The 55,618-nt window shown below is 71.0% G+C and carries 54 protein-coding genes (1 of these 54 running past the window's edge); 29 read left to right on the top strand and 25 right to left on the bottom strand.

Annotated elements, in window-relative coordinates:
- The 3 genes in view from ACIBX3_RS50360 to ACIBX3_RS50350 are tightly spaced (each overlapping or abutting the next) and all read right to left on the bottom strand, a layout consistent with a single transcriptional unit that may run on beyond the window.
- On the bottom strand, positions 1-590 hold the 5' portion of the coding sequence (locus ACIBX3_RS50360) for a multicopper oxidase domain-containing protein (RefSeq protein WP_397127860.1). 889 nt of this gene lie to the left of the window's left edge; 590 of the gene's 1,479 nt are visible here — the first part of the coding sequence; its start codon is at positions 588-590; its stop codon lies off the left edge, out of view.
- On the bottom strand, positions 572-964 hold the full coding sequence (locus ACIBX3_RS50355; protein ID WP_397127859.1) for a hypothetical protein: 393 nt from the start codon (positions 962-964) through the stop codon (positions 572-574). Before ACIBX3_RS50355 ends, ACIBX3_RS50360 begins: the two co-directional genes overlap by 19 nt.
- Positions 961-1,944 carry a carboxymuconolactone decarboxylase family protein gene (locus tag ACIBX3_RS50350; RefSeq protein WP_397127858.1) on the bottom strand — a complete coding sequence of 328 codons (984 nt, stop codon included), beginning with the start codon at positions 1,942-1,944 and terminating at the stop codon, positions 961-963. Before ACIBX3_RS50350 ends, ACIBX3_RS50355 begins: the two co-directional genes overlap by 4 nt.
- A gap of 166 nt (positions 1,945-2,110) precedes the next feature.
- Between ACIBX3_RS50350 and ACIBX3_RS50345 the strand changes: the two genes are divergently transcribed.
- The 6 genes from ACIBX3_RS50345 to ACIBX3_RS50320 all read left to right on the top strand — a co-directional run bounded on the left by ACIBX3_RS50345 (position 2,111) and on the right by ACIBX3_RS50320 (position 7,045).
- The gene (locus ACIBX3_RS50345; protein WP_397127857.1) at positions 2,111-3,244 is read left to right on the top strand and encodes a sensor histidine kinase; all 1,134 of its coding nucleotides are present in this window, start codon (positions 2,111-2,113) and stop codon (positions 3,242-3,244) included.
- Positions 3,241-3,900: a response regulator gene (locus ACIBX3_RS50340; RefSeq protein WP_397127856.1), complete on the top strand. Its 660-nt coding sequence runs from the start codon at positions 3,241-3,243 to the stop codon at positions 3,898-3,900. The genes ACIBX3_RS50345 and ACIBX3_RS50340 overlap by 4 nt, the downstream gene beginning before the upstream one ends.
- A gap of 19 nt (positions 3,901-3,919) precedes the next feature.
- Entirely contained in the window at positions 3,920-4,519 is a 600-nt protein-coding gene (locus ACIBX3_RS50335; protein ID WP_397127855.1) for a sulfite oxidase-like oxidoreductase, read from the top strand.
- A 1-nt stretch (position 4,520) separates the two neighbouring features.
- On the top strand, positions 4,521-5,249 hold the full coding sequence (locus ACIBX3_RS50330; protein WP_397127854.1) for a ferredoxin reductase: 729 nt from the start codon (positions 4,521-4,523) through the stop codon (positions 5,247-5,249).
- 1 nt (position 5,250) lies between these two features.
- Positions 5,251-5,517: a DUF6510 family protein gene (locus ACIBX3_RS50325; protein ID WP_397127853.1), complete on the top strand. Its 267-nt coding sequence runs from the start codon at positions 5,251-5,253 to the stop codon at positions 5,515-5,517.
- Between the two features lie 124 nt (positions 5,518-5,641).
- Positions 5,642-7,045: an LCP family protein gene (locus tag ACIBX3_RS50320; protein WP_397127852.1), complete on the top strand. Its 1,404-nt coding sequence runs from the start codon at positions 5,642-5,644 to the stop codon at positions 7,043-7,045.
- Here ACIBX3_RS50320 and ACIBX3_RS50315 read toward each other — a convergent pair whose 3' ends face one another.
- Positions 7,046-7,612: an NADPH-dependent F420 reductase gene (locus tag ACIBX3_RS50315; protein ID WP_397127851.1), complete on the bottom strand. Its 567-nt coding sequence runs from the start codon at positions 7,610-7,612 to the stop codon at positions 7,046-7,048.
- Between the two features lie 156 nt (positions 7,613-7,768).
- Between ACIBX3_RS50315 and ACIBX3_RS50310 the strand changes: the two genes are divergently transcribed.
- The 3 genes from ACIBX3_RS50310 (at position 7,769) to ACIBX3_RS50300 (ending at position 12,142) form a co-directional block, all read left to right on the top strand.
- Positions 7,769-10,585: a LuxR C-terminal-related transcriptional regulator gene (locus ACIBX3_RS50310; RefSeq protein ID WP_397127850.1), complete on the top strand. Its 2,817-nt coding sequence runs from the start codon at positions 7,769-7,771 to the stop codon at positions 10,583-10,585.
- A 65-nt stretch (positions 10,586-10,650) separates the two neighbouring features.
- Positions 10,651-11,538, top strand: a complete 888-nt coding sequence (locus tag ACIBX3_RS50305; RefSeq protein WP_397127849.1) for an alpha/beta hydrolase — start codon at positions 10,651-10,653, stop codon at positions 11,536-11,538.
- 121 nt (positions 11,539-11,659) lie between these two features.
- On the top strand, positions 11,660-12,142 hold the full coding sequence (locus ACIBX3_RS50300) for a cytochrome P450 (protein ID WP_397127848.1): 483 nt from the start codon (positions 11,660-11,662) through the stop codon (positions 12,140-12,142).
- On the opposite strand, the gene ACIBX3_RS50295 is transcribed toward ACIBX3_RS50300, so the two are convergent.
- On the bottom strand, positions 12,105-12,275 hold the full coding sequence (locus ACIBX3_RS50295; RefSeq protein ID WP_397127846.1) for a DUF3073 domain-containing protein: 171 nt from the start codon (positions 12,273-12,275) through the stop codon (positions 12,105-12,107). The genes ACIBX3_RS50300 and ACIBX3_RS50295 overlap by 38 nt on opposite strands.
- Before the next feature lie 87 nt (positions 12,276-12,362).
- Here ACIBX3_RS50295 and ACIBX3_RS50290 point away from each other — a divergent pair, with 87 nt between their 5' ends.
- The 3 genes from ACIBX3_RS50290 (at position 12,363) to ACIBX3_RS50280 (ending at position 14,671) form a co-directional block, all read left to right on the top strand.
- Positions 12,363-12,695: an ArsR/SmtB family transcription factor gene (locus ACIBX3_RS50290; protein ID WP_397127845.1), complete on the top strand. Its 333-nt coding sequence runs from the start codon at positions 12,363-12,365 to the stop codon at positions 12,693-12,695.
- Between the two features lie 124 nt (positions 12,696-12,819).
- On the top strand, positions 12,820-13,698 hold the full coding sequence (locus ACIBX3_RS50285; protein WP_397127844.1) for a 1,4-dihydroxy-2-naphthoyl-CoA synthase: 879 nt from the start codon (positions 12,820-12,822) through the stop codon (positions 13,696-13,698).
- A gap of 58 nt (positions 13,699-13,756) precedes the next feature.
- Positions 13,757-14,671 (top strand): aminoglycoside phosphotransferase family protein, encoded by a 915-nt coding sequence (locus tag ACIBX3_RS50280; protein ID WP_397127843.1) that lies wholly within the window; start codon positions 13,757-13,759, stop codon positions 14,669-14,671.
- Here the strand turns inward: ACIBX3_RS50280 and ACIBX3_RS50275 are convergent.
- Positions 14,659-15,573, bottom strand: a complete 915-nt coding sequence (locus tag ACIBX3_RS50275) for an NADP-dependent oxidoreductase (RefSeq protein WP_397127898.1) — start codon at positions 15,571-15,573, stop codon at positions 14,659-14,661. The genes ACIBX3_RS50280 and ACIBX3_RS50275 overlap by 13 nt on opposite strands.
- 158 nt (positions 15,574-15,731) lie before the next feature.
- Here ACIBX3_RS50275 and ACIBX3_RS50270 point away from each other — a divergent pair, with 158 nt between their 5' ends.
- The 3 genes from ACIBX3_RS50270 to ACIBX3_RS50260 are packed head-to-tail and all read left to right on the top strand — an operon-like array spanning position 15,732 to position 23,394.
- Positions 15,732-16,283: a hypothetical protein gene (locus ACIBX3_RS50270; protein ID WP_397127897.1), complete on the top strand. Its 552-nt coding sequence runs from the start codon at positions 15,732-15,734 to the stop codon at positions 16,281-16,283.
- Positions 16,283-18,379, top strand: coding sequence for a flotillin family protein (locus tag ACIBX3_RS50265; protein WP_397127842.1), 2,097 nt, complete (start codon positions 16,283-16,285; stop codon positions 18,377-18,379). Before ACIBX3_RS50270 ends, ACIBX3_RS50265 begins: the two co-directional genes overlap by 1 nt.
- A gap of 2 nt (positions 18,380-18,381) precedes the next feature.
- A complete protein-coding gene (locus tag ACIBX3_RS50260; RefSeq protein ID WP_397127841.1) occupies positions 18,382-23,394 on the top strand; it encodes a DNA repair ATPase in 5,013 nt (1,670 codons plus the stop codon).
- A 36-nt stretch (positions 23,395-23,430) separates the two neighbouring features.
- Here the strand turns inward: ACIBX3_RS50260 and ACIBX3_RS50255 are convergent, their stop codons facing one another.
- Positions 23,431-23,871, bottom strand: coding sequence for a MarR family winged helix-turn-helix transcriptional regulator (locus ACIBX3_RS50255; protein ID WP_397127840.1), 441 nt, complete (start codon positions 23,869-23,871; stop codon positions 23,431-23,433).
- A gap of 84 nt (positions 23,872-23,955) precedes the next feature.
- Here ACIBX3_RS50255 and ACIBX3_RS50250 point away from each other — a divergent pair, with 84 nt between their 5' ends.
- Positions 23,956-25,101 (top strand): FAD-dependent oxidoreductase, encoded by a 1,146-nt coding sequence (locus tag ACIBX3_RS50250; protein ID WP_397127839.1) that lies wholly within the window; start codon positions 23,956-23,958, stop codon positions 25,099-25,101.
- Here the strand turns inward: ACIBX3_RS50250 and ACIBX3_RS50245 are convergent.
- The gene (locus ACIBX3_RS50245; RefSeq protein ID WP_397127838.1) at positions 25,063-25,941 is read right to left on the bottom strand and encodes a 4-hydroxy-tetrahydrodipicolinate synthase family protein; all 879 of its coding nucleotides are present in this window, start codon (positions 25,939-25,941) and stop codon (positions 25,063-25,065) included. The two genes, ACIBX3_RS50250 and ACIBX3_RS50245, sit on opposite strands and share 39 nt — an antisense overlap.
- 71 nt (positions 25,942-26,012) lie before the next feature.
- Between ACIBX3_RS50245 and ACIBX3_RS50240 the strand changes: the two genes are divergently transcribed.
- A complete protein-coding gene (locus ACIBX3_RS50240; RefSeq protein ID WP_397127837.1) occupies positions 26,013-26,888 on the top strand; it encodes a LysR substrate-binding domain-containing protein in 876 nt (291 codons plus the stop codon).
- Here the strand turns inward: ACIBX3_RS50240 and ACIBX3_RS50235 are convergent.
- Positions 26,863-27,453 (bottom strand): TetR/AcrR family transcriptional regulator, encoded by a 591-nt coding sequence (locus ACIBX3_RS50235; protein WP_397127836.1) that lies wholly within the window; start codon positions 27,451-27,453, stop codon positions 26,863-26,865. The two genes, ACIBX3_RS50240 and ACIBX3_RS50235, sit on opposite strands and share 26 nt — an antisense overlap.
- An 83-nt stretch (positions 27,454-27,536) precedes the next feature.
- Between ACIBX3_RS50235 and ACIBX3_RS50230 the strand changes: the two genes are divergently transcribed.
- Positions 27,537-28,493, top strand: a complete 957-nt coding sequence (locus tag ACIBX3_RS50230; protein WP_397127835.1) for a zinc-binding alcohol dehydrogenase family protein — start codon at positions 27,537-27,539, stop codon at positions 28,491-28,493.
- Here ACIBX3_RS50230 and ACIBX3_RS50225 read toward each other — a convergent pair.
- Genes ACIBX3_RS50225 through ACIBX3_RS50210 form a run of 4 tightly spaced genes read right to left on the bottom strand, consistent with a single transcriptional unit; the run spans position 28,482 to position 32,213 of the window.
- Positions 28,482-29,426: a serine hydrolase domain-containing protein gene (locus ACIBX3_RS50225; RefSeq protein ID WP_397127834.1), complete on the bottom strand. Its 945-nt coding sequence runs from the start codon at positions 29,424-29,426 to the stop codon at positions 28,482-28,484. The genes ACIBX3_RS50230 and ACIBX3_RS50225 overlap by 12 nt on opposite strands.
- Before the next feature lie 44 nt (positions 29,427-29,470).
- Positions 29,471-29,962, bottom strand: a complete 492-nt coding sequence (locus tag ACIBX3_RS50220; RefSeq protein ID WP_397127833.1) for a flavoprotein — start codon at positions 29,960-29,962, stop codon at positions 29,471-29,473.
- A gap of 54 nt (positions 29,963-30,016) precedes the next feature.
- Entirely contained in the window at positions 30,017-31,456 is a 1,440-nt protein-coding gene (locus ACIBX3_RS50215) for an MFS transporter (RefSeq protein WP_397127832.1), read from the bottom strand.
- Between the two features lie 31 nt (positions 31,457-31,487).
- Entirely contained in the window at positions 31,488-32,213 is a 726-nt protein-coding gene (locus ACIBX3_RS50210) for a class I SAM-dependent methyltransferase (RefSeq protein ID WP_397127831.1), read from the bottom strand.
- 128 nt (positions 32,214-32,341) lie between these two features.
- Between ACIBX3_RS50210 and ACIBX3_RS50205 the strand changes: the two genes are divergently transcribed.
- Positions 32,342-33,721 (top strand): LCP family protein, encoded by a 1,380-nt coding sequence (locus ACIBX3_RS50205; protein ID WP_397127830.1) that lies wholly within the window; start codon positions 32,342-32,344, stop codon positions 33,719-33,721.
- Here ACIBX3_RS50205 and ACIBX3_RS50200 read toward each other — a convergent pair.
- Positions 33,718-34,197, bottom strand: coding sequence for a tetratricopeptide repeat protein (locus ACIBX3_RS50200; RefSeq protein ID WP_397127829.1), 480 nt, complete (start codon positions 34,195-34,197; stop codon positions 33,718-33,720). The two genes, ACIBX3_RS50205 and ACIBX3_RS50200, sit on opposite strands and share 4 nt — an antisense overlap.
- 67 nt (positions 34,198-34,264) lie before the next feature.
- Here ACIBX3_RS50200 and ACIBX3_RS50195 point away from each other — a divergent pair, with 67 nt between their 5' ends.
- Positions 34,265-35,194, top strand: coding sequence for an ATP-binding protein (locus ACIBX3_RS50195; RefSeq protein WP_397127828.1), 930 nt, complete (start codon positions 34,265-34,267; stop codon positions 35,192-35,194).
- Between the two features lie 86 nt (positions 35,195-35,280).
- Positions 35,281-35,667 (top strand): SCO5389 family protein, encoded by a 387-nt coding sequence (locus ACIBX3_RS50190; RefSeq protein ID WP_397127827.1) that lies wholly within the window; start codon positions 35,281-35,283, stop codon positions 35,665-35,667.
- Positions 35,668-35,671: 4 nt separating this feature from the next.
- Here the strand turns inward: ACIBX3_RS50190 and ACIBX3_RS50185 are convergent, their stop codons facing one another.
- From ACIBX3_RS50185 to ACIBX3_RS50175, 3 genes are all read right to left on the bottom strand, one after another.
- Positions 35,672-36,661, bottom strand: a complete 990-nt coding sequence (locus ACIBX3_RS50185; RefSeq protein WP_397127826.1) for an LLM class flavin-dependent oxidoreductase — start codon at positions 36,659-36,661, stop codon at positions 35,672-35,674.
- A gap of 151 nt (positions 36,662-36,812) precedes the next feature.
- A complete protein-coding gene (locus ACIBX3_RS50180) occupies positions 36,813-37,484 on the bottom strand; it encodes a ribonuclease HII (RefSeq protein ID WP_397127825.1) in 672 nt (223 codons plus the stop codon).
- A 25-nt stretch (positions 37,485-37,509) separates the two neighbouring features.
- A complete protein-coding gene (locus ACIBX3_RS50175; RefSeq protein ID WP_397127824.1) occupies positions 37,510-38,475 on the bottom strand; it encodes a LysR family transcriptional regulator in 966 nt (321 codons plus the stop codon).
- 79 nt (positions 38,476-38,554) lie between these two features.
- Here ACIBX3_RS50175 and ACIBX3_RS50170 point away from each other — a divergent pair, with 79 nt between their 5' ends.
- The 3 genes from ACIBX3_RS50170 (at position 38,555) to ACIBX3_RS50160 (ending at position 43,907) form a co-directional block, all read left to right on the top strand.
- Positions 38,555-39,841, top strand: a complete 1,287-nt coding sequence (locus ACIBX3_RS50170) for a pyridoxal phosphate-dependent aminotransferase (RefSeq protein WP_397127823.1) — start codon at positions 38,555-38,557, stop codon at positions 39,839-39,841.
- 141 nt (positions 39,842-39,982) lie between these two features.
- Entirely contained in the window at positions 39,983-40,627 is a 645-nt protein-coding gene (locus ACIBX3_RS50165) for a GNAT family N-acetyltransferase (RefSeq protein WP_397127822.1), read from the top strand.
- Between the two features lie 253 nt (positions 40,628-40,880).
- A complete protein-coding gene (locus ACIBX3_RS50160) occupies positions 40,881-43,907 on the top strand; it encodes a BTAD domain-containing putative transcriptional regulator (protein ID WP_397127821.1) in 3,027 nt (1,008 codons plus the stop codon).
- Positions 43,908-44,273: 366 nt separating this feature from the next.
- Here ACIBX3_RS50160 and ACIBX3_RS50155 read toward each other — a convergent pair whose 3' ends face one another.
- Positions 44,274-45,674, bottom strand: a complete 1,401-nt coding sequence (locus tag ACIBX3_RS50155) for a methyltransferase (protein WP_397127820.1) — start codon at positions 45,672-45,674, stop codon at positions 44,274-44,276.
- A gap of 144 nt (positions 45,675-45,818) precedes the next feature.
- Between ACIBX3_RS50155 and ACIBX3_RS50150 the strand changes: the two genes are divergently transcribed.
- Positions 45,819-46,121 (top strand): hypothetical protein, encoded by a 303-nt coding sequence (locus ACIBX3_RS50150; protein WP_397127819.1) that lies wholly within the window; start codon positions 45,819-45,821, stop codon positions 46,119-46,121.
- A gap of 44 nt (positions 46,122-46,165) precedes the next feature.
- On the opposite strand, the gene ACIBX3_RS50145 is transcribed toward ACIBX3_RS50150, so the two are convergent.
- The 3 genes from ACIBX3_RS50145 to ACIBX3_RS50135 all read right to left on the bottom strand — a co-directional run bounded on the left by ACIBX3_RS50145 (position 46,166) and on the right by ACIBX3_RS50135 (position 48,482).
- Entirely contained in the window at positions 46,166-47,203 is a 1,038-nt protein-coding gene (locus ACIBX3_RS50145; protein ID WP_397127818.1) for an NAD(P)-dependent oxidoreductase, read from the bottom strand.
- Positions 47,204-47,271: 68 nt separating this feature from the next.
- The gene (locus ACIBX3_RS50140) at positions 47,272-47,868 is read right to left on the bottom strand and encodes a TetR/AcrR family transcriptional regulator (protein ID WP_397127817.1); all 597 of its coding nucleotides are present in this window, start codon (positions 47,866-47,868) and stop codon (positions 47,272-47,274) included.
- The gene (locus ACIBX3_RS50135; protein ID WP_397127816.1) at positions 47,865-48,482 is read right to left on the bottom strand and encodes a GNAT family N-acetyltransferase; all 618 of its coding nucleotides are present in this window, start codon (positions 48,480-48,482) and stop codon (positions 47,865-47,867) included. Before ACIBX3_RS50135 ends, ACIBX3_RS50140 begins: the two co-directional genes overlap by 4 nt.
- Between ACIBX3_RS50135 and ACIBX3_RS50130 the strand changes: the two genes are divergently transcribed.
- The 4 genes from ACIBX3_RS50130 (at position 48,439) to ACIBX3_RS50115 (ending at position 51,999) form a co-directional block, all read left to right on the top strand.
- On the top strand, positions 48,439-48,906 hold the full coding sequence (locus tag ACIBX3_RS50130; protein WP_397127815.1) for a winged helix-turn-helix transcriptional regulator: 468 nt from the start codon (positions 48,439-48,441) through the stop codon (positions 48,904-48,906). The genes ACIBX3_RS50135 and ACIBX3_RS50130 overlap by 44 nt on opposite strands.
- Before the next feature lie 94 nt (positions 48,907-49,000).
- Positions 49,001-49,795, top strand: coding sequence for an SURF1 family protein (locus ACIBX3_RS50125; RefSeq protein WP_397127814.1), 795 nt, complete (start codon positions 49,001-49,003; stop codon positions 49,793-49,795).
- Between the two features lie 96 nt (positions 49,796-49,891).
- Positions 49,892-50,635: a tyrosine-protein phosphatase gene (locus ACIBX3_RS50120; RefSeq protein ID WP_397127812.1), complete on the top strand. Its 744-nt coding sequence runs from the start codon at positions 49,892-49,894 to the stop codon at positions 50,633-50,635.
- 167 nt (positions 50,636-50,802) lie between these two features.
- On the top strand, positions 50,803-51,999 hold the full coding sequence (locus ACIBX3_RS50115; protein WP_397127811.1) for an amidohydrolase family protein: 1,197 nt from the start codon (positions 50,803-50,805) through the stop codon (positions 51,997-51,999).
- Here the strand turns inward: ACIBX3_RS50115 and ACIBX3_RS50110 are convergent.
- The 4 genes from ACIBX3_RS50110 to ACIBX3_RS50095 all read right to left on the bottom strand — a co-directional run bounded on the left by ACIBX3_RS50110 (position 51,996) and on the right by ACIBX3_RS50095 (position 55,437).
- Positions 51,996-52,271 (bottom strand): YkvA family protein, encoded by a 276-nt coding sequence (locus ACIBX3_RS50110; protein WP_397127810.1) that lies wholly within the window; start codon positions 52,269-52,271, stop codon positions 51,996-51,998. The genes ACIBX3_RS50115 and ACIBX3_RS50110 overlap by 4 nt on opposite strands.
- Positions 52,272-52,392: 121 nt before the next feature.
- Positions 52,393-53,820, bottom strand: a complete 1,428-nt coding sequence (locus tag ACIBX3_RS50105; protein WP_397127809.1) for an amidase — start codon at positions 53,818-53,820, stop codon at positions 52,393-52,395.
- A 3-nt stretch (positions 53,821-53,823) separates the two neighbouring features.
- Positions 53,824-54,783 (bottom strand): LLM class F420-dependent oxidoreductase, encoded by a 960-nt coding sequence (locus tag ACIBX3_RS50100; protein WP_397127808.1) that lies wholly within the window; start codon positions 54,781-54,783, stop codon positions 53,824-53,826.
- 33 nt (positions 54,784-54,816) lie between these two features.
- Positions 54,817-55,437: a TetR family transcriptional regulator gene (locus ACIBX3_RS50095; protein WP_397127896.1), complete on the bottom strand. Its 621-nt coding sequence runs from the start codon at positions 55,435-55,437 to the stop codon at positions 54,817-54,819.
- Between the last annotated feature and the right edge of the window lie 181 nt (positions 55,438-55,618).

Genomic DNA, 55,618 nt, shown 5'->3' with positions numbered 1-55,618 from the left:
AGCGCCTCCTCCTCGGCGTCCCGCACCAGGAACATCCCGGCCAGCCCACGCCAGACCTGCGGGCCGGTGTAGTCCATCCGGTGGTCGTGGTACCAGAGCGTGGCGGCCCGCTGCTCCAGCGGGAACGTGTACTCGCGCGAAGCCCCTGGCGCCACCAGGTCCGTCGGGTAGCCGTCGGACTCCGGCGGCGTGTGCCCGCCGTGCAGGTGCAGCACGGTCGGCGCGCCGAGCTGGTTGATCAGCTTCACGACCGTACGGCGACCGCTGCGGGCCACAATGGTCGGCCCCGGGAACTGACCGCCATATCCCCATATCGGGGTCCGAAGCCCGGGTAGCACCTCCACTTCGGCCGCCCGCTCGACCAGCTCGTAGTAGTCGGCCCCGCCCGCGCTCCGCACCGGCTTGGCCACCTCGGGGACGGGCAGCGGCACCGCGTACGGCTTGGGCGGCGGCGCCGCGCCGGCCAGCAACTGCGGCTGCGGGGTGCCGGCGAGCAGCGAGCAGCCCGACACCCCGGACGCCGCCACCGCACCCAGCCCGAGCAGGCGCAGCACGTCGCGCCGGTTCGGGTTCACGCCGTGCCCGGCCACGAGAGCACGCGGCCGAGCTGCGCGACGCCGCCGCCGAACAGCAGCACCCCGAGCGGCAGGTGAGCGATCTTCACACCCGCCATGCCGAGGATCGCCGCCAGGACCGTGAACGCCAGCAACAACGCGGCCACGGCGATGAACCGCGGCGACCCGCCACCCGGGCGCCACACCAGGATCGCGACCACCAGGTGCAAGAGGCCGATGACGATCAGGACGCCGCCCGAGAGCGTGTGCAGCGCCCGGCCGCCGGGTGCGGACAGCAACATTCCCGCCGTCACGGCCTGGAACAGGAACGCGACGACGTGCAGGATCACCACGGCGCGGAGCGCGTGCATGGTCCAGGACGTGGGGGCTGCGGTCTGGTGTGCGATCATGATCGTTCTCCAGCGAGTGTCCGGGTGATGAGGGCCTCGGCGCGTTCCGTGGCCGTGATCGCGCCGAACGCGCAGAGCCGTACCAGGTCCTCGTCGGTCCTGGAGCCGCCGCGCCAGGTGGCCACGTCGGCGTCGGTCACGCGGTACGGCGCGAGCGCCGTGAGCAGGGCCAGCCTGGCGCCCGCCCGATCCTCCTCGGGCAGCCCGCCCAGCCAGGCGTCACCCATGGGGGGATGCGAGCCGTCCCAGGCGGCCACGGCTTCGGTGACGGCGGCGCGGGCGGAGCGCCCGAGCAGCGTGCCGCCGTCCCCCGCCGCGGTCCTGAGCGCGGCGTAGGCGACGCCGATCGGGGTCCCGGCCGCCCAGGCGGGCTCGGGGCGCCCGGCCAGGTCCGCCACCAGGGGCAGGCTCGCGCCTGGACGCAGCCGCCGGCGTACGGCGCCGGCCAGCATCCTGCCGCCCACCCTTCTGACCAGGCGGAACTTCTGCAGGTCCCCCGGGAACAGGTTCTCGGTGAGCAGGGCCGAGGCCATGCGGTTGATGAAGTGGAAGATCAGCGCGGTGCCGATGTACTCGGCCGCGAACGGCTCCGGCACCGCGCCCCGCTCCTTCGCCCAGGCCAGCAGCCGGGCGTGGGCGGGATCGTCCGGCGTGCCTCCGGCGGCGATGATCTCCGCCAGCCGGTGGTCGCCGGTCGCGTGCAGCAGCGTCGTGTGCGCGGCCACGCAGAACGGGCACCTGTTGGCCATCGACACGCCCAGCGCCACGACCTCCTTGGCGGTGCGCGAGGCGTCCCCGGTGAGGAGCGACTCGCGCAGCATGACCCAGGTCGCCGCCAGCACCTCCGCCGACGGCGACAGGGTCAGGAAGACCGGCAGGCGCGCCAGGCCGAACTCGTCGGCGGTCTGCGCGTAGACCTGGGCGATCCGTCCGGTCGCCGCTTTGGGCGGCACCGGGCGTACGTAGCGGAACTGGTCCATAGCCCGACATGCTGGTCTTCCAGCAGGTCAGTAGTCGTCGTGCGGGGGGATGCTCCTCGCCCTCAGCCCCCGAAGCAGAATCGGCGCGACCTACTACGCCGGAAGTAGCGATGGAATACGCCCTCCTGCGGAGGATCGCCGCCGGAAAAGACCCTAATCTGCAGGGATGAGCTATCTGGACCGGTGGCGGCCGCTCGCCATGGACGGCCTCCTCGCCGCGGTGGTGGCCGTCCTGCTGTCGGTCATCGTGTTCGACACGCCGCGCGCGGGCGCCCTGGACCTCGCGGCCGTCCTCATCGGCTCGCTCGCGCTCGTCGCCTGGCGGCGGGCGCCCCTGGTGTCGCTGATCGTCAGCACCGTCTGCATGCTCGCGGTCGCGGCGCACATCCAGCCGGGCCCGCCGGCCGCCTTTCCCGTGCTGGTGTCGGTGTTCGCCGCGGTCCGGGCCGGCCATCGGCTGGCCGCGGCGCTGGCGGGCGCGGCGTTCCTGAGCGCCGGCCTGCTGGCGAACCTGCCCAGCACCGACGGGGACGGGCAGAATCTCCAGAACACCACACTGATGGTCGGCTGGTTTCTGGCGGCCGGCGTGGTGGCGACGGTGACCCGGCATCGGCAGGCGTACCTGGAGCAGGCCGAGCAGCGTGCCGCCGAGGCCGAGCGCACCCGCGAGGAGGTGGCCCTGCGCCGCGCGGGCGAGGAGCGGCTGCGCATCGCCAGAGAGCTGCACGACTCGCTCACGCACAGCATCTCGATCATCAAAGTCCAGGCCGGGGTGGCGGTCCACCTCGCGCGCAAGCGCGGCGAGGAGGTGCCCGCGGCGCTGCTGGCCATCCAGGAGGCCAGCAGCGACGCCATGCGCGAGCTGCGCGCCACGCTGGAGGTGCTGCGCGACTCCGACGTCGAGGCCCCCGCCAGCGGCCTCGACCGGCTCGACGACCTGGTGGAGCGGGCCCGCTCGACCGGGTTGCTGGCCACGGTGACGATCTCCGGCACTCGGCGGGAGCTGCCGGCCGAAGTGGACCGGGCCGCGTACCGGATCGTCCAGGAGGCGCTCACCAACGTCTCCAGGCACGCCGGCGGGGCCGCCGCGGCGGTGCGCATCGACTACGCGGGCGATGAACTGGTCGTGCAGGTGGACGACGACGGCAAAGCCGCCGCGGACGCGCCACCCGTGCCCGGCACAGGTCTGCTCGGCATGCGGGAGCGCGTAGCGGCGCTCGGCGGCCGGCTGCGGGCCGAGCCCCGTCCCGAGGGCGGCTTCACCGTACGCGCCGAGCTTCCCCTAGGAGAACCATCGTGATCCGCGTGCTGCTCGTGGACGACCAGGCGCTCATTCGCGGCGGCTTCCGCGCCCTGCTGGAGACCGAGGACGACATCGAGGTGGTGGCGGAGGCGGCGAACGGCGAGCAGTGCGTCGCGCGCGCCGTCGAGCACGTGCCGGACGTCGCGCTCGTCGACATCCAGATGCCGGTGATGGACGGCATCGAGGCGACCCGGCGGATCGCCGCCGACGAGCGGCTGAGCGGCGTCCATGTCGTGATCCTCACCAACTACGGCCTCGACGAGTACGTCTTCAACGCACTCCGCGCCGGCGCCTGCGGCTTCATGGTCAAGGACACCGAGCCCGCCGACCTGCTGCAGGGCGTCAGGGTCGCGGCCCGCGGCGACGCGCTGCTCTCCCCCGCGATCACCCGCCGCCTGATCGGCGAGTACGTCGCCCGCCGCCCCGAGCCGGCGCCAAGAGGGCTCGACGTGCTGACCAACCGCGAGCGCGAGGTCACCGCGCTGGTGGCCCGCGGCCTGTCCAACGACGAGATCGCCGCCCACATGGTGATCAGCCCGACCACCGCGAAGACGCACGTCAGCAGGGCGATGACCAAGCTGGGGGCCCGCGACCGCGCCCAGCTTGTGGTGTTCGCGTACGAATCCGGCCTCGTCACCCCGCGGCGCGGCTGATCGCGTGGTGGAATGAGACGTGAGCATCATTTCGCGCGGTTTCCGCGGCCGGCGCAGGCAGGACGACGACCGCCTGCCACCTGGGCAGTATTTGGTCGAGGACTTCCCTGTGCTGTCGGCGGGACCGACGCCGCGGGTGCCGCTCGACCGCTGGGAGTTCGCCATCGACACCGAGGCGGAGCAGACCCACCGCTGGTCGTGGCAGGAGTTCACCGCCCTCCCCACTGAGACGCCGACGGTGGACATCCACTGCGTCACCAAATGGTCCAAGTTGGACACCACCTGGGAGGGCGTCTCCCTGGACGTGCTCTTCGAGGACGTCGAGACCGCCGCCGAGTACGCGCAGGTCCACTCCTACGGCGGCTACACCACGAACCTGCCGCTGGAGGACCTGCTCGACGGCAAGGCGTGGATCGTGCACCGCTTCGACGGCGAGGAGCTGGAGCCTCAGCACGGCGGCCCGGCCCGGCTGCTCGTGCCGCACCTCTACCTCTGGAAGTCCGCCAAATGGGTGCGCGGCATCCGGCTGCTCAACGAGGACTGGCCCGGCTTCTGGGAGACCGCCGGATACCACAACTACGGCGACCCCTGGCGCGAGCAGCGCTACGAGGGCGACTGAGGTGCGCCGCCGATTGACCTGGCAGGCCGCCCGCCTGCGCGAGGTCCGCACCGAGACCGCCACCGCCCGCACGCTGGTCTTCGAGGTGCCCGGCTGGCCGGGGCACCTGGCGGGGCAGCACGTGGACGTGCGGCTGACGGCCGACGACGGCTACACCGCCCAGCGCAGCTACTCGCTGTCCGCGCCCGCCGACGGCGACCTGGTCGAGCTGACCGTGGAGACCGTGCCCGACGGGGAGGTGTCGCCGTACCTGACCGAGGTGATCGAGCCGGGCGACCAGGTCGAGATCCGCGGGCCGGTGGGCGGCTGGTTCGTCTGGAGGCCCGACGGCAAGGCGCCGGTGCTGCTGGTCGGCGGCGGCTCCGGGATCGCGCCGCTGATGGCGATGATCAGGGCGCGCCGGCAGGCGGGCAGCCGGGTGCCGTTCCGCCTGCTCTACTCGCTCCGCGACCAGGACCGCCGCTACTACGCCGCCGAGTTGCGGCGGCCCGAGCCGGGGCTCGACGTCAGCTACCTCTACACCAGGGCCGCGCCGGCCGGTGCGGCCCGCCCCGCCGGCCGGATCACGCCGGCCGACCTGGCCGAGGGCGGCTGGCCTGCCGACTTCGCGCCCGACTGCTACGTGTGCGGGCCGACCGGCTTCGTGGAGGCGGCCGCCGACCTGCTGCTGGCGCTCGGGCACGCGCCGGCGCGGATCAGAACCGAACGATTCGGCCCGACCGGAGGTTGACATGACCGCAGAACACCTGGACGGCAACGCCCTGGCGGGACCGCTCGGCGAGATCTTCGCCCTGGACGTCACCGCCGCCACCGGCCGCTGCGCGAGCTGCGGACTGACCGGTCCGGTCGCCTCCCTCCACGTGTACGGCCCCGAGCCCGGCCTGGTGGCCCGCTGCCCGGGTTGCGAGGAGGTGGTGCTCCGGCTGGTCCGCGGCCCCGGCACGGCGTGGCTGGACCTGCGGGGTGCGGTGTCACTCCGCGTGGACCTGCCCGAGTGACGCGGTCGCTCCGCATGACCGCCCCCGACTGAGTACACTCGGGCACGATCCACGGCCGAGATCTGTACGGCAAGGCTCTTGGCCAGGGGCGGCGGCCCCTTCGGCCCCGTCCCTTGGGAGTCATGTGAGCAGCGGGCTTGTCGACGCGCCGCCTTCCGGTTCCGGCACGCCGCCACGACGGCGGCGCCGCTGGCTGCGCTGGGCGATCGCGGTCACAGTGACCGTCGTCCTCCTGATCGCGGGCATTGTGGCAGGCGTCTACGCCAAGCTGATGGGCAACGTCAAACACGTCGACGTCACCGACGACGACCTCGGCGCCACCCGCCCGCCCAAGGTCGCCGGCACCGCGATGAACATCCTGGTCGTCGGCTCGGACCAGCGCAACGGCAAGAACGCCAGGTACGGCCGCGTCGCGGGCGAGCGCACCGACACGATCATGCTGGTGCACGTGTCGTCCAACCGCGACAACGCGATGGTCATCAGCTTCCCGCGCGACTCCCTGGTTCAGCTGCCCGCCTGCCGCGCCACCGGCGGCCTGCCCGGGCAGCGGCCCCACCTCGGCATGATCAACGAGTCGTTCAACTCCGGCGGCATCGCGTGCACCTGGAAGACGATCGAGTCGCTGACCCGCGTCCATATCGACCACTTCATCAAGGTCGACTTCACCGGCTTCAAGAGCATGGTGGATGCCGTGGGCGGCGTGGAGGTCTGCCTGCCGCAGCCGGTGAACGACAAGAAGGCGCTGCTGCATCTGCCCGCCGGGCGGCAGATGCTCAACGGGGAGCAGGCGCTCGGCTACGTACGCGCCCGCTACAGCCTGGGCGACGGCTCCGACATCGGGCGCATCCAGCGGCAGCAGATGTTCATCGCCTCGATGGTCAAGAAGGCGATGAGCGGCGCGACGCTCTCCGACCCGGCCAGGCTCTGGGCCCTTCTGGAGGCCGGCACCAAGGCCGTGACCACCGACCGCGGCCTGTCCGTGGGCGTCATGAAGGACCTGGCCACCAGCCTCCAGGGGCTGAACGTCGGCAAGATCCGCTTCATCACCACCCCGTGGCACTATTCGCTCACCCAGCCCGGCCGCGTCGAGTGGGTGCAGCCGCAGGCCGGCCGGCTGTTCCAGATCGTGGCCAAGGACCAGAGCGTCGAGGGCGTCAAGGGCGGCCAGGCAAAGGTGGGCCGCTCCAAGATCCAGATCGAGCTGCGCAACGGCACCTGGCGCGGCGGGCTGGGCAGCCAGGTGGCGGCGTTCCTGGAGCAGCGCGGCTACCACATCACGAGGATCGGGGACACGGCCCGCAAGCCGCAGGCCAAGACCACGATCCTCTATGGGCCGAACGGCGAGACCCGCGTGCCGACGCTGGCCGATGACCTCCTCGGCGCGGCTTCGCGGCAGGTTCCGGCCGCGACGACGAACCGGCTGGTGCTCGTGATCGGCGACGATTGGAAGGGCCTGAAGCCGCTGCGCGCGGACGACACGGAGTCGATCAAGGGCTTCGACGCCACGCACGACTCCTGCGCCACGTGATCACAGGGCCTCGGAGAGCCCGCCGCCGTCGATGGCGGTGAACCCGGCGGCGTCGATCAGCGGCATCACGGCCTTCTTGGCCTCGTCGTCGTCACCCCAGCAGGGCATGTCGGCCCGCGTCCCGCCGCGCTGGCCGGCCGTGCCGAGCTCCAGCAGCTCGTTGGGGTACTTCGTGTTGAACGTGCGCACCAGCCGTACGTCCGGGCCCAGCACGTGCTGCTGGTACTGCGCGCTGGTGAGCCCGTCGGGAACGGCCACCGACGTCGCGGTGCCGTCGCGATCGGTGATCGGGTTGCTCGGATCGATGACGATCTTTCCCCTGAGCGCCTCGCCCACTTCCTCCGCCACTGAGGGGAACGCCTCCCACCACACCGCCATGACGACCACCTCGCCGAACCGCACGGCCTCGATCGGCGAGCCGTCCCTGGCCTGCCCGCCGGCCTCCGCGGCGGCGGCCGCCGCTCGGGCGGGGTCGGTGTCGCTGAAGAACACGTCGTGCCCGGCGACCGCGAGCAGGCGTCCGAGCGGCGCGCCGAGCCTTCCAGAACCCAGGATTCCCACACGCATCTGTCGATCACCTCGCCCCCGGGAACTGCCCCGAGCCGCCGCCCGCATTCCTGTATTCGCGCGAGCCACGTACAGCCCTGGTCGCGGAGCTGTCCCGCGGCCGTCCCCCCCGGCCCCTGTCCGGAACGTCGCCCGTTCCGCTATACAGTCCCTTTCGTGCTGTACGGCAGAGCCGCGGAGACCTCCGCGATCGAAGCCCTGATCACCTCGGCCCGCACCGGCGAGGGCCGCGCCCTGGCGCTGCGCGGCGAGGCCGGCGTGGGCAAGTCGACCCTCCTGGACTTCGCCGCCTCCCTCGCAGCCCGCGATGCCGCGTCGCCGGGCGGGTCTCGGGCGGGGACGATGCGGGTGTTGCGGGCGGGCGGGATCGAGGCGGAGTCCGATCTGGCCTTCGCCGCCCTGCACCAGCTGCTCCATCCGGTGATCGGCTTGCTGGACGCGCTCCCGGGGCCGCAGCGGGACGCACTGGCCGGAGCGCTCGGCCTGGCCGCCGCCGCGCACGGACCGGACCGTTTCCTGGTGTCGGCGGGCGTCCTGTCGCTGCTGGCCGAGGCGGCGACGCCGAGCGGGCTGCTGTGCGTGGTCGACGACGTGCAATGGTTCGACCGGGCCTCCGTGGACGCGCTGCTGTTCGCGGCCAGGCGACTGCGGACCGAGGGCATCGCGATGCTCCTGGCCGTACGCGGGGACACCGTGCTGAAGGGCGTGCCCGAGCTGCGGGTCGGCGGCCTGGACGAGACGAGCGCCGCCCTGCTCCTCGACGCCGCCGTCACCGTCGCTCCGGAGGTCAGGACGCAGTTGACGGCCCTGACCGGGGGCAACCCGCTCGTGCTTCGCGAGACCGCCGCGTCGCTGTCCCCGGACCAGCTCGCCGGACGTGCGCCGCTGCCCGATCCGCTGCCGGGCGGCGAGCAGTTGTTCGGCGAGCAGGTGGCCCGGCTGTCCGCGGGCGCCCGCCTGCTCCTCCTGCTCGCCTCCCTGGAGAGCGACCTCGCCCTGGTCCTCCGCGCCGCCCCCCGCCTGGTCACCACCTGGCCGGACGCCACCGACACCGGTCGTGGACCCGACGTCGGACCGCCGAGCACACCAGCAGCCGACCTGGGAACGCACGAGAGCACGCCGCCCGGACCGGGGACCGAGGCGGTGCTGCACGAGGTGGAGGTCGCCGGGCTGGTGACGGTGTCGGGTGGGGTGATCCGGTTCCGGCATCCGCTGGTCAGGTCGGCCGTGCACGCCGCCGCCACCTCCGTACAGGTCCGCGCCGCGCACGCCGCCCTGGCCGAGCTGGTGGACGACGACAGGCGCGCCCTGCACCTGGCCGCCGCCACGGTCGGCAGGGACGAGACGGTGGCCGCGGCGCTGGCGGCCTCCGCTGTGCGGGCGAGGGCCAGGGGCGGGTACGGCGACGCCGCGACGGCCCTCGCCAGAGCGGCCGAGCTCACCCCTGACCCGCTCCACAGAGCGGAACGTCTGAAGGACGCCGCCACCGCAGCCTGGCTGGGCGGCCGCCCCGGCCTGGCCCAGAGCCACCTCGCCGCAGCCCGCGAACTCGCCGAGACCATCCCACCCCAGGCACCTGCCGACGTCACCGGAACCGGGGTCGTCCGGACCGGCAGGAGGGCTGGGTTGCTGGAGGAGATCGCGCAGTTGCGGGGCCGGTTCGAGTTGACCTCTGGGGACGCGGCGGAGGCGGTGCGGATCCTGGCGGCGGGCGGAAGCATCGAGATGCTGGCCGACGCGTCAGAAGCGGCGAGCTACGTGGGGGACGTGGCGGCCATTGTGGAACTGGGGCGGCGGGCCAGGGCGCATCCGCCCGGCTTCCTGCGGGACGTGGTGGCCGGGATCGGGGCCATGCTGGAGGACGGCACCGGGGGCGAGTTGCTGCGCGGGGCGCTGGCCCGGGCCGGCGAGCTGACCGGGGCGGCGGACCTGCTGTGGGCGACGGCGGCGGCCAGTTACCTCGGGGAGGCCGACGTGTCCGCGGAGCTCGCCGAGCGGGCCGGGCGAGCCGCCAGGGTCTCAGGAATGGTGGGGCAGTTGCCCGTCGTGCTGGAGTTCGTCTCGACGGCTGAGCGGATCAAGGGCAGGCTGGCCGAGAGCGCCGCCATCGCGGAAGAGGGGCTGGAGCTGGCGCGCGAGGCCGGATACCGCAATTCGGTCGCCGCGCACCTGGCGAACCTGGCCGTGGTGTCGGCCCTGCGGGGCGAGGAGGAGCACTGCCGCCGCCAGGCCGAGGAGGCGCTGGCCATCGCGATCCCGCACCGCATCGGCCTGCGCGCGGGCGTGGCGGCGTACGCGCTGGCGATGCTCGATCTGGGCATGGGGCGGTATGCGGCGGCGCACGCGAGGTTCGCCTCCATCGCCGCGGCCGGTCCCGGCGCCGGGCACCCGACGGTGGTCTGGCGATCCACGCCCGACCGGGTGGAGGCGGCCGTGGCGGCGGGCGAGCACGAGGCCGCCAGGGAGGCGGTGGGCGCTTACGAGCGGTGGGCGGCGCACGCCACCACGGACGAGTCCCAGGCCCTGCTCGCCCGCTGCCGCGCCCTGCTCGCCGACGGCGGCACCGAGCCGTTCGAGGACGCGTTGCGGCGGCACGGCGAGCCGTTCGAGCGGGCGCGCACAGCGCTGCTGTACGGCGAGCGCCTGCGCCGCGCGCAGCAGCCCGGCCAGGCGCGTCACCATTTGCGCGCGGCGCTGGAGACATTCGAGCGGCTGGGGGCCAGGCCGTGGGCCAAGCGAGCGCACGGCGAGTTGCGGGCGGCGGGTGAGGCCCAGGCCAGGCCCGAGAGCGACGCGCAGGCGGCGCTGACCCCGCAGGAACTGCGGATCGCCCGGCTGGTGGCCGAGGGGGCGTCCAGCAAGGAGGTGGCAGCACGGTTGTTCCTCAGCCCGCGGACCGTCGAGTACCACCTCTACAAGATCTATCCCAAGCTCGGCATCACCTCCCGTACTGAACTGGCGCGGCTGCTCTGAACGCCAGTAGTCCTACGGAAGGCATCCGTAGCCGTCCCAGGCACTCTTGAGTCATGCAAACGAACATGATCGACATTGACGGCGTGGAGCTCTGGACCGAGGAGTTCGGGGACGTCACGCACCCGCCGATCCTGCTGGTGATGGGGTCGATGACGCAGGGGATCCTGTGGCCGGACGAGTTCGTCGGGCGGCTGGTCGCCGCGGGCCGGCGGGTCATCAGGTACGACCACCGCGACACCGGCAGATCGGCCACCTTCGACTTCGAGAAGCAGCCGTACACGTGGCACGACATCAAGGACGACGTGCTGCGCGTGATGGACGCGTACGGGCTGGACAGCGCGCACCTCGTCTGCCACTCGGCCGGCGGCCTGCTCGGCCAGCTGATCGCCGTCGAGCACCCGGAACGGGTGCGCACGCTCACCGTGATCGGCTCTTCGCCGCTGGGCGGGCACGAGGGCGCGGTGATCATGCGAGCGCTCACCGGGCAGCCGCAGCCGGAGGGCAGCCTGCCGCCACCCAGGCCGGAGTTCGTGGCGCACTTCCAGAAGGTGATCGCCGCGCCGCCGCCGGCCGACCGGCGTGAGCAGGTGGAGCGCATGATCGAGGAGGCGCGCGTGCTGCACGGCACGGCGTTGCCGTTCGACGAGGACGCTGAGCGGCGCCTGCAGGAGCGGGTCCTGGAGCGGGCCCGCGACCTCTCGGCCCTGGTCAATCACCGTCTGGCGCACGCGGCGTGCCCCGGCTTCGAGCCGGAGGGCGTGCTGGACAGGATCAAGGCGCCGACGCTGGTCATCGAGGGTACGCACGAGCCCGCCAAGCCCGGCCACAGCGCGATCATCGCCGACCGGATCCCGGGCGCGGAGCTGCTGATGATCGAGGGGATGGGGCACATGTTGCCGCCCCAGGCGTACGAGGAGCTGGCCGCGGCCATCATCCGTCACACCACGCGGTGAGCTGCCAAAGGGCGGCGAACCGCCGGGCATGAGACCCCGGGACCGGCCTGGCCTGGGCCTTCGAGCGGCTCCCGCGCCTGCCCCGCGGAGCGGCGAGCCTGGGGCGGAGAGCGGTGCTTGCGTGACCAGCGAAGCTGCGCACGCCGTCGAACGGCTGCCGGACGACGAGCCCTGCCTCGACGCGGTGGTCAAGGAGGTGCTACGCGTCCGGCCCGTCGTCTATGAGGCGCCGCGCCTGTTCGGCGCCCCGCTCAGGCTCGGCGAGCACGAGATCCCGGCCGGCTGGGTCGCCGGGCCGTACATCCCGCTGGTGCACCGCGATCCCGCGGCGTTCACCGCTCCTGATGAGTTCCGTCCGGAACGATTCCTGGACGGTCACCAGAGCCGGGCCTGGATGCCGTTCGGCGGCGGCCGGCGCTTCTGCGTCGGCGCGCAACCGGCGCTTCTGGAGATGCGGGTCATCATCCGCGAGGTGCTGCACCGCTTGGAGCTCTCGGCGCCCGATCAGGCGCCGGAGGCCAGGCGGCTGAAGAACGTGACGTTCGGCCCCGCGAACCCGACCCGCGTCATTGCGCGCGCTCGGACTCCTGCTCGGACGCCGTAATCGGGTAGCCCTCCTCGCTCCGCTCGTCCGCGCCCAGCTCCTTGCGAAGCCGGTCGTAGTCGATGTTGTGGTTGGTGTACTTCAGCTGGCGAGCGACCTTCGTCTGCTTCGCCTTGGCTCTTCCTCGGCCCATGGCTACTCCCTAGTCCCCGCTGTCATGCTATCCAACAACGTTACGACTTGAAGAATTATGCAACTCAACTAGATTAGTCTGGGCTGTATGCACGTGGAGGTCTATCAGGCCAAGGCTGACTTCTTCCGGACGCTCGGCCACCCCGCTCGCATCAGAGTGTTGGAACTTCTTCAGCAGGGGCCACTTCCTGTCAGGGACCTGCTGGCCCAGATCGACATCGAGCCGTCGAGCCTTTCGCAGCAGCTTGCGGTCCTGCGCAGGGCGGGGATCGTGAGCGCGATCCGCGAGGGCAGCACGGTGGTCTACACGCTGGCCACGCCGGAGCTGGCCGATCTGCTCGGCGCGGCCCGCCGCATCCTCACCGACATGCTCGCCGACCAAGGCGAGCTGCTCGCGGAGCTGCGGGCGGAGGTGACATAGAGCACCCGCCGCCGCCGGCGTGAACGGCCTGCGGATGGGCAGTGCGCCCCGGCCTGCGCGTCACCGAGGTCCAACAGGAGTGGGCCGAGTGGCCCGAAGGGACAGATCCATTAGGCTCGGTCGCATGGTCTCCGAGCTGTTCGATCCCAAGGCGTGGCAGGCGGTCGAGGGATTCGACTTCACCGACATCACCTACCACCGAGCGCTGGACCAGGGCACGGTGCGGATCGCCTTCAACCGCCCCGAAGTGCGCAACGCCTTCCGCCCTCAGACCGTCGACGAGCTCTACCGAGCGCTTGACCACGCCCGGCAGACCACGGACGTCGGCTGCGTGCTGCTCACCGGCAACGGCCCCTCCCCCAAGGACGGCGGGTGGGCCTTCTGCTCGGGCGGCGACCAGCGCATCAGGGGCAAGGACGGCTACCAGTACGCCGACGGCTCGGCCTCCACCGGACGGCTGCACATCCTGGAGGTGCAGCGCCTGATCCGCTTCATGCCCAAGGTCGTGATCTGCGTGGTGCCCGGCTGGGCCGCGGGCGGCGGCCACAGCCTGCACGTCGTGGCCGATCTCACCCTGGCCAGCGCGGAGCACGCCCGCTTCAAGCAGACCGACGCCGACGTGGCCAGCTTCGACGGCGGCTTCGGCTCGGCCTACCTGGCGCGGCAGGTCGGGCAGAAGTTCGCCCGCGAGATCTTCTTCCTCGGCGACACCTACACGGCGGCCGACGCGCACCGCATGGGCATGGTCAACGCCGTGGTGCCGCACGCGGAGCTGGAGGTCACGGCCCTGGAGTGGGCCCGCAAGATCAACGGCAAGTCGCCGACGGCACAGCGGATGCTGAAGTTCGCCTTCAACATGATCGACGACGGGCTGGTCGGGCAGCAGGTGTTCGCGGGCGAGGCGACGCGGCTGGCGTACATGACGGACGAGGCGGCCGAGGGGCGCGACTCGTTCCTGGAGAAGCGCGCTCCCGACTGGACGCCCTTCCCCTGGCATTACTGAGCGCAGACCCGGCGGCTGGACGAGCACAATCGTCGTCACCCCCGGGGAGACTGGGGGCATGCGGATCACGGTGCCGGAGGCGTTGACCGAGTCGCTCGTCAAGTACGAAGGGGAGGCCGGGCGCGCCTGGTCGGCAGGGCTGCCGCCGCTGGCCGAGCGGTACCTCGAGGAATGGGAGCTGCGGCTCGACGGTGAGCCGGGGCACGGCGTGGCGTCCCTGGTGCTGCCCGTGCTCCGCGCGGACGGCACGGGGGCCGCGCTCAAGCTGCAGCCGGTCACCGACGAGACCGTCGGCGAGGCGACGGGGCTGCGCGCGTGGGACGGGAACGCGTCCGTGCTGCTGCTCGACCACGCCCCCGAGACCGGCACCCTGCTGCTGGAACGGCTGCACGCCGACCGTCCCCTGTCGGCGATGCCGGACGACATCGAGGCGTTGGAGATCCTGACCGAGCTGCTCGCCCGGCTCGTCGCCCACCCCGCACCCGAGGGCATGCGCCACCTCGGCGACATCGCGCGAGCCATGCTGGACGACGTGGACGAGGCCGTCACGAAGTTGCCGCGCGAGCACGACCGCCACTGGCTGCGGTGGTGCGCGGACGCGGTCGCCGAGCTCGTCTCCGAGCCCGGCGACCGGCTGCTGCACTGGGACCTGCACTACGACAACGTGCTCGCGGGCGACCGGGAGCCGTGGCTGTCCATCGACCCCAAGCCGCTGGCCGGCGACCCGGGGTTCGAGCTGTGTCCCGCCCTGTGGAACCGGTGGGACGACGTGGTCGCGACCGGCGACGTGACCCGGGCGGTGCTGCGCCGCTTCGACGTGATGGTCGACGGGCTCGGCCTCGACCCGCGGCGGGCGGCCCGCTGGACGCTGGGCCGGGTGCTGCAGAACGCGCTGTGGGAGGTGGAGGACGGCGAGCACGAGCTCAACGAGATCGGCCTCGCCGTGGCCGAGGCCGTACGTCAGCGGATCTGAAGAACGATCTTGCCTGCGCCGTGCCCGGTCTCGATCTCCCGGTGCGCGTCCGCGGCCTCCTCCAGCCCGTACGTCCGCCGCACCGGGAACGTGAACCGGCCCTCGGCGATCAGCCTGGCGTAGCGCCCGAGCCGCTCGGCCGTACGCACGCCCTGGACGCGCTTCACCCCCAGCTCGTCCGCCTTGCCGTGCTCGACCAGCGTGACGATTCGCCCACGGTCGGGGACCAGCTCCAGGGAGACCTCCAGCGCGTGGCCCCCGGCTCCGTCCAGGGCGGCGTCCACCCCGCCGGGCGCGAGCGCGCGAATCCGGTCGGCCAGCCCCTCCCCGTAGACGACCGGGATCGCGCCGAGCCGGCGCAGGTAGTCATGGTTCGCCTCGCGGGCGGTGCCGATCACCGTGACCCCCCGCATCCTGGCGATCTGCACCGCCGCCGTGCCCACGGACCCGGCAGCGCCGTGCACGAGCAGCGTCTCGCCCTCCTTGACGCCGAGCCCGTCGAGTGCCAGCTCAGCGGTCTGCACCCCCGAGGTCAGCCCGCCTGCCACCTCCCACGGCACATTTGCGGGCTTGGGCGCCACGTCCGTCCCCGGGACCACGATGTACTCGGCGTAGGAGAACAGCGCCGAGAACCCCAGCACCTCGTCCCCCACGGACACCCCGGTCACTCCCTCGCCCGCCTGATCCACCACGCCCGCGAACTCGTTGCCCGGGATCCGCGGGTAATCGATCTCGGGCAGGTACGGCGGCAGCCACCCCGTCCGTACGGCCGCGTCGAACGGCTGCACGCCGGCCGCCCGCACCCGTACGCGCACCTGCCCCGGGCCCGCCTCGGGCGCGGGCAACTCCATCACCTTCAGCACTTCGGGACCACCGGGCTCGGCGAACGCCGCCGCCCTCATCACTTCGTTCATGCCGCCAAGCCTGCTACCTCAACCATGGTTGAGGTCAACTGATCCAACACGCAGACCCGTTTCGGGAACTTTCTCCTTTACTCGCGCTTTATCTGGATATAGTCCGTCTGGACATCTACACGGGGGATGGGGCACACCGAGGCGTGATGGCCGAGTTCATACACACCGCGTTGAGTTTTCCGACTGTCTTATTCAGTTTCCTTCTCGTGGTGGTCGTCGGTTATTGGCTGGTAGTCGTCACCGGCCTCTTCGAGCTGGACGACGACGCGCCCTGGCTGGGGTTCGGGGGAGTCCCAGCCGGCATCACGCTCTCACTGCTGATCGCCCTCGCCTGGCTGCTGAGCCTGATCGGCAGCCAGCTCGTGAGCGGCGGGCCGCTGATCGTCGTTCCCTTCGCCGCCGCGGGCGGAGCCTGGCTGGTCACGCGTGGTCTGCTGGTGCCGCTACGCAGGCTGTTCCCCGAGGGGAACACGGCCTCCCGCGGCGAGTTCGTCGGCCAGATGTGCGTCATCCGCACCGGCACGGCCACCCACGACTTCGGCCAGGCCGAGGTCACCGCCGCCGACGGCTCGTCCGCGGTCGTGCAGGTACGCACCACCGGACAGGACCGCCTCGCGCGCGGCGACAAAGCACTCATCTTCGAATACGACGCAAACGGCGAATTCTTCTGGGTCATGCCCTACGAAAGAGAGCTCTGATGGAAGTCATCTCAACCGGCTTCGGCGTTTTCCTCGCCGTCGTCCTGATCATCGTGATCGGCCTCCTCCTCGTCGTCGGACGCCTTTTCCGCAAGGTCGAACAGGGCAAGGCACTGATCGTGTCCAAGGTGAACAAGGTCGATGTGACGTTCACCGGAGCCGTGGTCCTGCCGGTCGTCCACAAGGCCGAGATCATGGACATCTCGGTGAAGACGATTGAGATCGAGCGGACCGGCCGCGAAGGCCTGATCTGCCAGGACAACATCAGGGCTGACATCAAGATCACGTTCTTCGTCCGCGTGAACAAGACCGCCGAGGACGTCATCAAGGTCGCCCAGGCCATCGGCACCGCCAGGGCCAGTGACGAGACCACGCTGCAGGCGCTGTTCAACGCCAAGTTCTCCGAGGCGCTCAAGACCGCCGGCAAGCAGCTCGACTTCGTGGACCTCTACACCAAGCGGGACGAGTTCCGCGACGAGATCGTCCGGCTCATCGGCACCGACCTGAACGGCTACAGCCTGGAAGACGCCGCCATCGACTACCTGGAGCAGACCGGGCTCCACCAGCTCGACAAGAACAACATCCTCGACGCGCAGGGCATCCGCAAGATCACCGAGCTGACGGCGATCGAGCACGTGCGCACCAACGAGTTCCAGCGCCACGAGGAGAAGGAGATCACCCGCCAGAACGTGGACGCCCGCGAGGCCATCCTCGAACTGCAGCGCCGCCAGGCCGACGCCGAGATGAAGCAGAGGCGCGAGATCGAGACCGTCAAGTCCCGCGAGGAGGCGGAGATCGCCCGCGTGGCGGCCGAGGAGCGCCTGCGTGCCCAGGCCGCCCACATCAAGACCGACGAGCAGCTCGGCGTGCAGCACGAGAACAAGGACCGCGAGATCGCAGTCGCCGTGAAGAACCGCGAGCGCGTGATCGCCATCGAGTCCGAGCGCATCGAGAAGGACCGCGTCCTCGAGGTCATCTCCCGCGAGCGGGAGACCGAGCTGTCGCGCATCGCCAAGGACAAGGAGGTCGAGACCGAGAAGCGGGCGATCGCCGAGGTCATCCGCGAGCGCATCGTGGTCGACAAGACCGTGGCCGAGCAGGAGGAGGCCATCAAGCGGCTGCGCGTGGTCGAGGAGGCCGAGCGCACGCGCCAGCAGGTCATCATCGCCGCCGAGGCCGAGGCCCAGGAGAACCTGGTCAAGGACATCAAGGCGGCCGAGGCCGCCGAGGCCGCGTCCAAGTTCAAGGCCCGTGAGGAGCTCGTGCTCGCCGAGGCCCGGCAGCAGGCCGCCGAGCTGGACACCCGGGCCAAGATCCGGCTCGCCGAGGGTGTCCAGGCCGAGTCCGCCGCCGCCGGCCTGGCGCAGGTCCAGGTCAAGGAGCGCGACGCCGAGGCCATCGAGAAGGTCGGCCGCGCCGAGGCCGTGGCGCTGAAGGAGAGGCTGTCCGCCGAGGCCGACGGCGCCAAGGCCATGGCCGTGGTCGAGGGCGCGCGGCTCAAGGCGCAGGCCGAGGGCGAGCAGGCGATGGCGCTGGCCGCCGCGGCCGCGGTGGGCGAGAAACTGAAGGCCGAGGCCGAGGGCCTCACCGAGAAGGCCGCCGCGCTGGCGGCGCTGGACGATGCCAGCAGGGGGCACGAGGAGTACCGCCTGCGCCTGGAGGCCGACAAGGAGATCCGCCTCAAGCACATCGACGTGTCGCGGCAGGTGGCCGAGTCGCAGGCGAGCGTGCTGGCCGCCGGGCTCTCCAAGGCGAACATCGACATCGTCGGCGGCGACACGATGTTCTTCGACCGGGTGGTCGGCTCGATCACCGCGGGCAAGGTCGTGGACGGGTTCATCGACCACTCGCAGCTCGCCGGAGCCATCGTCCGGCCGTACGTCAACGGTGAGGCCAGCCTGGCGGCCGACATCGCGAACGTGGTCGGCGGCGTGCGCACCGAGGACCTCAAGAACCTCACCGTCTCCGCCCTGCTCATGAAGCTCATCCAGGACGGCGGCCCGCAGTCGTCGGCGCTCGGCGAGCTGCTGGAGACGGCGCGCCGCCTGGGCGTGGCCGACTCGCCGGTGGCGGCGCTCGCGGGGGCGAGGGGCTGACTGTGACGACGGTCGAAGCGGGCCCGGGGCTGGAGGCGGGGACGTACGAAGTCCTCAGGAACCGGCTCCAGGCCCAGGCCAAGGCCCTCGCGGTGGCGGCCGAGGCGCTCAACGGAGCGCGACTGAAGGTCTTCGGCGGGGCGGAGCTGCGTCTGCTCGGCACCGAGCGGATCCGCACCGAGAACAACTGCGTCCCCAGGGACATCGTCTCCCTGGGGGACGTGATGTTGTTCGGCTACAACGTCTTCATCGGGCTCAAGCCCGAGACGGCGGTGTCCGACGTGTTCGCGGTGCACCGGTTCTCCAGGGACGGCGACGCCTTCCGGTTCGACGCCGACAAGCTGGCGGCCCTCGACGATCCGGCCTTCAAGAAGGACTTCGCCGAGCTCTACCGGTACTACAAGGAGGCCAGGCTCCAGCAGCTCAGGCGGGTGGAGGGCAAGCTCCTCGCGGTGTTCAAAACCGGTCCGGGCGACCTGCGGGTGCTGCGCTGGGTGGTCGACACCGGCGGAATGCCGAAATATCTGGACAACCGGGGTGAGCGGGATCACGTGTTCCCGCCGTCGCACGACTTCGAGTGGACGCCGACCACCCGCGACGACCACGTGCTCGGCCGCCATCCGCACATCTCGATCCAGGGTGAGGTGTTCGTCGAGACCGTCGGCGGCGACCTCACCATCAAGATCGAGGACAACACGGAGACCGGCGCGGGCATCTACTCCGAGCCGGTCGCCGAGCAGCTGCAGAGCCTGGCCGACGCCGACGTCGAGTACGCCAGGGCGGGGCCGCTGATCCTCATGCGGATCCGTCCGTACAAGGAGACCGAGTGGCGCCACCTGGTCTTCAACACCCGGACCAAGGCCGTGACCAGGCTGGACGGCATCGGGCAGGCGTGCCAGCGCCTGCCTGAGGACCAGGGGCTGATCTTCCCCGGCGGCTACTACCTGACCACCGGGGTCAGCAAGACGTTCGACACGGACGTGACGGACCTGGAGTTCGAGCGGGTCGTCCGCTCCCCCAACGGCGAGGACGTCCTGTACGTCTTCCACGCCAGGGGCGACGGGCGCTCGCTCCTCCTGCCGTACAACGTGATCAGGAAGGAGGTGGCCAACCCCATCGTCTGCCACGGGTACTCGCTGTTCGACGACGGCACGATGGTGGTCTTCCGCGCCACCTCCGAGGAGCCCACCCGGGTCCACCCGATGCAGGTCTGGCAGACCCCGTACGTCTCCGACACGTACGCCGCCGCCCAGCCCGCCGGAACGGGGCCGCTGGAGCGGATCGGCAACGCCGAGCTGGTACGCGGCATCTCCGACTGCCTGTCCGTGTCCCGCATGGTCGAGGAGATGGCGCCGTCGGCGGGCACGTTCGAGGGGCTGATCGCGGCCTGCACACGAGCGTTCGACTCCTACCACTGGCTCGGCGAGCACGGCCTGCGCGCGCCGCTCGCCGACGTGCGCGCCACCGCCGAGCAGGTCCTCGACGAGTACGAGAACGTCGAGCAGCTCACCCGCCAGGCCTCCGACACGCTGGCCACCGCCACCGAGGAGACCACCCAGCTCGTACGCCAGGCGCGCGCCGACAGCCCGGCGACCGCCGACGCCTGGGTGACCATGCTGGCCACGCTGCGCCGCGCCCAGGGTCGCCTGGTGACGCTGCGCGAGGTCCGCTACATCGACCTGGCCGCGCTGGACGCGCTGTCGGCGTCCGTGGCCGAGGAGCTGGACTCGACCGGTCGCCGCGCGGTCGCGTTCCTCTCCGGGGAGGACGCGTTCACGTCCTACCACGCGGCCGTCGAGCAGCTGGCAGCCGACGCGGCCGCGATCGCCACGGTCGCCGAGGCCGGGCCCGTCGCCGACCGGCTGGCCGAGCAGGCCGAGGGACTGGAGGTCGTCACGGAGGTCGTCGGCTCGCTGGACATCGCCGACGCCACCGTGCGCACCTCCATCCTGGGCCGCATCGCCGAAGTGCTCGGCGGCGTGAACCGAGCCCGCGCCGTGCTCGACGGGCGCCGGCGCGAGCTGCTCGGCGCGGAGGGGCGGGCCGCGTTCGCCGCCGAGTTCGCCCTGCTCGGGCAGGCCATCACCGGCGCGCTGGCGATGGCCGACACGCCCGGCAAGTGCGACGAGCAGCTCGGGCGGCTCATGCTCCAGCTGGAGAACCTTGAGTCGCGCTTCGGCGAGTTCGACGACTTCGCCGGGCAGCTGTCGGCCAAGCGGGACGACGTCTACGAGGCGTTCTCGGCCCGCAAGCAGACCCAGCTCGACGAGCTGGCCCGCCGGGCGGACCGGATCTTCGCCTCGGCCGAGCGCATTCTGGGCAGCATCACCCGGCGGCTCGGGTCCCTGGGTTCTCTGGACGAGGTCAACACGTACTTCGCGACCGACCCGATGGTGACCAAGATCCGCTCGGCCGCCGGGGAGCTGCGTTCGCTGGGGGACGCCGTACGGGCCGAGGAACTGGACGGGCGGGTCAAGTCGGCGCAGCAGGAGGCCGCGCGGGCGCTCCGGGACCGTCTGGATCTCTTCTCGGACGGCGGCGAGACCCTGCGCCTGGGGCGCCACCGCTTCGCCGTCAACACCCAGCCCATCGACCTGACGCTGGTGCCGCACGACAACTCCATGTACTTCGCGATCACCGGCACCGACTACCGGTCGCCCGTGCCGTCCTCCTTCGAGGTCACCCGGCGTTTCTGGGACCAGTTGCTGGTGTCGGAGACTCCGGAGGTCTACCGTGCCGAGCACCTGGCCGCCTCCCTCCTGGACTCCGTCGGCCCCGGGGCGGCCCTGGCCGACCTGGTCCGGCAGGCCGCCGAGTCCCGCTACGACGAGAGCTACGAACGCGGAGTCCACGACCACGACGCCACGCTCATCCTGGACACGCTGGTGCGGCTGCGCGAGGGAGCCGGCCTCCTGCGCTACCCGGCCGAGTCCCGCGCCATGGCCCAGCTCTTCTGGTCCTTCGGGGTGGACGAGGTTTCACGTAAAACATTCACCACCCGGGCCATGTCGCTGGTCCGCGCCCGCACGGTCTTCGGCGTCTCTCCTGCTCTGGAGGCGTTCGCCGCGGAACTCGGCACGTTGATCGCCGCCTTCGTGACCTCCTTCCATCCCAGCACGCCCATCCTCCCCGCACCCCGGCCCGGCATCACGGACACGGGTGTCGCGGACGCGGGCACATCACCTGCTGCGGCTGCATCGCTTGGTGCGGCCGGGCAGGCCGTCAGCCACCTCAGCCACGAGCTCCCCGGCGCCGGGCCGGCGGGTTGGGGTGCGGCGGCGATCGGCGCGGCGGGCACGGCGCCCGGCCCGGCGGGGGCGGCGAGGCCGGCTGGGGAGTATCTGGTCGAGGAGCTGGCGAGCAACCCCTTCGGGTTCGTGACCAGCAAGGCGGCCCGCGACCTCCTCGACGGTTTCCGCCAGTCCCTGGGCCCGGTCAAGATGCGGGAGTTCGAGGAGGACCTCAAGGCGGTCCCCCTCCCCGAACGCCTCCAACTGGCCCATGCCTGGCTGAGCGCCTACCACGAGGGCCCGGAGACGGTGGAGGCCATCGCCGTCCAGCTCTGCGCCGACCTCCCCCGCCACGATTCCAGCGCCGCGATCTCGGAAACCGTGGACGGCCTCCTGGGCACTCATCCCCGGATCAAGGACCGCAAGCTGGACATCCGGCTGGACGAGATCCTCACCAGGACCCGCCGCTTCCGCGAGGAGCGGGTCCCCGCCTACCGCGCCTACCAGCGCCGCAGGAACGAACTGGTCGAGGCCGAGCGCCACCGCCTCCGCCTGGACGAGTACAAGCCCAAGGTCATGAGCGCGTTCGTCCGCAACCGCCTGCTCGACGAGGTCTACCTCCCCCTCATCGGCGACAACCTGGCCAAGCAGCTGGGTGCGGCCGGCGCGGGCAAGCGCACCGACCAGATGGGCCTCCTGCTGCTCATCTCCCCGCCCGGCTACGGCAAGACGACCCTGATGGAGTACGTGGCCAGCCGCCTCGGCCTGGTCTTCGTCAAGGTCAACGGCCCCGCCCTGGGCCACGAGGTCACCTCGCTGGACCCGGCGGACGCGCCCGACGCGACGGCCAGGCAAGAGGTGGAGAAGATCTCGTTCGCCCTGGAAACGGGCAACAACACGCTGCTCTATCTGGACGACATCCAGCACACGTCGCCGGAGCTGCTGCAGAAGTTCATCTCACTCTGCGACGCCCAGCGCCGCATCGAGGGCGTCTGGAACGGCCGTACCCGCACGTACGACCTGCGCGGCAAGCGGTTCGCGGTGTGCATGGCGGGCAACCCGTACACCGAGTCCGGCCAGCGTTTCCGCATCCCCGACATGCTCGCCAACCGGGCCGACGTGTGGAATCTGGGCGACGTCCTGTCGGGCAAGGACGAGTTGTTCGCACTGAGCTACATCGACAACGCGCTCACCTCCAACCCGGTCCTCGCGCCGCTGTCCGGCCGCGACCGATCGGACGTGGAGCTGCTCGTACGTCTCGCGAAGGGCGACACGACCGTCCAGCCGGACCAGCTCAAGCACCCGTACAGCAAGCCCGAGCTCGACCAGATCCTCAGCGTCCTGGCGAAGCTGGTGCGCGTGCAGGAGGTCGTGCTGGCCAACAACCAGGCGTACATCGCCTCGGCCGGCCAGTCCGACGCGGCCCGCACGGAGCCGCCGTACCGGCTGCAGGGGTCGTACCGGAACATGAACAAGCTGGCCGAGCGCATCGTGCCCGCCATGAACGAGACCGAGCTGGAAACGGTGGTCGACGACCACTACCTGGGCGAGGCGCAGACCCTGACCACGGACGCCGAGGCCAACCTGCTCAAGCTGGCCGAGCTCCGCGGCCGCCTGACCCCCGCCCAGGCCGAGCGGTGGGCGGAGATCAAGCGGGCGTACCTCAGGACCAAGGCGCTCGGCGGCGCGGACGACGACCCGATGGTCCGCGCGGTCGGCGCGATCGGCCTGCTGGCCGACCGGGTGGGCGAGGTCGGCACGGCCATCAGGGAGTCCGACCGCTGAGTTCCCACCCCGCCGTCACCCCGGTCCTGCAGCGCGTCATTCGGCGATCAGCTTCGTGGTCGCCTCCCGCTGCAGGGCCGTGGACCGGGTGAGGAAGTCGAGGATCACTTCCAGCTGCTCATCCGTGTAGTGCTCGTACAGCTGCGCCAGCGCGGCCACGAACGGCTCGAACAGCTCCCCGAACCCGGCCAGCCGCTCGAAATTGATCTCGACGATGACCCGGCGCCGGTCCTTGGTGTCGCGCACCCGGCGGACCAGCCACTTGCCCTCCAGCCGGTCGATCAGACCGCTCACACTCGCCGGCGCCAGCCCCGTGTGCTGCGAGATCTCCCCTGCCGTGAGCGGGCCGAGGCGTTGCAGCAGGTCGAGGGTCTTCTCCTCAGTCATCCCCAGTCCGAGTCGCTCCCCCATGGCGCTGTGGTACATGACGGCGGCGTTGCTGCTCTCCCTCCCCGCGACGGCGAGGTCCTCCAGCAATTTCTTTCGGTGTTCCGAAATACCTCTCGACACGAGTCCCGCCTTCGCCATATATTTCGTTCGACCGAACGAAAGGTTAGCATAATGAAGGCCCTGATCATAGGTTGTGGCATCGCAGGTCCCGTCACCGCAATGGCCCTGCGGGAGGTGGGAGTGGACGCCGAGATCTTCGAGGCGTACGACGAGGGCTCCGAGGGTGTGGGCACGTTCCTCAACCTCGCGTCGAACGGCCTGGCCGCCCTGCGTGTCCTGGGCGCCCACCGCAAGGTGCTGGACAAGGCCATCCCCACGCCGCGGATGGTCATGTGGAGCGGCACAGGCAAGCGGCTCGGCGAAGTGGCCAACGGCCTGCGGCTCGACGACGGAACGGTGAGCCACACCGTCCTGCGCTCCGATCTCTACCGCGGCATCCGCGACGAGGCCGAGCAGCGGGGCATCAAGGTTCGGTACGGCAAGCGCCTGGTCTCGTACGACGAGAGCACGGGCCAGGTCACGGCCCGCTTCGAAGACGGCACCGAGGCCACCGGCGATCTGCTGATCGCCTGCGACGGCGTGCACTCGCGCACGCGCTCCATCCTCGACCCGCAGGCCCCGGCACCCCGCTACAGCGGCCTGTACAGCTTCGGCGGGATCGTGAAGGACGGCGGCCTGACGGGCGAACCCGGCGTGTACAACATGATCTTCGGCAAGCGCGCGTTCTTCGGCTACACCGTCGCCGAGTCGGGCGAGACCTGGTGGTTCGCGAACCTGCCCAGGCGGCTCGGCGACGTGCCGGCGAGTTGGAAGCCGGAGCTGGTCAGGGCGTTCGAGGACGACGCGAACGCCTCGGCCGAGGTCATCGGGCGCAGCGACGCCGGGCTGGGGTCGCCGATCTACGACCTGCCACCGGTGCCCGTGTGGCACCGTGGCCGGGCCCTGCTCCTCGGGGACGCCGCACATGCCACCTCACCGAGCGCGGGCCAGGGCGCCTCGCTGGCCGTCGAGGACGCGGTCGTGCTGGCCAAATGCCTGCGGGACAGCGGGGACCACCGGGAGGCGTTCGCGCGCTTCGAGGCCGAGCGGCGGCCCAGGGTGGAGCGGGTGGTGGCGTACTCGCGGACGATCAGCAACAGCAAGGCCGCGGGCCCGGTGGCCCGGGTCTTCCGCGACCTGATGCTGCCGATCTTCCTGAAGAGGAGCGCGAGCCAGGAGTCACTCGCCTGGATGTACCGCTACCAGGCCGGCCTGTGACACGGCCGCCGCGCCGGCGGGCACCAGCGGCAACCGCACGTCCGGGGTCGGGATCAGGCCCTGGGCGTGCAGCACGCCCTTGATCACGGTGGGGTTGGGCTCGGCGAAGAGCGCGGCCGACAGCCTGGCCAGCCGGTGCCCGAGCGCCCTGGCCCGGCCCGCGTCCCCCGCGTGCCAGGCGTCCACCAGCTCGACGAAGCTCCGGGTCCGCAGGTGCGCCGAGGCCAGGACCCCGCCCGCGGCGCCCAGCGCGAGCAGCGGCGAGATGAACGCGTCGTCGCCGCCGACCACCTCGAACCCGTCGGGCAGGTCCGCGAGCAGGTCGACGGCGTCCTGGTCGATCCCGCCGGCCGCGTACTTCACGCCGGCGACCATCGGATGCGCCCCCAGCCGGCGCAGCGTGGCGGCGCCGACCGCCTGGCCGGTCCGGTACGGGATGTGGTAGATCACCAGCGGCACCGGCGTCTCCTCGGCCAGCGCCTCGAAGTGCGCGACGACGCCGCGCTCGCCGGGCCGCAGGAAGTACGGCTCGGTCACCAGCGCCGCCCCGACCCCCTCGGGCAGACTCCGCAGCGCCCGCGCCGTCGAGCGCGTGTCGTTCCCGGTCACTCCCACGGTCAGCAGCGCCTGCCGCTGCGCGCAGACCCGCGCGCACGTCTCGATCACCTCGGCCCGCTCCTCGGGGTCGAGCGCGGCCACCTCGCCGGTGGTGCCCAGCGCGACCAGTCCGGCCGCGCCTTCATCGAGCACCTGGTGGGCGAGCTTCTCGATCGCGTCCACGGCCACCTCGCCCGCCGAGGTGAAGGGGGTGACCAGCGGTACGTGGATTCCTCTCAACATGCTTCGAGCTTGAACTGAGAGAACCCATTAGGTCCAGTTCTGATTCCTACGCTTCAGCGTAAGCTGACCTTATGCTCGATCCACGCAAGCTCCGCCTGCTCCGCGAACTGGCCAGTCGCGGCACGATCGCCGCGGTCGCCGAGGCGGTCACGTTCACGCCGTCGGCGGTCTCCCAGCAGCTCAGCGCGCTGGAACGGGAGGCAGGCGTGCCCTTGCTGGAGCGCACCGGCCGCACCGTGACGCTGACCCCGGCGGGCCACCTCCTCGTCGAGCACGCGCAGGCCGTGCTCGAACAGCTCGAACGCGCCTCGGCGGCCCTCGCCGCCGCCCGGGGCGGCCCGTCGGGGCCCCTGCGGATCGGCGCGTTCCCCACGGCGGCCCGCGTGCTCCTGCCTCGCGCCCTCGCCGGGCTCGCCGCCGCGCACCCGGGCCTGGAGCCGATGGTCGCGGAGATCGACCCGGCCGACGTCTCGGCCGCACTGCGGGCGGGGGAGCTGGACGTGGCGCTCGTGCACGAGTACGACTTCGTCCCGCCCGTCACGGACGCGTCCATCGAGACCGAGCCGCTGTTCGGCGAGCCGATGTACCTGACGAACCGGGCCTCCGTCATCGCCGCCCGCGACGACCCCTGGATCGTGAACAAGCCCGGCACCCTCTGCCACACCATGGCGATCAGGGCGTGCCAGGCGGCGGGCTTCGAGCCGCGGGTCAGGCACCACGTCGACGACTTCGACACGATCCTCGCCTTCGCGGCGGCGGATCAGGGCGTGGCGCTCGTACCGCGCCTGGCCGCCACGTCGCCGCCGCCCGGCGTCACGCTCACCCGCCTGCCGCTGAGCCGCCGCACACTGGCGGCGTTCAGGAGGGGCTACGGCGATCACCCGGCGGTCAGGGCGGCCGTCGCCGTCTTCCACACGGTGGTCAAGGACCTCCCATCAGCCCCTTGACCAGGTCGGCGTAGCTCGCGGCGAGCCCTTCGTGCTCTCCCGCCCGCAGCCGGCTCGCGATCGGCTCCATGTGCAGCACGCCGAGCAGCATGTGCGCTATCAGCTCGGCGTCCACATCGGGCCGCCCCTCCGCGATCAGCCCTGACACGTGCCGGTGCCAGAACAGGTAGATCGGATTGGCCTCCCTCGGCTGCTCGGCGGCCGCCTTGCTGGTGAGCATCGCGTGCTGATGCGCCGCCACGAGGTTGCCGTTGCGCGCCGCCAGCACGGCCACCGCCTCGAAGAACGCCACCAGGCGCGCCACCGGCGGCGCGCCCGGCCCGAGCGGCGGCGGCCCCTCAGTGACGGCCTGCTCCAGCTCGCGCGCCCGCTCGGCCATGAGCTCCCGCATGAGCCCGGTACGGCTGCCGAACCGGTGGAAGACCGTCCCCTTGCCCACGCCGGCCGCGATCGCGACCCGCTCGACGGACACCTGCTCGGGCGGGTGTCGCCGCAGCAGCTCCTCGGCCGCCCGCAGGATCGCCTGCCTGTTGCGCGCGGCATCGGCCCGCTCCCGACGTTCCATCCGGTCATTCTTTCGCATGGACAAACTTGACCAGTGGTCCATATATTAACTGGACCATCGGTTCACTTGCGAGGAGAGAACGCATGCGTGCTGTCGTCCTGCTGGAAACAGGCGGCCCCGAGCAGCTCAAGGTGACGGACCTGCCACGCCCCCGCCCAGGAGAGGGGCAGGTGCTCGTCCGCGCCCAGGCCATCGGCGTCAGCTACGCCGAGACCCAGATCAGGGCGGGCAGCCTGCCGTTCCCGCTGCAGTTCCCCGCCGTGCTCGGCGCGGAGGCGGTCGGCGAGGTCGTGGAGGTGGGCGCAGGCGTCAGCGCGGAGCTGCTCGGCACCACGCGGGTCGGGGTGACCGGCGGCGTGGGCGCGTACGCCGAGTACGTGCTGCTGCCCGCCGCCATGACCTGCCCGGTCCCGGAGGGCGTGACGCCGGCGGAGGCGCTGGCCGTGGCCGTGCCCGGCGCGATCGCCCTGGGCCTGCTGCACCGGGCGCGGCTCCAGGGCGGCGAGACCGTCCTGGTGGAGGCGGGCACCAGCTCGGTGGGCAGCCAGCTGGTACGCCACGCCAAGGAGTTCGGGGCGGCGAGGGTGATCGCCACCGCTGGATCGCCCGCCAAGCGGGAGCGGGCGGCCGAGCTGGGCGCCGACCTCGTGATCGACCACGGCTCCGCGGATTGGCCCGGCGAGCTCCCGGCGGACGTGGACGTCGCCTTCGAGTCCATCGGCGGGACGTCGGCCGGAAAGGTGCTCGACCACCTCACCCCCGGCACCGGCCGCATGCTCTACTACGGGCTGCTGAGCGGCGAGCCGGCCGCCGTCACCGCCGCGGACCTCATGGAACGCGGCGTGACGCTCGTCGGCTGCAGCGGCCCGGGGTGGGCCGGAGAGGTGTTCGGGACGCGTTATCCGGAGATGCTCGACCGGCTGGGATCGGGGCGCGGCCGGGCGTTCATCGACCGCACGCTGCCGCTGGAGGAGGCCGCCGAGGCCCATCGCCTCCTGGAGAGTCGCGCGGTCACGGGGCGCGTCCTCCTAGTCGTTTAGGACCGCGTCGAGCACGGCCGCGCTGCTGCCGGTCTCCTGGTCGTATTCGCCCGCGGTCACCGCCACGACCAGTTCCTCGCCGGGGGCCACGAGCAGGCGCTGACCGCCGTTCCCGATGCCCTGGACCGAGTGGCGTTCGCCGGTGTCGACGTACCACTGGTAGCCGTACTCGAAGCCGTCCTGGATCGTCACGCGCGGTCGCAACATCTCCTCGATCCACTCGGCGGGCACGATCCCGCGGCCGCCGTCGAGCACGAGCTGCCCGACGGCGGCCAGGTCGACGGGCCGCAACCGCACCCCGGCCGCGGCCATCGCGAGCCCGTCGCTGCCCTTCGACCACTGGAACCCGGTGATGCCGAGCGGCTCGAAGAGCGCGGTGGCGGCGTACTCCTCCAGCGGCCGGCCCGTCCCGCGCGCGATGATCCCACCGATCAGCGCGGTCGCGCCGCCGCAGTAGATCCAGCGCTTGCCCGCCTCCTCGACGATCGGCCGCTCCAGCACGTACCGGTATCGGTCGGGGGCGAACTCCATCGCGATCTCGCTGTTGGCCGTGCTCGTGTAGGGCGCGTCCTCGTTCCAGTCGAGGCCGAGCGTCATGGTCAGCGCGTGCTCGATGGTGAGGTGGGCCCGCTCCCGATCCGCCACTAAATCCGGATATTGCGTGAACTGCTCCACCAGCCCCGCGTCCGGGTCCGGCACCAGCCCTTCGCCGAGCGCGATGCCGTACAGCAGTGCCACGACGCTCTTGGAGATGGACCGCACGTCGTGCAGGGTGTCCCAATCGAACTCGACGTGCCCGAGCGAATCGCCGAGCCGGTGATCGACCCCGGCCCCGTACCGCTCCAGCACCACCTCCCCGCCCCGCATCACCACGAGCCCGTGAAACCCGGGCGCCTTGCCCTCCCGCAGAACCGCGTCAACCCGCTCCGCCATTGCCACAGTGTCCTCCTCAGATCGACACATACCGGAATAGCGCCTCACACGGTGTGAGACTCAAGTTCGGCCAGCGCGCGCTCCCAGTCCAGTCCTGGCAGCACGCGTACGCCGTCCGCCCGCAGGTCCTCGACGCTGCGCCGGAAGGGGATGCGCACGGCGAGAGCGTCGTTGACGCAGGGCAGCACGACCACCGGGATGCCGAGGCCGGGCGCCTCGGCGAGCACGCCGAGCGCGTACGTGTCGGCGATGCCCCGGGCGAACTTGTTGATCGTGTTGTACGTCGCCGGCGCGACGATGATCGCGTCGGCCCGGGGCGGTCTGGGCTCGGACGGCTTGCGGTAGCGGCTGCGGACCGGACGGCCGGTCTGCCGTTCCAGCGCCGGCGCGTCGATGAAGTCCAGCGCCGAGGGTGTGGCGACGACCTGGACGATCCAGCCGGCGTCCTGCGCCAGGGCGACGAGGCGGCCGACCTCCGCGGCCGGATCGGCGGCGCACACGACGACGTAGAGCTCCTTGCCCCGCGATTCGATCACGATCACCAGCGTACTGAGAGGGTCCTCGGGTTTCTCAGCCGTCGCACAGCGGGCTCATGCGGCCCGCGCCGCCCCGGCGGTCGTGAGCGGCGCCGCGATGGCCTCCAGGCCCTTCCGCTCGGCCTTGACCCCCAGGAACAGCTCGACCAGGCCGCCGGCGATCATCACCAGGCCGCCGACGGTGAAGGCGAGCGCCGTGTCGCCCGGCACGCCGCTCTCCACGAGAGAGGCGAAGACCAGCGGCCCGGCGATGCCGCCCGCGGCCGTGCCGATCGCGAAGAAGAACGCGATGGCCATCGCCCTGGTCTCCATCGGGAAGATCTCGCTGACGGTCAGGTACGCCGAACTGGCCCCGGCCGAGGCCACGAACAGCACCACCGACCAGCACGCGGTCAGCGTGACCGCGGTGAGCATGCCCTCGTTGAACAACCACGCGGTCCCGAGCAGCAGCAGCCCGGACCCGATGTACGTGGCCGAGATCATCGGGATCCTGCCGACGGTGTCGAAGAGGTGGCCGAGCAGCAGCGGGCCGAGGAAGTTCCCGATCGCGATCACCGCGAAGTAGTAACCGGTGTGCGTGTCGATCTGGAAGAACGTGGACAGGATCTGCGCGTACCCGAAGGTGATCGCGTTGTAGAGGAACGCCTGCCCGATGAAGAGCGATAATCCGAGCACGGTCCGCTTCGGGTAGAGCGCGACCATCGTGTGCGCGATCCTGACGAACCCGATCGACTTGCGCTGGTGCACGGTCATCGACTCCTCGGGCTCCGGCAGGTCCTTGCCGATCTCCCGCTCGATGTCGTCCACGATCTGCTCGGCCTCGCGGTCCCGGCCGTGGATGAACAACCAGCGCGGGCTCTCCGGCACGTTCCGCCGGACGAGCAGGATCGCCAGCCCCAGCACCACGCCGAGCCCGAACGCGACCCGCCAGCCGATGTTGACCGGCAGGTCGTTCAGCAGCGGCACGGTCAACAGTGCCCCGCCGGCGGCGCCGAGCCAGTAGCTGCCGTTGATGATGATGTCGATGCGCCCGCGGTGCCGGCTCGGGATGAGCTCGTCGATGGCCGAGTTGATGGCCGCGTACTCGCCGCCGATGCCGAACCCCGTCATGAACCTGAACAGGAAGAACCACCACGCGCTGAACGAGAAAGCCGTCAGCAGCGTCGCCGCCAGGTAGACGATCAGTGTGACGATGAACAGCTTCTTCCTGCCGAACTTGTCGGTCAGCCACCCGAAGAACAGCGCCCCCGAGCAGGCCCCGGCGACGTAGAGGGCGGCCGCCAGCCCCGCGACCTGCGCCTGGGTGATGTCCACGCCGCTGCCCGGCTTGGCCAGCTGCGCGGACAGGTTGCCCACGATGGTGACCTCGAGCCCGTCGAGTATCCAGACGGTGCCGAGTCCTATGACGATCATCCAGTGCCAGCGTGACCACGGCAACCGGTCCAGCCGTGCAGGCACCTTGGTGCTTATCGTGCCGGTTTCCACGTCGCTCATAGGGGCCTCCGGCTACCCCGGAAAGCCTTTTCTACGCGGGCTTCCTGGCCTCGACGAAGGTCGTGCGGAACCACGGGCCGCCGTACCAGAACCGCCAGCCGGCGTCGCGCCGCCGCACGTCCACGACACCGAGCCCGCGCAACGTGTCCTCGTACGCGGGCGTGTGCTGGAAGTCGGCGATCAGCATCAGCCCGCCGGGCCGCAGCACGCGATGCGCCTCGCGGAGGGCCCGTGCGCGCCCCTCCGCGTCGGGGATGTTGTGGACGGCCAGGCTGGAGACGATCACGTCGAACGCGTCGTCACCGAACGGCAGGTCGCGCATGTCGCCCGTCACCAGCTCCACCCGGTCGGAAACGCCTTCGGCCTCGGCGTTGGCCATGGTCGTCGACTCGCCGTTGCCCGACTGGTCCCGCGTGCGCCACAGGTCGACGCCGGTCGCCCGGCCCTGGTCCAGCCGCTCGGCCGCCATGAGCAGAACCGCGCCCCGCCCGCAGCCGAGGTCGAGCAGCCGCTCGCCGCCCTCCAGCCGCTGGAGCTCCTCGGCCCAGACGGCGAACTTGCCGCGCCGCGTCGTGTAGAGGTAGCTGGCCGCGCTGGCCAGCGTGTAGAGACCGCCGAACAGGAACGCGATGCCCGCGGCCAGGATGTCGAGGGCGAACGACACCACCGCCAGGGCGATGAGCCCGATCGCTCCCAGGAGCAAACCGGTCAGGGCCCACGGCGCGTCGAATCCGTAGCTACCGTGTCGCTTACTCACATTCACGTTATATCTCAAGGTAGGTCTTTAAGCGGACTTGACCCAACCCTTCCCTTCCGCACCGACTATCACGCACCTCCCATTACTAGGGTCACTTGGATGGGCGCACAATGGGGGTTTGACCAGGCATGAGGGAGAAAGATCGCGGTTTCGGCCTAGGGGCGAGCATCGCGTTGACACTGGCGTCGGCCATGCTGTGGGGAGTGGCACACGTGGCCGCCGAACGCCGCAGGACGGGATTCGCGCTCATGGCCGCGTACATCCTGATGCTGGCCTCGATCCTCACCGTGTTCACCGCGTTCAGCACGAACCTCTTGTCGCTGGCCGTGCAGCCTCGCTGGCTCGCCTGGCTCACCGCCGGCCTGGTGGTGATCGCGCTGTCCTGGACCGGCGTGATCGTCTGGTCCTTCCTCCTGGTACGCCCTCCGCGCGCGGACGTCGTCGGCCGCTTCTTCACCACGGCGCTGACCATCGCGCTCTGCGCGCTCGTCCTGGCGCCGACCGTCTACGCCGCCAGGGTCGCCTACCTCTCGCGCGACGTCGTGAACAGCCTGTTCTCCGCCGCGGGCAGCACCCCCGTCGTGGCGGACGACCCGTGGAACGGCGCCGAGCGCGTCAACTTCCTGCTGCTCGGCGCGGACGCGGCGCCCGGCAGGCCCGGCGTTCGCACCGACAGCATGACTGTGGCCAGCGTGGACGTCTGGTCCGGCGCGACCGTCCTGCTCGGCCTGCCGCGCAACCTCCAGCAGGTGCCGCTTCCCAAGGGACCGGCCAGAGCACGCTTCCCCTGGGGCTTCACCGGCGCGGGACCCGAGACCCCAGGCCTGCTCAACGAGGTCTTCCAGTACGCCGAGGACAACCCGGACATGGTGCCGGGAACGGGGCGGGGCAAGCGCGGCCCGGCCCTGCTCAAGCAGACGATCGGCGGCATCCTCGGCATCCCCGTGGACTACTACGCCATGGTCGACATGAAGGGCTTCTCGGAGATCGTCGACGCCATGGGAGGCGTGCAGGTCACCATCAAGGAGCCCATCGTGTACGGCCGCCACCGCGAGGGCCTCCTGCCCGCCGGCACCCGCAAGCTCACCGGCCAGCAGGCCCTCTGGTACGGCCGCTCACGCACCGACAGCGACGACTACGTCCGCATGGGCCGCCAGAAGTGCCTGCTCAACGCGGTCGCCAAGCAGGCGGACCCGATGACCGTGCTCAACAGCTTCGAGCGCCTCGCCGCCGCCACCAAGCGGGCGATCTCCACCGACCTCCCGCAGGACCTCCTGCCGGCCGTGGTGGAGCTGGCCGAGAAGGTGAAGGGCACCAAGATGCGCAGCCTCAACCTCGTGCCGCCGCTCATCAGCACCGCCGACCCCGACTGGTCCTTCATCCGCCGCAAGGTCGCCGAGGCCCTGGCCGACCGCGCCTCCGCCAGGTCCGCCACCGCCCCCCGAGCGGCCTCACCGAGGCCGGCTCCGGCGGACGACCCGGTCAATCTGGACTCGGTCTGCGACTAGACCGTCTCGTTCAGGTTGTCCGCGTAGTACTCGATGGCCCGCCGGTAGCCGCCTGCCTTGTCCGACTCGGCCACCACCTTGAGCAGCGTCGAGACCGCCTCCTCCGGCCGCCCCACGTTGTGCAGCGCCATGGCCATGAACGTCCGCAGCGCCGGATCTCCGGGAAACTCCGCCAGCCCGCGACCGAACGCGCCCAAAGCCTCCTCGTACCGCCCGAGCACGCGCAACGTGCTGCCGTACCCCGTGTACGCGCCCAGCCGGTCCTCCGGGCTCAGCCCATGCCCCGCCAGCGCACTCTCGTAGTACGGCACCGCCTCGGTCTCCAGCCCGAGCTGGTCGTGCACCCACGCCGTCTGGTAGGCCACCTCGGCGTCCTCCGGGTGCCGCCGCGCCAGATCCACCAGCAACTCCCGGGCCTCGTCCCGCTTGCCCTCCTCGCGCAGCCGCACGGCCTGCGCCAATTCCTCATTACGCATGATCCGAGTGTGGCATGATGGAGATCGACCTGAACGGAAACGATTTTCATCCTCATCTGGAGTCCCCGTGAGAGTGGCCTTCGTCGGCAAGGGCGGCAGCGGCAAGACGACGATGTCGGCGCTGTTCGCGAGACACGTGGCGAGCCAGGGCGGCCCGGTGGTCGCCGTGGACGCCGACATCAACCAGCACCTGGCCCTGATCCTGGGCCTCGACCAGCAGCCCGAGCCGCTCGGCGCCCACCTCGCCGAGATCAAGGACCGGCTGCGCGGCACGAATCCGCGCATCCCCTCCGCCGAGGCCATGGTCAAGACCACCCCGCCCGGCCGCGGGTCCACGCTGCTGAGCTTCGAGGACCTGGCCACCGATCCGTACGGTCTGACCACCCCCGACGGCCTGCGGCTGCTGGCCACCGGGCCGTTCAGCGAGGACGACCTCGGCGTGGCCTGCTACCACTCGAAGGTCGGCGCGGTCGAGCTGCTGCTCAACCACCTGGTCGACGGCCCCGGCGAGTATGTCGTGGTGGACATGACGGCCGGGGCCGACTCCTTCGCCTCGGGCCTGTTCACCCGCTTCGACCTGACCTTCCTCGTCGCCGAGCCCACCAGGCAGGGCGTGAGCGTCTACCGGCAGTACCGCGAGTACGCCGCCAAGTACGACGTCGCGCTCGCCGTGATCGGCAACAAGGTCCACGGCCCGTCCGACGTCGACTTCCTGCGCGAGCACGTGGGCGACGACCTGCTCACCTGGATGGAGCACTCGGCCGCCGTCCGCGCCATGGAGCAGGGCCGCCACTTCACGCTCGACGACCTGGAGCCGGTCAACTCCGACGCGCTGACCCTGCTCCGCAAGACCCTCGACGGGCAGGAGAAGGACTGGGCGCGCTTCGGCCGGCAGACCGTCGAGTTCCACCTGCGCAACGCCCGCGCGTGGGGCAACGAGCGGACCGGGACCGATCTCGCCGAGCAGGTGGACCCGGACTTCGTCTACGGCCCTTGACCGCACACGACTGTGCCCGTCAGGGATCTGGACGTCACCGCCTTTCCACCTAGCGTCAAATTCGACCCCCTTCGAGAGGAGACAGCATGTCGCTGACCGTTCCGAACGATCTGCTCGACCAGGCCAGAGCCGGTGATGTGGACGACGCGGCGTTCGTCGCGTGCGTGCGCGACTCACTTCCCTACGCGTGGTCGCTGATCAGCGAGCTGGTCAAGCAGCGTGAGCACAGCGGGGCCGAGTTCGCCGACAACCATGTGCCGCCGCCGTCCGAGGAGGCCCGCGGCCAGCTCCTGCGCTGCCTGGCGAGCGACGCGATGCGCGGCGCGCTGGAGCGTCACTTCGGGGTACGGCTGGCCTTCCAGAACTGCCACCGGGTCGCGGTCTTCGACCCGTCGGCCACGACGGCCCTGGCCGACTTCGTCACCCCGCGAGCCCAGATCCTCAACCAGGAACCGGAGCTCGTGGACTGCTGAACCCTTACGGCGAGCCGGCCAGGCCGGCTCGCCGTACCAGCGGCAGCACCTCGGCCCCGAGCCGCCGCACGTTCTCCACTGTCCGCCGATGGTCGCCCGGCCCCTCGACCATCAGGATGAAGTGCTCGATCCCGGTGTTCTTCGCGGTCCGCAGGATCGCCTCGGCGCAGTGCTCGGCCGAGCCGACCGGGTGGATGCGCGTCAGCAGGTCCACGTACGCGCCGACGTCCCGCGCGGGCCGCGCCCGGCCGTCCACCGGCACGTATCCGGCCAGGCCCGGTCCCATCCACCGGGGAATGGACTCCTTGAGCTCCCGGACCGCCTGCGCCGTGGAGTCGGCCACGTACCCGACGGCTGCCGCGATGTGCCCGCCGGCGGTTCCGTGGCGGGCGATCAGCGCGGCCTTCTCCGCGTCGCCGATGTGCATGCCGAGCAGCATCGGCAGCCCGCGCTCCGCCGCCAGGCCGACGGTGGACTCCGACGTGCACGCGATCACCGGCCGCATCCGCGCCTCCGGCACCATCGGGACCTCGCGGAAGCGGAAGAACTCCCCATCGGCCGCGATCGGCCCGCCCGACAGGGCGTCGAGCAGGAGGTCGAGCGACTCGCCGAAGCCCCTCTCGAACCGCTCCAGCCCGGTCCCGAACACCTCCAGGTCCACCCACGGCCCACCCCTGCCGACGCCGAGCGTGAACCGCCCGCCGGACAGGTGGTGCAGCATGGCCGACTGCTCGGCCAGCGCCACGGGATGGTGTGTGGACAGCACGCTCACGGCCGTGCCGAGCCCGATCCGCGCCGTCCGGCCGGCCGCCACGGCCGCCAGCGTGATCGCGGACGGGCAGACGCCGTAGGACATGAAGTGGTGCTCGGCGATCCAGGCGTCGTCGAACCCCGCCTCCTCGGCCGCCACGACCAGTTCCACGGCGTCGGCCAGCACCCGCCCCGGCTCCTGGCCGGGGAACTGCGCCGCGATGATGAAGACCCCGATGCGCACCCACCCGATGATGGCCGATCCACCCGCCGCCCGCCTGCCGAACACGCCCGCCCCCGCCGGTTTCCCCACGTAACCGCCGCCGATCAGGTGCCGCCGATCAGGTGCCGCCGCAGGTCTGCCCCGCGGCGTCCCTCGACGCGAAGGAGAGGGGCTAGCCGAAGAGGGCGGCCTGGCCCTCGCAGGCGAGCGGGTCCCGGTGGAGCTTCAGGTGCCGCCACCGCGGGAGGTCGTCCAGGTAGGACCACGAGAGCCGGTGGTGCGGGGTCGGCCCCAGCCGCGCCAGGGCCTCCTGGTGGACGGGAGACGGGTAGCCGGCGTTCTCGGCGAAGGCGTACTCGTCGTGCCCGATCGTCCCCATGTAGGCGTCGCGCCGCACCTTGGCCAGGACGGACGCCGCCGCGACCGAGACGCTCGCCGCGTCCCCTTTGATCTCCAGCCGCACCGGCCACGGGGCGCCGATGTAGTCGTGCTTGCCGTCCAGGATCACCGCGTCCGGGCGCACGGGCAGGGCCTCCAGAGCCCGCCTGGCGGCCCTGCGCAGGGCCTCGGTCATGCCGAGCGTGTCGATCTCCGTGTGCGTGGCCTCGCCGTAGCCGATGCCGGCCGCCCACTGAGCCAGCTCGGCGGCCAGCGGCCCGCGCCGGGCGGCGGTCACCTGCTTGGAGTCCGTCAGGCCGGGCGGCGGCTCGGACAGGTCGGTGATGACGGCGCACACCGTGACGGGCCCCGCCCAGGCGCCGCGGCCCACCTCGTCGACGCCCGCGACCGTGCGAATGCTCGGCTGTGAGAGCAGCAGCTGCTCGATGTCGTACGTCGGCGCCATGACAGCAGACGCTACCGCGTACGGCTCATTCGCCGAGCGGGTTGTCGTCGAGCCGCCGCCGTTCCGCCGGGCTTACCGGCTCCAGGTCGCCGGCGATGTAGCGGGCGGCCACGTGGATCGCCCGCAGCGTCACGGAAACCGACGGCCGGTGGACGCTGGAGCCCCGGGCGACGGCGTGCACGTCACGCCCGACCGGGTTGCCGGGGATCTGCCGCACGGCGATCCCGCGCACCCCCGCCGCGAGCGCCAGCGCGGGCACGGCGGCGATGCCGATGCCCTTGGCGACGAGCGAGAGTATCGTACCCAGCCCTTCGAACTCCCACGGCGTGGGCCGGGTGCCGCCCACGTCCACCAGCAGCCGGTCGACCGCCAGCCGCGACGGCTCCCCGTCGGGCGTGGCCATCCACGGCTCGTCACGCAGCTCCCGCAGGTCGAGCGGCACGCCGGGATCGGCCAGCCGGTGCTTGCGCGGCACGACCAGCACCAGCGGATCGCGCAGCAGCGGGAACACCCGCAGGCTCTCGCTGTCGCGCACGCCCCCGTACCAGTCGTCGACGAGCGCGATGTCCACCTCCCCCGACTGCACCTCGCGCATGCCGCGCCCGGACCGGCTCTGCCCGAGCCGGAGCGTCAGCTCCGTGTGGCGGCGCAGCGAGCGCGCCAGGGCGGGCGCGAAGGCCACGGCCGCCGTCGGGAACGCGGTCACCACCACCCGCCCGGCGGGGGTGCCCGCGTGCGCGGACAGGTCGGACTCGGCCTCCTCGACCATCGACAGGATGCGCTCGGCGTGCGCGACCAGCCGGCGGCCCGCGTCGGTGAGCTCGGCGCTGCGCGCGGTCCGGTCGATGAGGGCCGTGCCGGTCTCCCGTTCGAGCGCCGCGAGTTGTTGTGAGACCGCCGAAGGACTGTAGCCGAGCGATGTGGCCGTCGCGGCGATGCTGCCCCGACGAGCGAATTCGCAGATCAACGTCAAACGCCGCAAATCGAGCATCAGACTTCCTTATGCCTACCCACAAAAGGCCTCGCTTGTGCTGATGCCTTCATCCAACCACTCTGGGAACGTGACAAACATGACTGTTACCTTGTCCGCCACTCTGGCGGCGAACGAAGACATCGAACGAAGACGACGCGCCGGGGAACGCGTGCTGCACCTCGCCTTCGGCGAGGCAGGGCTGCCCGTCCACCCGGCGCTGCGCGACAAGCTGGCCGCCGCATCGGAATGCAACGGCTACGGGCCGGTCGCGGGGACGTCCGGCTTGCGGGCTGCGGCAGCGGGCTATTGGACACGACGGGGGCTCGTCACCGACCCCGAGCTGGTCGTCTCCGGGCCGGGCAGCAAGCCGCTGCTCTACGGCCTGATCCTGGCGATCGGCGGAGACGTCGTCCTGCCCATGCCCAGCTGGGTCAGCTACGCCGCGCAGGCCGAACTGGTGGGCTCCCGCCCGATCCTGGTGCCCGCACCACCGGGAGAGGGCGGAGTGCCGGACCCGGACCTGGTGGTCGCCGAGGTGCAGCTGGCCAGGGCGCAGGGCAGGACCGTGCGCTCGGTGCTGGTCACGCTGCCCGACAACCCGACGGGACGGATGGCCTCACTCAAGAGCATCCGCAACCTGGTGGACGTCGCACGGGAGCTCGATCTGGTGATCATCTCGGACGAGATCTACCGTGATCTGATGCATGACCCGGCCGTGCCGTACACCTCGCCGGCCGATCTGGCCCCCGAGCGTACGGTCATCACCACCGGGCTGAGCAAGAGCCTGGCGCTGGGCGGCTGGCGGATCGGCGTGGCCAGGCTGCCCGCGGGCGCCCACATGCTGCGCAGGAAGCTGCTCGCGGTCGCCAGCGAGATCTGGTCCGCTCCCGCCGCTCCCGTGCAGGAGGCCGCGGCATACGCCTTCAGCGAGCCTCCGGAGCTGACGGACCGCGTCGCCCTGAGCCGCCGGCTGCACGGCACGGTAGCGCGGGCCGTACACGAGAGGTTCGCCGAGATCGGGGCCTGCGTTCCGGTGCCGCAGGGCGGCTTCTATCTCTATCCCGACATGAGCCACCTGAGGCTCGGCGGCTCCACCGAGATCACCAAGATCCTGTTGGAGGAGCACGGCATCGGCGTCCTGCCCGGACACGCCTTCGGCGACGACCCCGCCGCGGCCCGGGTAAGGGTGGCCGTCAGCCTCCTCTACGGCGAGACGCCCGAGGAGCGCCTCACTGCTCTGACCAGCCCCGACCCGCTCCAGCTGCCGTGGATCGCCGGCAATCTCGACTTCCTGTCGACGGGCTTGAAGGAGCTCGCGCTGGTACGCCACGGACCCGTGCGTGAACGCCACCCGGCGCTCGTCCCGACACCATGTCACGGTTAGGCGAATCTTTCCTCAAGAGCCGGTTTACCATCCCCCAAAAGGGGCCTCCGACCTGCGGAAACACCTGTTCTGCAGAAACCTGCAAAAGATCTTCCTAACTGCATGGTTACGTGCATGCCCGGCACCCTCCATCATGTGCTCATGCCCGCTCTTGTCACCCTGTCCGGGCGCTCCGTGCGCCTGGAACCTCTCAGCCTCGCGGCGGTCGATGACCTCGTCGCCGCGGCGGGTGAAGACCGTTCTACGTACGCCTTCACCCGCGTCCCGAATGGCCGGGACGAGATGGCCTCCTATGTGGAGGCCGCCATGGCTGAGCAGGCGGAGGGCCGCGCGTTGCCCTTCGCCATCCGGTGGCTGAACACCGACCGCGTGGTCGGTGCCACCCGTCTCATGCACCTGGAGTACTGGCATGGCCCCATGCCCTGGCCTCCGGGTACACACGGCGCGGTGGGCGACATCCCGTCCGTGGCCGACATCGGTTACACCTGGCTGAGCGCCTGCGCCCAGGGGACGGGTGTCAACCGGGAGAGCAAGTTCCTCATGCTCTCGCTCGCCTTCGACACGTGGAACGTCCACCGCATCACGCTCAAGGCAGACGTACGCAACACCAGGTCCCGGGCCGCCATCGAGGCCCTCGGCGCACACTTCGACGGGGTGCGGCGAGCGGATAGCCGAGGCGCTGACAACACGGTCCGAGATACCGCGTTCTACTCGATCCTTAACTCCGAATGGCCGCTCGTACGAGAGCGACTGGCCATGCGGATGGGACTGGTCGAGGCAGCCTGAGAACCCGTCCGTCACGGCCCCGCCCAACTTTTTCGGGCGGGGCCTGTATTTTTCCCTGTCTGCATCGGCTCTACATGACACGCCCCCGCGGTGAGTCATGCCTAGCCGACTTTCAGCATCCGGGGGCGTGCTCAACACCGGATCAAAGATGGATTAACGACTCGGTTAACGATCAAACGTGGATCTATGTGACGAGCAAACATGGATCTATCATTTGGTAACAAATCGTTCCATTGGCTTGGAGACAGACGGCATGGCTGGTCAGAGCGTTGAGGGCGGGCTGCGGTTCGCCGTGCTCGGTCCTGTCCGCGCGTGGCGTGATGGCCTGGAGCTCGATCTGGGCACCCCGCTGCAGCGGTCCATCCTCGGCATGCTGCTCCTGCGCGAGGGACGCGCGGTCACGCCCAACGAGATGATCGACGCGGTCTGGGGCGAGGACGCGCCGCCGCGGGCCCTGGGGGCGCTGCGCACCTACGTCTCCAGGCTCCGCACGGTGCTCGAGCCCGATCGGCCCGCCCGCTCCCGCCCGGAGCTGCTCACGTCCATCGGCCGCGGCTACGCGCTGCGGCTGCCAAGTGACGCGCTCGACCTGGTCCGGTTCGAGCGCGGACTCGCCGACGCCGAGGCCGCGCGCAAGGGCGGCCGGCTGCGCGAGGCCGCCGAAGGGCTGCGTGCCGCGCTGGCGCTGTTCGAGGGCGAGCCGCTGGCCGGCACCGTCGGGCCGTACGCCGAGCACCAGCGCGACCGGCTGATCGAGCGCCGGCTCAGCGTCGTCGAGACACTCATGGACATGGACCTGGAGCTCGGCAACCACGCCAAGATCATCTCTGAGCTGATCGCGCTGACCGCCGACCACCCGCTGCGCGAGGGGCTGCGCGCCCAGCTCATGCTGGCCCTCTACCGGTGCGGGCGGCAGGGCGACGCGCTCAACGTCTTCACCGAGACCCGCGAGGCGCTGATCGACGAGCTCGGCATCGAGCCGGGGCCCGATCTGACCGCGCTGCACCACCGCATCCTGGCGGCCGACCCCACGCTGGCGCCCGCCGAGGTGCCCGCCGACGAGCCGGCGGCCGAAGAGGAGGAGCAGCCGCAGGCGCACGAGCTGCCCAGGCCCGCCCAGCTGCCCGCCGCCGTCAACGACTTCACCGGCCGCAAGGAGCTGACCGTACGTCTGCGCACGCTGCTGTCGGCTCAGTCCTCGGCGCTCTCGTCGGAGGGGGGCGTGCCAGTGGTGGCGATCTCCGGCATCGGCGGCGTCGGCAAGACCACGCTGGCCGTGCACGTCGCCCACCAGCTCGACGACGTCTTCCCCGACGGCCAGCTCTACGCCGACCTGCGCGGCTACACCGACGAGACGACCGCGCCGGAGTCGGCGCTGGGCGGGTTCCTGCGCGCGCTCGGCATCCCGCCGGACGTCATCCCTGACAGGCCGGCGGAGCGCTCGGCGCTCTACCGGTCGATCCTGGCCGAGCGCCGAATACTGGTGCTGCTGGACAACGCACGCGACGCCGAGCAGGTCAGTCCGCTGCTGCCGGGCTCGCCAGGGTGCGCGGCCATCGTCACCAGCCGGGTCAAGCTGGCCGACCTGCCGTCCGCAAAGCTGATCGACCTCGACGTGATGGAGCCGGGCGAGTCGCTGTCGCTGTTCGCGGCCGTGGCCGGGCCCGAGCGGGTGGCCGCCGAGCACGGCGCGGCCATGGACGTGGTGGCCGCGTGCGGGTTCCTGCCGCTGGCCGTGCGGATCGTGGCCGCCCGGCTCGCCGCGCGCCCGTCCTGGACGGTCGCCTCGCTGATGTCCCGGCTGGCCGACGAGCAGCGCCGCCTCGACGAGATGCGGGTGGGCAACCTGGCCGTGGAGGCCACGTTCGCGCTCGGCTACGGGCAGCTCACGTCCGCCCAGGCCCGCGCCTTCCGCCTGCTGTCGCTGCCCAACGGGCCCGGCATCTCCGCCGGGGCCGCGGCCGCCGTGCTGTCGACGAGCGCGTTCGAGGCCGAGGAGGTGCTGGAGTCGCTCGTGGACGCGAGTCTGCTGGAGGCGCCCGCGCCCGGCCGCTACCGCTTCCACGACCTGCTCAAGCTGTTCGCCAGGCGGGAGCTGGAGAAGACCGAGCGGCCCGAGGCCCGGGCGGAGGCGCTGCGCCGGCTGCTCGGCTTCTACCTGGCCTCGGCCCAGTCCGCGCACCGGCTGGCCTACGAGGGCAGCATGATCCCGGACCACCTGGCGATGATCGGCAGCGGGCTCACGTTCAACTCCGTCGACGAGGCCGTGGCGTGGCTGATCGCCGAGGGCGACTCGCTGTTCGCGGCCATCAACCAGGCCGCCGCGGCCACCCGTACCGCCGAGCAGCTGCTGGCCGCCGGTGACCTGCTGGTGGCGATGGAGCCGCTGCTGGAGTCGGGCACGCACACCCGCGAGTTCGACCAGGGCACCCGCGCGGTGCTGGCCGCCGCGCGGAGCATCGGCGACGCCGCGGGCGAGCTGCGGGCCCGATACGTCCTGGGCCGGGTGCTGTTCGCCGGCAACCGGCTGAGGGAGGCCGAGGAGCACTTCAGGCGCGTTCACGAGCTGTCGCGCGAGCGCGGTGAGAAGGTCGTCATGGGCGAGGTGCTCAACGCCCTGGCCGTCGTGGTGGGCAGGCAGCGCCGTCACACCGAGGCCCTCGCGCTGTTCGACTCGGCGATGGGCTACTACCGCGAGAACGGCGTGCCGGCCGGCGAGGCCCTGGTCCTCAGCTACTCGGCCCGCGACCACCTGGGGCTCGGCCGTCCCGAGGACGCCATCGCGGCGGCGGAGAAGGGCCTGACCATCTTCACCGAGATCGGCAGCGGCGCCGGCACCGCCCGCGCCCGCTACCACCTGGGCATCGTGCTGTCCCGGGTCGGCCGCCTCACCGAGGCCGTGCACCACCACGCCGAGTGCCTGGCCTTCTTCCGTGCCAGCAAGCAGCGGGTCTGGGAGCAGCGGGTGTGCTCCAGGCTGGCCGAGACCTTCATCGCGGCCGAGCGCTACCCCGACGCCGTACGCCACGCCGAGCAGGCCCTGCTGATCTCCCGCGAGATCGGTCATCCCTACGGGGAGGCGCTGTCGCTCACCGTGCTGGGCAAGGCCCTGCGCGGGCTCGGCAGCACGACGAGGAGCAGGGACTGCCTACGGCAGGCCTTCGAGATCTTCTCCAGACTCGGTGCCCCCGAGGCCGGCGATCTCAAGGTCCTGCTCGACAGCATTCCCGACACCAACTCCGTCAGTGAGCCCGGCGCCGGGGCCGTCGTCGAGTCCTGAGTACAGCTCGTCGTCCAGACGTGTCATCCACACATGGTTGATCAAGGCTGTCCTTAGGGCGGAGGTCACAATGGCGCTCGCGATCAGCGTCCAATGGGAAACCTGCTCGGCTGGACTGCCGCCCTGCCGACGTGCTAGGTCAAGGCCGAAGCGGCAGTCCAGCTCGCAGATTTCCCATTGGATCAGCCCGGCCGGTCATCCTCGCCACCACGCTTCGCTAGGGGGCCCGGTTATCCGGATGCTCCACGTGGCGGCTAGCCGCCTCACATAGACGACCGGCCGGACCTGACACGGCCCTCGAACCCCCCAGGTCCGTGTCCTGACCAGAGCCTCCACCCACGGGGTTGACGTCCAATCAACGGCGGATTAAAGGACGAAGTAACCCTCGGCGATGAGGGGCCTGACCGCGTCCGAGTCGGGGATCTCCCCATCCCCCACCAGCTCGGCGATCACGTTGAGCAGAGGTCCGAGCGCCAGCTCGCCGTCGCACACGCCGGCCAGCGCGGCCTCCACCGTGCCGACCTCCCTGCTGCGCCGCAACCCCTGCGTCTGACGCAGCACGATGCGCATCGGGTCCTCCGCGCCCGGCAGACCGATGCGTTCGTCCAGCAGCCCGTCGGCGGTACGCAGCCGCGCCGCGTCCAGCCCCTGAGCCCGGTGCGCGGCGGCGATGGAGCCGAGCACGGAGTCCACGTAGTCGCCGACCGGGAGCGTGACCTGGTGGTCGAGATGCTCGACGCGGACGACCGGGTCGAGCGTGCCGGAGTTGCGCATGGTGATCCAGCCGAAGCCGATGCCCTCGACCTTGCGCTCGTCGAACCAGGCCAGCCAGCGGTCGTACAGCTCGGTGTAGCGCTTCGTGCCCTGCTCGGCCGCGTCCCTGAGCCACAGCTCCACGTATTCAGCCGGGTCCTGCACGTCCCGCTGGACCACCCAGGCGTCGCAGCCGGTCTCGCCCAGCCAGCCGCCCACCCGGTCGTGCCAGTCCTCGCCCTCGACGTGCAGCCAGTTGGCCAGGAAGTGGGCCTGGCCGTCCGGGTTGAGGTGACGGGGCGTCCGGCGTACGAGGTCGCGGCAGAAGTCATCGCCACCGGCTTCGCGATAGGTCAGCCTCCGCTCAGGGGAGATGACGAACGGCGGGTTGCTCACGACCAGGTCGAACCGCTCGTCCTCGACCGGCTCGTACATCGAGCCCGCCCGCGCCTCCACGCCCTCGATCCCGGACAGCGCCCAGCTCAGCCTGGCCAGCTCCAATGCCCGCGGGTTGAGGTCGGTGGCCACGATCCGCTCCGCCCTCCCGGCCAGGTGCAGCGCCTGCACGCCGCAGCCGGTGCCGAGGTCGAGCGCGCGCTGGACCGGGCGGCGGGTGACCAGTTGCGCCAGGTTGGCCGAGGCGCCCCCGGCGCCCACGACGTGGTCGGGCCGCAGGGCGGGGTCGCCGGGCCGGACCTTGCGGTCGGAGACCAGGTAGCCGCCGGTCTCCCAAGGCTGGAGATGGACGGTCGCGCTGACCTGGTCGCCGTCGGCCGCGACCAGCCCTGAGTCCAGGACCTCCGGCGCGACGTCCTTGGCGGGGACGGGGACGCCGAGCCACCACAATCTGATCAACGTCGCCAGCGGGTCGCCGTCCGCGGTCGCGCGCAGGGCAGGCACGAGCTCCTCGCGGGCCAGGGCCGACGCGGCCATGCTCCCGAGTCGGTCGCGTACGCCGTCGATGGTGTAACCGGTCTCCAGGAGGTGATGGCGCAGTCGTTCCACGAAGCACATCCTTTCACCGCGGACACTCACGCATGATCTGGCACCAGAAGTGCCCATACTGTTACTTAAGTACCCAAGTGTTCTGCAAGCGGCGGATAAGTCAGGCGCGGTATCTCTAGGAGTGCTCAGTACGTCACCCCGAGGAGTGGACCCATGCTGATCCCTTGCTTGGCTTGCGAGTCCCGCTTCGGACCCGACGAATACTTCAGCGCCTGCTCGGACTACCACCGCGGCAAGGATCTGGTGTCGTGGACGTGCCCGCGCTGCGGCAACCGCGACGACCTGCGGGTGCTGCCCGGTGAGCTCGGCTTCGGCTATATGTACCGCGGCAGGTTCGACGTGCACGACCGGGTCCGGGTGCCCGGCCTGCGCAGGACGCGCGGCGACCTGCGGCTGGACATTTCTTTGGACCGATCCAGCTGGCGTGTGCTCACGCGGATCCGGCAACCCGCCTGACGGGCCGGCGCGCGGGGGCCGGCACCCGGCTGGCGGAACCGCGGCTACGCGGGCTCCGCCACGGACGTGACGGCGGGGTCGGCCACGGACGTGACGGCGGGGTCGCCCGATGCGGGCTCCGCCACGGACGTGACGGCGGGGTCGGCCGATGCGGGCTCCGCGCCGTGCAGCAGCCGCGTAATGTCCTCCACCAGCGCCTCCGCCATCTCCTCCCGGCTCTCCCCGGTCGCCTCGCCCAGGCGGGGCGTCAGCACCACGTTCGGGAGCCTGATCAGCGGATGTGACGGGTCGAGCCACTCGCCCTCGAAGTGGTCGAGCCCCGCACCACCCACCTGACCCCAGCGCAACGCGTCGACCAGCGCCGTCAGGTCGTGCAGGGCGCCACGCGAGGTGTTGAGGTAGATCGCCCCCGGGCGCATCGCGCGGAACTCGGCGTACCCGAACAGGCCTCTCGTCTCGGCGGTGAGCGGCACGTGCAGGGACACCACGTCCGCCTCCGCGAGGAGCGCGGGCAGCGTGTGGGTGGCCTCGGGCACGCGCGGGTCGCAGGCGATCACCCGCATGCCCAGGCCCTCACAGCGCCAGCGCATGGCCCTGCCGACCCGGCCGAGCCCGACGACGCCCAGCGTCCTGCCGGTGAGCCGGCGGCCGCGGTGGCGCTGCGCCGGCGGCACCTTGCCCTTGTAGACGCGTCCCCGGCGCACCTCTCTGTCGGCCGTCACGATATGCCTGCTGACCGCGAACATCAGGGCAAGCGTCAACTCGGCCACCGCGTCGGGGTCGCGGTCGCGGGCGTGCAGGACGGTGACGCCGCGCTCGGCGGCCAGAGGCAGGTCGACGCTCGTGGGCGGACCCATGACGGCCACGACGTCCAGGTCCAGGCTGAGCACCGACGTACGGACCTGGTCGCCGTCGGTGACGAGCACGGTGGCGCCTGTCTCCACGACCAGGTCGGCCAGCTGGTCGTCGGTGAAACCGAGGCTCGGGCGCGCGGGAACCTCGATCGGATCGGCCACCTCGCCCAGGCGAGCGAGCGCGCTCTCCGGCATGGCGGGCAATACCAGCGCCCGAGGTCGTCTCACATTTAGGACAATAACACCACAGACCGTACTCGAATCATCGCTCCCCGCACTGGCTCCGCCTCACCACGTCATTCAGGGCGCTGGCGGAGGCTTTGCCAGGCCGCCTCGCCCAGGCCTCTGATCTCCTCCTCCGTCGGCGTGTGAGCGCCGGCGAACCACAGTCGGCACATCTCCTGCGCCGGTCCGAGCCACAGCACGTAGCACATGGTCGGATGGACCGGCTGGAGCAGGCCGTTCTTCATGTGAGGCCGCCACCAGTCGGAGACCTGGCGGAAGAACGCCCGCCGCGCCTCGGCCACCTCCGCCCCGCCAGGCTCGTGCTTGCGCGGCGGCCGCTCACTGACCAGCAGCCTGGCCCGCTCCGGGTGCTCGCCCGCCCATCGCATATGGAGGGCCACCACGGCCTCGATGCCGTCGCGGGCCTCCTGATGGCTGGTCAGCTCGGCCAGGAAGGCGGCCTGGTAGGCGGTGAGGATCTCGGCGTACAGCACGCCGAAGACATGCTCTTTGCTGGCGAAGTGGTGGTAGAAACTGCCGACGCTGACACCGCTCTCCTCGCGGAGGCTGGCCAGCGTGGTGGCCGACACCCCGTCCTGGCTGAAGCGGCGCAGGGCGCCCTCGATGATGCGGGTCCGTCCGTCGCGTCCGTTCTTGACACTCTTCACGCTGTCAATGGTGTGGCACCAGAACGTTGTTCCGCAAATAGCGCGGCGTGATCGATCATAGCGGTCACCTCAACGGAGCCGGAAGAGACCTTCATGGTGGCGTCCGGCCACAGCCTCCGGACAAGCCTGAGCACCCGCCGGTTCTCCCCCAGAACGTCCATGCCCACGGTCCTCGCACCGCGTACGGCGGCCCTGAGCAGCAAGGTCTCGATCAACCTCGGCCCCAGCCCGAACCCCTGCCACTGATCGGCCACCACCACCGCGATCTCCACGTCGGCGCAGCCGCCCTTGTAGCTCATGGCATGGCCGGCGATCTCGCCTCCCGCGACGGTCGCCACGAGGGCGTCGCGGCGCTCGTCCACCGCGATCAGCGTACGCACGAGACCGGCGGCCGGCGTGGTGATGCCGGTGAAGAAGCGCAGCGTCTGAGTGTGCAGCGACAGTCCGGTCAGGAAGCGTCTGATCCGTTCCTCGTCATCGTGACGGGCCGGACGGATCTGAGTTCCATGCATAGACTCAGCCTGCCCGCTCGGTCTGAGTCTGTCAATTGAACTCAGGTATAATGCAGGAATGCACGTTCCTTTCCGGGTGGAAAACTGCTCGATCGAGCGCACCCTGGACATCGTCGGGGAGAAGTGGACCTTCCTGGTGCTGCGCGAGGCGTTCAGCGGCGTGCGACGATTCGCCGACATGCAGGCGATCACGGGCGCGCCCCGCCAAGTGCTCAGCGCGCGCCTGGCCCGGCTGGTCGACGAAGGGCTGCTACGCAAGGAGCCCTACCGTGAACCCGGGCAGCGGCAACGCGACGAATACCGGCTCACGGAGAAGGGCCGTGACCTCTATCCGCTCCTGGTCGCGCTCATGCACTGGGGCGACAAACACCTGGCCGGTGACGAGGGCCCGCCCGTGCTGCTCACACACCGCGACTGCGGTGCCCCCATCGAGCTGCATTTCCGCTGCGGCGAGGGCCACGAGGTGCCCGGGCCGCGCGAGGTGACCCCGGTGCCTGGCGCGGGCGCCGAGCTCAGAAGCGTGTGAGGCGCGCACGCGGGCACTGGCCCCTCGCCCGCGGAGGGTCGCGTTCGGCGGCCCGACGCAGGTGGCAAAGCCCTTTGCGCCTACCCTTGAGAGGGTGTACCGGTTCCTTCTGACGCCTCGATGGCTGGCGCTGCACGTGGTGGTGCTGCTGGTCATCCCCGCCTTCGTGTTCCTCGGGCGATGGCAGTTCGGGCGTTTCGAGGAGCGGTCGGCCAACAGCGAGCGGGTCACCGCCAACATCGAGGCCGCGCCGGTCCCGCTGGACAGGCTGGCGGCTCCCGGGCAGCAAGTGCGCGCGTCCGACCGGTTCAGGACCGTGACGGTCTCCGGCACGTACGACCCGTCCCACGCCCTCGTCGTACGCCGCCGCCCCCAGGAGGGCCGCGCCGGCTACTACGTCCTGACCCCGCTCGTCACCGGGAACGGCACGGCCGTCATCGTGAACCGGGGCTGGGTCAAGGCCGGCGCCACCGCCGACACCCCGCCTGACGTGCCCGCTCCGCCCACCGGACAGGTAACTGTCACCGGGCGGCTACGGCCCAGCGAGACCGAGGAGTCCAGCGGGATCCGGGACCTGGTTGGGCTGCCGGCCGGCCAGGTGCTGCTGATCAACGCCGACAAGATCGGTAAGGGGCTCCCGTACCAGCTGGTGGGCGGGTACGTGGAGCTGACCCGGCAGCAGCCCGCGGCCACCCCGGCGCCCGAGCCGGTTCCCGAGCCCGACGTGGGCTCGGGCGGCGGGCTCAACCTGGCCTACGGCGTCCAGTGGTGGCTGTTCATCGGGATCGCCATCGGCGGCTGGATCCTGCTCATCCGGCGTGAGCTCGCCGAACGCCGGGCCAAGGAAGCGTCAGAGCAGGAAAAGGTGGAAACCTCCGCCACGTACTGATGGGAATTCCGCATACGGGCGCCGCTACGGATCTCGACCGGTGAGACAGTAGGGCGGCAATCTTATGAGCAGGTTCCCGTCAGTAGGGTTCATATGGTGATCCGCCACATTGAGTTCAGCAACCTCCGCAACTTCCGTGACGTGGGTGGATATGCCACCGCCGACGGCCGCGCCGTCCAGTGGCAGCGGCTCTACCGCGCCGACTCGCTCGGCTGGCTGGCCGGAGACGATCTCACGACCTTCCGCGCGCTGCGCGTGCGTACCGTCATCGACCTGCGGCACCCGTTCGAGATCGAGAAGTCCGGGCGCGTACCCGACACCGAGGGGCAGAGCTACCACAACCTGCCCGTCGAGGGTCGCCGCTGGAGCACCACCGCCTACAGCGAGGAGCTCGGCGTCGCGCGTTACCTGGCCGACCGCTACCTGGAGGTGACCGAGGACGGCGTGGAGAACCTCAGGACGGCCCTGGAGACGATCGCGAAGGCGGACAACGCGCCTGTGGTGATCCACTGCGCGGCGGGCAAGGACCGTACCGGGGTCCTCACCGCGCTGATCCTTTCGCTGGCGGGGGTGGGCGAAGACGACATCGTGGCGGACTACGCGCTGACCGGCCTGGCCACCGACGCCTTCATCACCGACTGGCGCAGGCGCCATCCCGACGCGCCGATGTGGCCGGGGTTCGGGATGGCGCCGGCCGAGACCATGCGGTTCTTCCTGGCCGACCTGGCGGGACGGCACGGCTCGGTGGAGACGTACGTCACCCAGGTCCTCAGGGTCTCTCCCGCCGCGATCGACGAGCTGCGGGCCAATTTGCTGACTGAAGAATCCTCGGAGGGGTAGAGGGCGCCCGGGGTTCGCATGGGCAGCATCCTCGTCCCAGCGAACCCCTTCAACGCCCGGGATCGCCCGCCATCCCCCTCCCGGCGGTCCCGGGCTCAAACAGTCGGATATCCAACGGATACGTCGCAGCTTGTTCGACGTTATCCCGCCGTCGTACGGTTACCTGCGTGACTACGCCGCTGCTTCCCGACCCGGATCCGAGGCGGCGGGACTATGTGATCATTTCCGCCGACGACCATCTGATCGAGCCTCCCGACCTCTTCGAGGGCAGGCTTCCGGAGAAATATGCCGAGGTCGCGCCCAAGGTCGTCGAGACGGAGGCAGGTCACCAGGTCTGGCGCTACGGCGGGGCCACCTACCCCTGCGCCGGCATCGACGTCGGCGCCGGGCTGCCCCGCGAACAGTGGACGCTGGACCCGGTGCGGTTCGAGCACATGCGCCCCGGCTGCCACGACATAGAAGCCCGCATCAACGACATGGACGTGGCCGGCATCTGGGCCGCGCTCTGCTTCCCCGGCATGCTGGCCGGGCAGGCGGGCATGCCGTTCGCCAGGACCCGCGACCAGGAGCTCGGCCTGGCCTTGGTCAGGGCGTGGAACGACTGGCACATCGACGTCTGGGCGGGCACCTACCCCGAGCGGATCATCGGCCTGCAGCTGCCCTGGCTGCCCGATCCCGACACGGCGGCCAAGGAGATCCGGGCCAACGCGGCCCGCGGGTTCAAGGCCGTGGTCTTCCCCGAGTTCCCGACCCGGCTGCGGCTGCCGTCGATCCACTCCGGCCACTGGGACCCGTTCTTCGCCGCCTGCGAGGAGACCGGCACCGTCGTGTGCCTGCACACCGGCGACTCGTCGTGGTCGCCCGTGCCCTCGCCGGACACGCCCATCGAGGCGATCACCACGCTCATGCCCACCAGCGCCATGTTCGCCTGCGCCGACTGGCTCTGGTCGGGGCTGCCGCTGCGCTTCCCCTCGCTGCGCATCCTCATCGTCGAGGGCGGCGTGGGCTGGCTGCCGATGCTGGCCGAGCGCGCCGACTACGCCCTCGACCACCCGGTGGCCGGCGAGGCGGAATGGGACGGCGGGCTCAAGCCCAGCGAGGTGCTGCGCCGCAACTTCTTCTTCGGCACGCTCGACGACCACGCACTGTCGGGAGTGCGGCTCGCGGTCGGGCTCGACCATGTGCTGCAGGAGAGCGGATACCCGCACTCCGACTCGACCTGGCCCGACACGCAGAAGTCGGTGGCGCGCAACCTCGGCCCGCTGCCGCCCGCCGACATCGCCAGGGTCGCCTACGGCAACGCGGCCCGCCTGTTCGGCCACCCGCTGCCGTCCCGCGCCTGGCTCCGGATGGAGGAGATCTAGCCTTCCTGCTCGAGGAGCCTGCCCTGGATGACGCGGCGCTCGTGCTCGACGTAGCGCCCGCTCTCGCCGAGCAGTGAGCCGAGCAGCCACAGGAACACGCCGAAGTCGTCGGCCACGCCGATCACCAGCAGGAACTCGGGCAGAACGTCGACCGGCGACACGATGTAGACCACGCCGAGGGCCAACATGGCGAGCTTGCTCTTGCCCATGCCCGCGTACCGTCCGCGCATCACCGCGCCGATCAGGCGCGGGATCGCCCGGACCCTGGTCATCAGGCCAGGCGACCCTGGCTTGGTCACCTCGCGGTACGTCCGCCACGCCGCCGCTGCCCGTGCTGACTTCGCCATCATGCCGAACCCCCTACCCCCGCCTTTTCAAGACATAACGTGTCTCTCAGGCGAGAGGTTCCATGGCCCGGTGCTCGAACGGCCTGACCTGCTCGATCTGCGCCGCCACCCTGATCAGCAGATCCTCCCGGCCGGTCGCCGCGACGAGCTGGACGCCCACCGGCAGCCCCGCCGCGTTCGTGTGCAGGGGCAGCGAGATGGCCGGCTGCCCGGTCGCGTTGACCGGCGAGGTGTACGACACGACGTGCGCGGTTCTGCCGAAGGCGATGCTGAGATCCTCGGGCGGGATCCAGCCGAGCGGGAACGGCGCGACCCCCAGCGACGGCATCAGCAGCAGGTCGTGACCGGCGGTCCACCACGCGGCCATCCGGCGGCGGAAGCCGTCCATCCACTGGGTGGCCCGGATGTGCTCGGCCGCGCCGTGTCCACGCCCGGCGCTCACCATGGCGGCGTTGCGCGGCTCCAGCTCCTCCGGCTCGACCGGCTTGCCCCGCGTCTCGCCCAGGCTCTCCACCTGCGCGGCCAGGTTGTTGGCCACGATCGCGCCGAAGTGCCCGGTGAAGTCCCGATCGCCGAGCGCGTCCGGGCCGCCGGGCTCGACGTCGTGGCCGAGCGACTCCAGCAGCGCCGCGGCCCGGGTGACAGCCTCGGTCAGCTCGGGCACCTCGGGCACGTCGCCCCTCGGATGCGTGGTGAGGTACCCGATCCGCAGCCGTCCGGGATCCCTGCCGGCCTCGGCGGCCAGCGGCCCCGGCAACGCGGGCGCGTCGTACGGGTCGCCGGGCTGGAAGCCCGAGACGACGTCGAGAGCCGCCGCCGTGTCCCGTACGGTCCTGGTGACGAACCCCGGGCACGAGAAGCCGCTCCAGCCCTCGCCCAGCACCGGTCCCAGGCTGATCCGCCCGCGCGACGGCTTGAGCCCCACCAGCCCGCACAGGGACGCGGGGATGCGGATCGACCCGCCGCCGTCGCTGGCGGTGGCCAGCGCGACCATCCCTGCCGCCACCGCCGCGGCCGAGCCGCCGCTGGACCCGCCCGCCGAGTACGCCGAATCGTACGGATTGCGCGTCGGCCCGAACGCCACCGGCTCCGTCGTGATCGTGCTGCCGAACTCGGGCGTGTTCGTCCGGCCGAGCACGACGAATCCGGCCTCGCGCAGCCGCGTGACCGCGTACCCGTCCTCGGTGACCTCGACGCCCTCTCGGACGTTGGAGCCGGCCGCGTACGGCTCGCCCGCCTGCCGCCAGCCGAGGTCCTTGAGCAGGATCGGCACGCCGGCGAAGGGCGCGTCCGCCGGGATGGCGTCGATCTCGGCGAGCGCGCGCTCGAAGCGGCGGAAGACGACCGCGTTGAGCACGCCGTCGTGGGCCTCGATGGCGGCGATAGCGGCCTCGGCCAGCTCCCGTGCCGACACCTGGCCGTCCCTGACCGCCTGTGCCTGCCCGACCGCGTCCAGCCTCAGTACGTCGTCCATGCGCTACTCCTTCGGAGCCAGGTCCCGTACGGCCTGTTCGATGGGGATCTCCCCGCCTGGGATGGGGGCGAGGACGGGGGTGTCGAGTCCGTTGTCCACGTACTGCCGGATCCTGGCCCGGCAGGTGGCCGCGTCGCCGTGCACGATCAGCGCGTCGACCACGTCGTCGGGGATGGCCTTGAGCGCCGCCTGGCGGTCGCCGGCCGCCCACGCCTCGTGCATGGGCCGCAGCACCTCGCCCCGGCCGAGCCAGTCGTGGAACGCGGCGTACACGGGGACGGTGAGGTAACTGGCCAGCATCCACCTGGCCATCTCGCGTACTTTGTCGGTGTCCTCGCTGACGCAGACGAACAGGCGGGCGATCAGCTCGGTGTCCGGGCCGATCTCGGCGCGCACCCGGCGCACGTCCTCGGGGGAAAGCCAGTTCGTGATCGCGCCGTCGGCCTCCTCGGCGGCCAGGCGCAACATCCGGGGCCGCAACGCGGCCAGCACGATCTTGGGCGGGGTCTTCGGCGCCCGCTCCAGCTTGAACCCCTTGATCTCGAATGTCTCGTACGCCTCCGAGACCTTCTCCCCGGCCAGCGCCTTCTTCAGGAAGCGCAGCGTGTCGCGGGTACGCGCGTACGGCTTGGTGAACTCCCCGGCGTTCCACCGCTCGACGATCGCCGGCGAGGAGGCGCCGATGCCCAGCACGAACCGCCCGGGCGCCAGGTCGGCCAGCGTGGCGGCGGACATGGCCAGCAGCCCCGGTCCGCGCGTGGAGACCGGCACGATGGCGCTGCCCAGCCTGATCCCGGGCGCCCACTGCGCGGCCAGCGCCAGCGGCGTGAACCCGTCCGCCCCGTTGACCTCGGCGGACCAGGCGTCGGTGTAGCCGAGCCCAGGCAGCTCCGCGATCAGTTCCTGGGACTTCGACAGCGAGCGGTCGTAGAAGGGGATCGTCATGCCCCAGTTCTGAGTCACGCTCCGACCATACCAACCGGGCGGTATGTCTCCCTATGCCCGCAGCTCGTGAACCGCCGCGATGAAGTCCCTCGTGATCCCCCGCAGCCCCGGCAGATGCGACAGCCCCACCAGCCGGTCCACCAGCGGCACCGTGACCTCGATCAGCCGGTACGTCCGCGCGCACCCCGGCGAGGTGTCATGCACCCAGAACAGCACCATGCCCATCGACAGCAGCCACAGCAGCTCGGGCAGCTCCTCGCGCAGCTCGGCGTTCATGCGGTCGCGCGACCCCTCGACGACCTCGCGGTAGATCGCGATCGAGGCCTCACGGGCCGGGGACGACTGCTTGCTGAACGGGCTCAGGGGGTTCGTCGGCTCGGCGGCGTGCTTGAAGAACTTCACGGCGAACTCGTGGTAGGGCTCGGAAACGCGTACCCACTCGCACAGCACCCCGCTCAGCCGCGCCGCGAACGACGTCTCGGTGGCCAGGAACTCCCTGCAGGCCGCCTCGTGCTCGGCCTGGGCGCGGTCGTAGTACGCCTGGATCAACGCCTCCTTGCTCTCGAAGTAGTAGTAGGCGTTGCCCACGGACACTCCGGCCTCGGCGGCGATGGCTCGCATCGTGGTCTTGTCGAAGCCCCGCTCTCTGAACAGTCGCAAGGCCGTCTCCACGATGACCTCTCGGGTGCTCTCCGATCCTCTGTTTCGGGCTTCGGACACGTTCGTCACTTTACGTCGTGAAAGGCCGTTGGGTCATGGAGGCGCACGGTGATCGCCGCCACAAGGCAAAGTTGCACCGGCGGCATGAGTTATCTCCTGTGAAAGGTGGGATTGTCGTTTGTGGCGGAAGGGC

The organism is Nonomuraea sp. NPDC049480 (assembly GCF_044465905.1).
GTDB lineage: Bacteria > Actinomycetota > Actinomycetes > Streptosporangiales > Streptosporangiaceae > Nonomuraea.
This window is presented reverse-complemented; position numbering and strand designations above follow the sequence as displayed.

What these genes read in the sequence shown, in the direction of transcription:
- ACIBX3_RS50350 (WP_397127858.1), bottom strand. Translation starts at nt 1,944, where the DNA reads ATGGACCAGTTCCGCTACGTACGCCCGGTGCCGCCCAAAGCGGCGACC.
- ACIBX3_RS50270 (WP_397127897.1), top strand. Translation starts at nt 15,732, where the DNA reads ATGGCCGAGTTCATACACACCGCGTTGAGTTTTCCGACTGTCTTATTC.
- ACIBX3_RS50160 (WP_397127821.1), top strand. Translation starts at nt 40,881, where the DNA reads ATGGCTGGTCAGAGCGTTGAGGGCGGGCTGCGGTTCGCCGTGCTCGGT.
- ACIBX3_RS50105 (WP_397127809.1), bottom strand. Translation starts at nt 53,820, where the DNA reads ATGGACGACGTACTGAGGCTGGACGCGGTCGGGCAGGCACAGGCGGTC.
- ACIBX3_RS50275 (WP_397127898.1), bottom strand. Translation starts at nt 15,573, where the DNA reads ATGAGGGCGGCGGCGTTCGCCGAGCCCGGTGGTCCCGAAGTGCTGAAG.
- ACIBX3_RS50315 (WP_397127851.1), bottom strand. Translation starts at nt 7,612, where the DNA reads ATGCGTGTGGGAATCCTGGGTTCTGGAAGGCTCGGCGCGCCGCTCGGA.
- ACIBX3_RS50150 (WP_397127819.1), top strand. Translation starts at nt 45,819, where the DNA reads ATGCTGATCCCTTGCTTGGCTTGCGAGTCCCGCTTCGGACCCGACGAA.
- ACIBX3_RS50170 (WP_397127823.1), top strand. Translation starts at nt 38,555, where the DNA reads ATGACTGTTACCTTGTCCGCCACTCTGGCGGCGAACGAAGACATCGAA.
- ACIBX3_RS50305 (WP_397127849.1), top strand. Translation starts at nt 10,651, where the DNA reads ATGATCGACATTGACGGCGTGGAGCTCTGGACCGAGGAGTTCGGGGAC.
- ACIBX3_RS50130 (WP_397127815.1), top strand. Translation starts at nt 48,439, where the DNA reads ATGCACGTTCCTTTCCGGGTGGAAAACTGCTCGATCGAGCGCACCCTG.
- ACIBX3_RS50240 (WP_397127837.1), top strand. Translation starts at nt 26,013, where the DNA reads ATGCTCGATCCACGCAAGCTCCGCCTGCTCCGCGAACTGGCCAGTCGC.
- ACIBX3_RS50155 (WP_397127820.1), bottom strand. Translation starts at nt 45,674, where the DNA reads ATGTGCTTCGTGGAACGACTGCGCCATCACCTCCTGGAGACCGGTTAC.
- ACIBX3_RS50175 (WP_397127824.1), bottom strand. Translation starts at nt 38,475, where the DNA reads ATGCTCGATTTGCGGCGTTTGACGTTGATCTGCGAATTCGCTCGTCGG.
- ACIBX3_RS50265 (WP_397127842.1), top strand. Translation starts at nt 16,283, where the DNA reads ATGGAAGTCATCTCAACCGGCTTCGGCGTTTTCCTCGCCGTCGTCCTG.
- ACIBX3_RS50280 (WP_397127843.1), top strand. Translation starts at nt 13,757, where the DNA reads ATGCGGATCACGGTGCCGGAGGCGTTGACCGAGTCGCTCGTCAAGTAC.
- ACIBX3_RS50295 (WP_397127846.1), bottom strand. Translation starts at nt 12,275, where the DNA reads ATGGGCCGAGGAAGAGCCAAGGCGAAGCAGACGAAGGTCGCTCGCCAG.
- ACIBX3_RS50190 (WP_397127827.1), top strand. Translation starts at nt 35,281, where the DNA reads ATGTCGCTGACCGTTCCGAACGATCTGCTCGACCAGGCCAGAGCCGGT.
- ACIBX3_RS50245 (WP_397127838.1), bottom strand. Translation starts at nt 25,941, where the DNA reads ATGTTGAGAGGAATCCACGTACCGCTGGTCACCCCCTTCACCTCGGCG.
- ACIBX3_RS50165 (WP_397127822.1), top strand. Translation starts at nt 39,983, where the DNA reads ATGCCCGCTCTTGTCACCCTGTCCGGGCGCTCCGTGCGCCTGGAACCT.
- ACIBX3_RS50355 (WP_397127859.1), bottom strand. Translation starts at nt 964, where the DNA reads ATGATCGCACACCAGACCGCAGCCCCCACGTCCTGGACCATGCACGCG.
- ACIBX3_RS50290 (WP_397127845.1), top strand. Translation starts at nt 12,363, where the DNA reads ATGCACGTGGAGGTCTATCAGGCCAAGGCTGACTTCTTCCGGACGCTC.
- ACIBX3_RS50250 (WP_397127839.1), top strand. Translation starts at nt 23,956, where the DNA reads ATGAAGGCCCTGATCATAGGTTGTGGCATCGCAGGTCCCGTCACCGCA.
- ACIBX3_RS50200 (WP_397127829.1), bottom strand. Translation starts at nt 34,197, where the DNA reads ATGCGTAATGAGGAATTGGCGCAGGCCGTGCGGCTGCGCGAGGAGGGC.
- ACIBX3_RS50205 (WP_397127830.1), top strand. Translation starts at nt 32,342, where the DNA reads ATGAGGGAGAAAGATCGCGGTTTCGGCCTAGGGGCGAGCATCGCGTTG.
- ACIBX3_RS50230 (WP_397127835.1), top strand. Translation starts at nt 27,537, where the DNA reads ATGCGTGCTGTCGTCCTGCTGGAAACAGGCGGCCCCGAGCAGCTCAAG.
- ACIBX3_RS50345 (WP_397127857.1), top strand. Translation starts at nt 2,111, where the DNA reads ATGAGCTATCTGGACCGGTGGCGGCCGCTCGCCATGGACGGCCTCCTC.
- ACIBX3_RS50235 (WP_397127836.1), bottom strand. Translation starts at nt 27,453, where the DNA reads ATGGAACGTCGGGAGCGGGCCGATGCCGCGCGCAACAGGCAGGCGATC.
- ACIBX3_RS50180 (WP_397127825.1), bottom strand. Translation starts at nt 37,484, where the DNA reads ATGGCGCCGACGTACGACATCGAGCAGCTGCTGCTCTCACAGCCGAGC.
- ACIBX3_RS50225 (WP_397127834.1), bottom strand. Translation starts at nt 29,426, where the DNA reads ATGGCGGAGCGGGTTGACGCGGTTCTGCGGGAGGGCAAGGCGCCCGGG.
- ACIBX3_RS50110 (WP_397127810.1), bottom strand. Translation starts at nt 52,271, where the DNA reads ATGACCAGGGTCCGGGCGATCCCGCGCCTGATCGGCGCGGTGATGCGC.
- ACIBX3_RS50285 (WP_397127844.1), top strand. Translation starts at nt 12,820, where the DNA reads ATGGTCTCCGAGCTGTTCGATCCCAAGGCGTGGCAGGCGGTCGAGGGA.
- ACIBX3_RS50325 (WP_397127853.1), top strand. Translation starts at nt 5,251, where the DNA reads ATGACCGCAGAACACCTGGACGGCAACGCCCTGGCGGGACCGCTCGGC.
- ACIBX3_RS50215 (WP_397127832.1), bottom strand. Translation starts at nt 31,456, where the DNA reads ATGAGCGACGTGGAAACCGGCACGATAAGCACCAAGGTGCCTGCACGG.